The following is a 57,671-nucleotide window of genomic DNA, read 5'->3' as shown; positions in this document are numbered from 1 at the left end:
AAATACATAAACCAACAAAAACCAAGCGTCCTGACCACCGAAATTAATAGTAAGACTTTTACCCGCGCTGAGCTTGACGTTATATTTTTAATGTTGCAAAGACTTTCTGTTAAAGAGATCGCTAAGATATATAACATCAGCACTAAAACAATAGAAAACAGAATATATACTATTTATCAAAAATCTGATGTCCACACGTTGCAACAGTTTGAGGAGTTCTGCAAATTTGCACATTTGGATAATTATATTCCGGATCGACTGGTAGCAAAAGGAATCCAGTTTATCTGAACTACAAGGGTGCACTTTATCGTGATCAAAATTGAAGACTATCCATTAAGCCGCGTGCCACAGGATAAAAGGGTTTCATTTTTAAGCGTTGCCATCGTTCACATGGGTATGCTGACCGCGCTGGATCAATTTATGCTGGGGGCGGTGCTGGGTAACTCCATGACACTGACTGATGCATTCACCGCAATCCTTATTGGCAGCATAATATTTGGTGTGGTGACCTACGGTCTTGGGCTGGCCGGTATGCGTGAAGGGATCTCCGGTAGCCTGTTGGCTCGCTGGTGTGGCTTTGGTCGCTTAGGCTCAGTACTGATCGGGATTGTGGTGGCCGTGAGTTTATTGGGTTGGTTTGGTATACAAAACGCTATTTTTGCCAAATCGCTTGATTTCGCGCTGGGTAATAAACTGGGATTCGGATTCGCGGCAGCTTTATCGGGTAGCCTGCTGACTATCTTGGTGGCATTTGGTTTTAAGGCATTGCGCATCGCCGCACGTATTGCGGTTCCGATGTTTATTTTGCTGGTGGCTTATATCTCTATTAGTACGCTGTCCGGGCATAATTTGCATGAAATTATGCAGTTGATACCACCGGGTGATCCTCTGTCTATCAGCGCAGGTATCACTATCGTTGTCGGGGGCGCTATCGTGGCAAGCTTGATGACCCCTGACCTAACGCGTTATTCCAAAAATGGGAAGCATGTGTTGGGTGTGACGATTTTCACCATTGTGGCCGGGGAGTTCGTGGTCAATGGCCTGGCTATCTTGATTGCTAAAACGCTCGGAACGGCTGATGTGGTGACTATTATGTCTCAGGCCGCGGGTGGTGCAGGCTTGCTGGTGGTGGTGTTCTCAACATTAAGAGTTAATGACCTTAATCTGTACTCTTCGTCCCTCGGTATCGTCAATGCGGTCGAGGGGCTGACCGGGGAAAAACTGAAATACACCTTAACCACGTTAGTTATCGGCGTGCTGGGTACGACACTTTCCGTGTTAGGGATTTTGGATCGGTTTGTGGATTTCCTTACGGTGCTAGGCGTGGTATTCCCGCCGATTATCGGCATCATGCTGGTGGACTATTTTGTGTTGCGCTCTCATCGCAATATTCTGGATAAGAGTCGACTGGAAGGGAAACTCCCTGACGAAACCCAAACACCAGTTATCGGTTGGGTTGCCATTATTGCCAGTATTGTCGGCAGTGTTATCGGATTGGTGACTGAGTGGGGGATTCCAACCATTAACTCGCTGGTTGCCGCCAGCTTGATATATTGGCTATTCAAAGTGGCAGTCAGTCGTAATCAAAAAAGTATTGAATCAGAAAAAGCGATTTAACGGTATTCTGAATACTCCTCGCAGTGCGGGGAGTATTTGGAAATCCATTCATTACCTGCTCGCGCTCAAACTACTGATACAGCCTCGGTAAACTTTCAATCTACGCCTGCTATTCCATCTGATTCTTTTTGAGGATACTTTGCCGTTGCTAGCGTTGGCCCATGCTTCTTTCTACTATCGCCATAATCAACTCAAATAGCTCAGATTTTGCCTGTGAGGCGGTGATTTCGCCGCTAGCAGCAGAACACGATAACCCTTCTGCTGCACCTAGCAATGCCCATAGGCTGGCATCTGAAATCAGATTCCCTTTAGCATAGGGCGCGAGTATATTCCGGCATTTGTGGATGTACGCCTTAGAATATTCACGTTTCATCTCATCCAGCTCAGGCGTGCCTTTTAATGCTGCAATGACCCCAGAGATTTCCTGCCCCTGAAGCAGGACACAGTCAATATATGATGAGGCGGTCACAGTGGCGATAGCAGTGAGTGTTGGCTCGCATTGCGCAATGGCCGCATCCATCAATGTGGTTTGGCGGCTATCAAACTCTTTATAAAGTTCGGCAAAAAGTCCAGCTCGGGTGCCGAAATGGTCATAAACCACCGGTTTAGTGACGCCGGAGCGCTCAGCAAGGCGGCCTAGCGTCAGGGCTTCAGTGCCTTCTTCCCGCACCAGTTGCCATGCTGTATTCATTAATTGGTGGTAACGCTCTTCACGCGATAGGCGAAGTCGTGACGATACATTCTTTTTGCTAGTTGACATGCTTATATACCAAAGGTAACTTACCAACAGTAACTTACTAATGGTATATAGATTACGCCAACGGCATTTTAATGGCAATCAGGAGTCAGATTATGCATTCACTTATCGTTACCTCACATCCGCTTCATGAATCACTCACTAACAGTGTTGCACGACAGATTGCAGCGGGGTTGGTTGCATCGGATTCTACACACACTTATGAGATTGCCGATATTGCTACCGAAGGTTTTGACCCAAGGTTTACCGCAGTGGATATTGCTGCTTTTAATCGGCAAGCTTCGCTGGCGGATGATGTGCTGGCGGAGCAACAGAGGATTGAGCGAGCAGATGCGCTGGTATTAGTGTTCCCAATTTACTGGTGGTCGATGCCCGCATTGTTAAAAGGATGGATTGATCGCGTGTTTTCCAATGGCTGGGCCTATGATGACGCGGGGGAGTTGATCAAAAAGCTGACGCATCTGCCAGTACATATCATTGGAATCGGTGCGGCCGCGCATAAGACTTATATCAATCATGGCTTTGCCGAAGCGATGAAAATACAGATTGAGCACGGTATTTTCAATTTCTGCGGTGCACCGGTGATGAGTTCAACCGTGTTACTGCTGCCAGACTTAGGTGGCCCTGGTCCGGTACTTGAAGCCGCATATAATATGGGTACTAATATCTTTGCCTGCGAGACCGCAGCAGGATGATGGCCTGAAAGTTAGTGATTCCACTTCCGTTTATCCTCCATGGAGAAGTGGAATCAACTAGATTTAATTACGCAATTGGCAACGTTTTTCGCGTTTTTTTAGGCTTCAGATAACGTGAAGGCCAGATCTCCGCAGGATGTAATTCCAGCACCTGTGCAATCAAGTTTTCGCCCTTCGGCCAATGGCGCAACAGCGTATTCGCCAGCGTTGAAGAGGCCAGCCCTGACTCTCGGGAAAGTGCCGCCATCGTTGTACCGCGTTTTTTCAAACCCGCGATAATATCTGCCGGATGCCAGTCTTGTTTATCCATAATGTTTAATCCTCCATGTGATGTGTTCGAGTAATTATCCTATCCGCGTAAAAATATCCCAAAACAGGATATTTTTGGGGTATGGATTGTTGTGGTTAATTTAGATTTTGTATGGTTATCCGAGTTAGGGCTGAAGATATATTGGGGAGGATAGGGTACCCATACCCCACAACACCTGGCATAGTTAACGCATTCAATAAAATGACTCACTAATTTTGGGTGACGATGCATGGCGGCGGTAAATCACTGGACGCGGGATCAATTGTTAGTTGCTTTTACACTGTATAGCCAAATTCCCTTTGGCAAATTGCATTCCAGAAATCCCGATATTATTCATTACGCCGCGTTAATTGGCAGAACCCCTTCGGCACTCGCGATGAAGTTGGTCAATTTAGCCAGTCTGGACCCTTTTATTACTGACTCAGGCCGCAGTGGTTTAACGAGTGTCTCTAAGGCCGACCGAGCTTTATGGCTGGAATTGAATGAGAATGCTGAAGTTTTTGAATTGCAATGCCAACAGGCGATGAGTGAGTTAGAAAAGCCGATTACCCAACTATTTGATAGTAATATTAAAGTTGATAATAGTATTAACGCTGACAGTGGTATTAAAGACTTTAGTGGCGGCGAAAGAACTACGATTATTAAAGCTAGGGTCGGTCAGCAATTATTTCGTAAAAATGTACTGCACATCTATGACAATCGTTGCTGTATTACTGAACTAGAAGTACCTGCATTACTCGTTGCCAGCCATATTCGCCCATGGAGTCACGGCGCTGAACATCGGCTTAATCCCAGTAATGGTCTGTGCCTTTCAAGCTTGCACGACCGGGCCTTTGATCAGGGATTAATCACCTTTAATGAGCATCTGGAAATGGTGTTATCCCCTCTGATCAAAAAACTCAAAAGCAGTATCAGTGAAGATAATTTCGCTAAATATGAAGGGCGGAAGCTGCGTTTACCGGTTAAGTTTTCCCCCGATGAAGGGCAGATGGCGTATCACCGCCAGAATATCTTCATAAAATAGAGCATGCTGACAAAGTGAAATGAAGGGGATACTTACTGTTGGGGCAATAGTGGCGTAAGCCACCGTGCACTCTGAGTGCGGTAAACCCTTCATTCACTGCGCCAGGAATCGCGTTGTTATAAACCTCAGTGTGTCAGGTTTATTTCAACAAGAACGACTGACCCTGTTTCAGCACTAAATCACAGGCTTTGGTTTTGATTTTTTCAGTGATTTGCTCACTGCCCAGATCGTTCAAATTCAAACTCTTACCTTCACCGGTTTTCAGTAATCCGCCTAAACCTTCCTGATAGTCCTGGCTCTTGGCATTTTCGGTACTGGTGATACCCAGTTTACTCATCAATTGGTCTTTAATCGCCGAAGTGCCATTGGCCGACAGTACATTATTTTGTACGCAATATTGCAATATACCGGCAGCATTGGTCATGGTGCTGGCACTTAGCCCTTTATCGCCACCATTGAGTAAGCCGGTCAATGACGACAATGAAGATGAGCTATCACCCGATTTACTGTATTGGTCAGCAGCACTTTTTACTGAATCCAATAGGCTATTGGCGTGAACGGTAGCCGTCAGCAGCGTGGTAGAAAAAGCCAAAGCCAGCGCCAGGCGATAAGTGATGTTCATAGAAACTCCTGTTTTACAGCGGCCTCACTGCCATGAGGCCGTGATACCACCAGAAAGACTGCTAATTATTTTCTTCGGCGCTAAGAATAACGCAAAGGAGACATTTTGCTGATAGGTGTTATCTGATAACGCGGCAACTTGCTGAATTACCACGGGCTTCATATCGCGTTTAAATTCCCCCTCTTAATGCCCATACCTTAGGCGCAAAACCTCCGGGTAAGGGTCAAAATAGCGCTGCTGGGCAAGATAGCTGTCGGGATATTCAGCTAAATAATGTTTGAGCAGGGTAATGGGGGCAAGCAGTGGCTGACTGCCTTGACGATAACGCAAAATCAGTTGTGCCAGCTCGCTGCGTTGCCGGGGGCTGAGTTGGTTGCTGAAATAGCCTTGGACATGCTGCAAGACATTGGTGTGACCACGGCGCGAGGAGTGTTGGCTCATCAGGGCCATCAGCCGGTTACGGTATTCAAAAGCACATTCATTAATTGAAGGCCATTGGTCGATAGCCGCAACGAAACGCCCTAATTCACGGTAGGCAGGTTGCGAATGAGCTAGTAATAACAATTTATAGCGGCTATGGAAAGCGATCAGCCGAGCGCGGCTCATGCCTTGTTGCCATAGCTGATTAAACTCATGTAAGGCATAGATTCGTGCCACAAAATTCTCTTTCAGCTCAGGGTCACACAGGCGGCCATCTTCCTCAATGGGGAGCCACGGTAGTTGGCGCATTAATTCTTGAGTGAAAATACCAGTACCACTTTTGCGGTTATTTTTGCCATCGGTTTCATACACCCGCACTCGCTCCATGCCGCAGCTAGGGGATTTGGCGCAAACCACATAGCCGCTTAAATGCTGCAATCCCGCAATTCTTTTCGCGGAGAAGTCCTGCATGGCGCGGGTCAGGTCGGTTTCTGGTTGGTTACTAAAGCTGAGACGAATATCATCAGCGCCTGCTTTAACCAAGCGCAGCGCTGGGCGGGGTGAAGGCAGCCCGATTGCCATCTCAGGGCAGATCGGCTCAAAATGAACAAAAGGGGCCAACTCGTCCACGGCAAATGTTAGACGTTTATGCCCGCCATCGAAACGTACTTTCTCACCTAACAGGCAAGCGCTGATGCCGACGGCGATTTTGTCTGACATGGTTTTGCCTCATGATTTATCGTGATTACACTTATCTACTTTCATTATAGTTAAGGTCTAAGCATTTCCGGTACTGGTGATGATCAGTTTACTCATTAAGCATTTTGTTGATAGGTGTCATCTTATAACGCGGAATATTTGATTGTGACTAACCCAATAAATCGGGGCCAATAATCCTATAATTATCAGCCCCGGAGTAATACGAGTCAGTTTTTACCCTTCATTAGCGGCTGGCTTTGATTGGCGGAATTTACGTACTACTCGCAGGATTGGCGGCAGCACCAACACCACCACGGCCAGTATTAGCAAGCTTTTTGCAATAGGGCTCGACCACAAAATAGTGTAATTGCCATTGCTAATGGACAGTGCACGGCGCAGGTTTTGCTCCAGCATTTCGCCCAGAACAAAGCCTAAAATCAGCGGGGACATGGGGAAGTTCATTTTTCTCAGCAGATAGCCAAAGATACCCAATCCAACCATGAGCATCAGGTCGAAAGTGGTGCTGTGCACCGCATACACCCCCACCGCAGAGACTGCTGCAATGGCGGGGACCAGGAACCATAACGGAATGGTTAACATGCGGGTGAAGAAGCCAACCAGAGGTAGGTTCATCAGCAGTAATATAACGTTGGCTATCAACAGCGAGGCAATTAACCCCCAGACAATATCCGGTTGCTCGGTGAACATCGCAGGCCCCGGTGTGATGTTATACAGGGTCAATGCTCCCATCATTACCGCCGTAGTGCCTGAGCCTGGAACGCCCAGAGTGAGCATAGGAATAAAAGATCCACAGGCAGAAGCATTATTCGCCGCTTCAGGTGCGGCAACACCACGAATATCCCCTTTACCAAAACTATCGCTGTTACCACTGATGCGTTTTTCGGTCATGTAGGTCAGCGCACTGGCGATGGTTGCCCCTGCGCCCGGCAAAATCCCAACAAAGAAACCGATCACTGAAGATCGCAGTGTTGGCCCAACACATTCTGCCGCCTCTTTGCGGTTGAACATCAGGCGACCGGTTTTACGCACCAGTTTCTGGCCGGTACTGGTACTTTCCAGCATCAACAAGATTTCACTGACCGAGAACAAGCCGATCACTACCACGATAAATTGGATCCCATCAGAGAGATGGACACTATCAAATGTGAAGCGATAAACGCCGGTGTTTGCATCAACGCCTACTGTCGCCAACCCCAAGCCGATTAAGGCGGCGAGCAGTGATTTCAAGGGATTTTGGCTCATCATGCTGCCAAGGCAGGCGATAGCGAAGACCATTAACGCGAAATACTCCGAGGGTCCGAATGCCAGTGACCACTGTGCCAGTAGCGGTGCAAACAGAATGATCCCACCAATAGCCAAGAGTGAACCAACAAATGAGCTAACTGCTGAAATGGATAGCGCTACACCGGCACGGCCCTGCTGCGCCATTGGATAACCATCAAGGGCGGTCATGATAGCCGCGGCATCACCGGGGACATTAAGTAATATGGATGAGATGCGCCCACCATATTCACAACCGATATAAACCGTAGCCAGCAAGATCAGGGCAGACTCGGCGGGCAGTTTTAGGGCAAAAGCGAGTGGCAGCAAAATGGCCACGCCGTTGATCGGCCCCAGTCCTGGGAGTAAGCCAACAATGGTACCGATAAAGCAGCCTATCAGGGCAATCATCAGGTTTTGTGGTGTTAATGCCACCTCAAATCCTTGCGATAAATACATCCAAGTTTCCATCACAGCCTCGTTAGTTCAGCCAAACGCCAAGTGGTAGGGTGACATCAAGTAAATAGTCAAAGGCATAGAATAATGACGCGCCCAGGACCACGCCGGACAGCGCAGCGACCCATATTTTTGCCTCAAATAACAATGCGATGCTAAATGTTAGCAGGGCTGTCGCCAGCGGGAATCCAAGCGACTCAAACCCCCAGGCATAGAGCACCAGCGTAATCACCATCACCAACAGGCGATGCAATACTTTGGCGTGCGGCCATGCGATAACGTCTGGTTTACGCAGCAGCAATAGCACCGCGCACAGTGTCATTAACGCCAGAATTGCCATCGGGAAAGGGCGCGGGCCTAGCGGCTCGTAACTGTATTCGCTTTGAATTCCCCAGCCGATAAATAAGCCGCTGATACAGAGTAGGATCCAGATACTGGCAAAAATACGATCGCTCATGATCTTTCTCCTTAATTATTTGGCCAGCCCGAATGCTTTAGCTTGTTCACGATATTGTTCAATCTGTTTTTTGACATACACATCCAGCTCTTTGCCGGTCAGGTTGAACTCAAATAAGCCGCGTAATTCGCGCTGTTTTTTGAACTCGTCAGTTTGTACCAAGGTGTTAAAGGTCTCCGTCCACCATTGATATTCGGCATCACTGATCTTCGGCCCGAGATAGAAACCACGAATAATCGGCCACACTAAATTGAAGCCTTGTTCTTTAGCCGTAGGAATATTAGCCAGTTGGCCAGGCAGGCGTTGTTCTGCATAAACAGCCAATATCCGTAGTTTGTCGCCTGCCAGATAGGGCACCATTTCACTTAAGTCCCCGGACACCGCCTGAATATGGTTACCTAACAATGCGGTAACCGGTTCACCGCCACCCTCAAAGGCCACATAGCGCATTTTATGGGGATCGACGCCCACCTCACGGGCCAGTAACGCCGTTTTCATCCAGTCCTGGCTGCCAATCGAGGCACCGGCCCCGAATACCACGCTGTTAGGATCTTGTTTAAAGGCATCCATCAGATCTGTTAGCGTTTTATAGGGAGAGTCAGCCCGCACGGCGATCATGCCGTAATCAGTGCCAACGGCCGCCAACCACTTCACATCGTCAGGGCTATAACGGCCAAATTTATTTTGTGCCAGATTAAGTAAAGAGCCGCCGGAGAACGCGACCACGGTGCCAAACTCTGCTGGCCGTTGCGCCACGATGGCGTTATAGGCAACCGCTCCGACACCTCCTGGCATATAGCTGACCCGCATTGGGCGATCAATTGCTTTAGTCTCTTGCAGGGAAACCTGAATCAATTTACAGGTAAGATCAAAGCCGCCGCCGGGTTTGGCCGGCGCAATACATTCTGTTCTGCCAGGTGCCTCGATAGCCTGTGCCATTTGTGCTGTCAGTATCAGAATCGAGGCGGCTAAAGTGCGGGTAATTATCCTTTTCATCTTATTCCCTCATTATTTTCGTCTAAATTGTGAGCCTTCCCGCGATTGCGAGGTTGCTGAATTGTTAATAGATTAACCTTTCAGTTACCTTTCAATGGGAAGGAAAAAGTACAGGATGTGATATGCGTCTCTTGTTGGTAGAGGATCACCCCGAGTTATCTCACTGGTTACAGAAAGCATTGACTCATGCGGGCTTCGCTGTGGATGTGGCAAATGATGGTGTTGCCGCCGATCATTTGCTGCAAAACGAAAATTACGCGCTGGTGGTATTGGATGTGGCGTTGCCACGTTTGAACGGGTTAGATTTGCTGGCCCGGCTACGTAAGCGTGGGCAAACGCTGCCGGTGCTGTTGTTGACCGCCAGAACGGAAGTGGCAGACCGGGTGAAAGGGCTGAACTTGGGGGCGGATGACTATTTGACGAAACCGTTTGAACTGGATGAACTGGAGGCGCGGATACGTGCTCTATTACGGCGTAGTGTCGGTGGAACCGGGCAGGCGGTGCAATTTGGTGAGTTGACCTATCACGACGAAGGTTACTTTCTGTTAGCGGATAAGCCACTGGCGCTGACACCGCGGGAATCGGCAGTATTAACCTCACTGATGCATCGCCGGGGTAGGCCAGTTGCCAAACAACAACTGTTTGAGCAGGTATTTACCTTATCCGATGATGCCAATCCAGAAAGTATTGAACTGTATGTGCATCGGGTGCGTAAAAAGCTGCATGGCAGTAATGTCTCTATCCAGACTTTACGCGGTTTAGGTTACAGCCTGGAATGCACTAATGGCATGCTCTAACACTACTGTGCCACGATGGTTTAAAGCCCCACGTTCGCTGTTTCATCAATTGCTGCTGTTTTTTGGTGTCCCACTACTGATTTTGGGCGGGATCTCTATTTATACCCATTATATCAGTGCGATGAATGCGGCTACGTTAGCTTATGACCGCACGTTATTAGCCTCTGCCCGGACGGTCGCGGAGCGGTTGGTTGTTCGTCATGGGCAGCTAGAGGTTGATGTCCCTTATATTGTCCTCGATAGTTTTGAGCGCAATATGAATGATCAGCTTTACTATCAGGTGATTACGCCAGAGGGGAAAAGTATAGCTGGCTACAATGATTTACCGCCTTTCCCGCTGAATACGCCACGATCCCTTCTCTACCCTGCATTGGTACATTTTTATGATGCCGAGTACCGAGGCAAACCAATACGTGTGGCTGCGCTTTATCAACCGGTTAATGAGTCTGGTGTTATGGGGATGGCGATGGTGCTGGTGGCTGAAACGCTAGCATCCCGCCATGATCTGGCACAGCAGATCATGATATCGGCAGTCTTGACCCAAGGTACGCTGGTGCTCTTGACGCTGGTAATGGCGTATATCTTACTCAAAGGTATCCTCAAGCCATTACGTAAGCTATCAGGCTTGATGCTGCGGCGTGATCCCGGTGAACTGACCCCGCTCCCCAAAGTGTTGCCATGGTCAGAAATGGAACCGTTGTTATTGGCCTTTGATCGCTACATCGAGCGTTTACGGGAAATGGTGGCACGTCAGGGGCGCTTTAGTGCTGATGCCTCTCATCAATTGCGTACACCGTTAACGGTGTTGAAAACGCAGGTGGCGGTGGCGCTGGCCAGTGACTCCCCACAACAATGGCGTGAAAGCCTATTGGCGATGCGCGGGACACTGGATCACACCGTTTCCCTGACGGATCGGTTATTGCAGTTATCACGGATGAAAGTACACGAGCGCAGACTACAACCGGTTAATCTCGGCCCACTATTACGCGACGCGTGTTTTGCACACCTTGCTCAAGCCCGCAGCAAGCAGATTGATCTGGGCTATGAGGGGGTGTCTGAGTGCTGGATCGAGGGGGATGCCTTATTGCTGACTGAACTGTGCGACAACCTGCTGGACAACGCGTTGAAATACACACCAAAGCAGGGCGTGGTGACGGTACGGTTGGTTATAGGCGGTGACACAGGGCGCTGTTGGTTAGAAATAGAAGACAGTGGCCCTGGTATTGCACAAGATGAAGCTGCGCAAGCGCTGATGCCATTCCACCGGTTGGATAATGTGGGTGAGCAGCAAGGGGCGGGGCTGGGGTTAGCATTGGTAAAAGACATTACGACCTACCATAAAACCCGCCCAGAGTTATTGCACAGTGAGTTACTAGGCGGTTTATGGGTGCGGATAAGTTTTAGCGTGTGCGCGTGATGTGGCTCAGTCGCTAAATTTGCCATGCGGCTCCAACATGCGGGCAGCGTAGGAAATCGGCTGCCCGTGTCGGCTAAGGCATCAGGCCGATAAATACTGTTTTCTTGCGTGGGCCGGTCATCAATCCCTCCAGTTGTTCGACACACTTCAGGTAATGGGGGGTTTGCTTATGTGCCGCCACCGCAGCTTCATCGGTATAAGCCTCATAGATATAAAAACGGGTTGGGATCGTCTCGTCCCTTAGCACATCAAAACGCAAGTTCCCCGCCTCGCGGATAGAACCCTGATGATTGGCGCGAAAAACCTCAATAAACTGCTCAACTTTGTCATCTTTCACATTAATTTCGACGAGAGTCACGTGCATATTTGTCTCCTGATTACCAAAGGTCTCCTTATTACCGAAGACCTCCTTGTCACGGCTTACCAGTCACTGACTGGCAGCGATGCCCACTCAACCTTTTTCATCTAAGAACAGCTTATAGGCTGTTTGTGCATTTTCATTTTTATGTACCACTGCATGAACCGCTTTCAGCATGGCAATTGGGGCTTCTGACTGGAAGATATTGCGCCCCATATCTACACCTGACGCTCCCTGATCAATGGCTTGATAGCACATTTCCAATGCATCGCGTTCTGGTAGTTTTTTACCACCGGCAATGACGATAGGCACTGGACAACCGGCAGCGATACGTTCAAATCCACTGTCAACATAATAGGTTTTGATCACCTGTGCGCCCATCTCAGCGGCAATTCGGGTGGCCAGAGAGAAGTAGCGCTGGTCGCGAGCCATGTCTTTACCGACGCCAGTCACGGCCATGGTAGGCATGCCGTAGCGCATTCCCTGATCAACTAATTGAATGATATTTTTAATCGACTGATGCTCGTGTTCAGTGCCGATATAGACTTGTGCCGCCACGGCGCAGGAGTTGAGCCGCAATGCATCTTCCATTGCCACCGCCACCGCTTCGTTGGATAAATCAGTCAGAATCGAGTTGGCACCAGATGCGCGCAGTACCACCGGGCGATTGGCCGACGCGGGGACGATACTGCGCAAAATGCCACGGGTACACATTAGGACATCGGCATATTCAAACAGCGGGGCGATATTGATATCAATCCGCTCCAGGCCCGTGGTCGGCCCCTGAAAATAACCGTGATCAAATGCCAGCATTACCGTGCGATTGGTTTTCGGATTGAAAATTCGCGCCAGCCGGGATTGCATCCCCCAATCCAGTGAACCCGAGCCTTTCAGTGTAAAGGCAGGATTTATCTGCGGCACGCCAATACCGAAATCTTTACCGTCTTTAATATCGTCTAAATCAGCCATCTGTTATTACTCCTTTAGTCCTGTTCCGGCCCGCCGGTGGACGGGCCGCCGAGATTAAAAATCGTATTTGTCGATGTTTTCTTTAGTGAAAATGACCCGCTGTGGCAGTAACACAATGCCGCTGCCTTTAGCCTCATGGTCATAGCCCTGAATGCTATTCGGTGCCACTTCAACCACGCCAATGTTCGGGATATCAATTTTATCGCCGACATTCAGGTCGCCTTTTTTCAGCATTTCATTGGCGACATAAACTGAAATCTTGCCTTGATTAACCACATCCCACAGACCGAATTCCTTGACCGTGCCGCGCTGAACATAAGGGCGCATCACGTTTGGAGTACTGAAGCCGACGATCGCCACATTGTCGCGTTTCAGGTTTTCTGCTGCTTGTGCCGCAGCGGGCAGGGCGTTGGCATCTGGGGCAATAATGGCATCCAGATCGCTATAAGCTTTTAAGATGCCTTCTGCGGTTTGCAGTGATTTTGTGGCATCGTTATAGCCGAACTGGGTGGTGACCACTTCCCAACCGGGGTGATCTTGTTGGATTTTTTTCTTCGCTTCATTGACCCATTGGTTCTGATCGGTAACCGTCGGGCTGGAATAGAAGAAGGCAACCTTGGCTTTATCTTTTTTCACTTGATTCGCGGCCATATCGACCAGCATCGAACCCAATTGATTCGGGGTACCTTGGTTGATGTAAATCGAGCGACATTCTGGTTTGGTATCAGAGTCCCAGGTCAAGATTTTGACGCCCCGTTGCATCGCGCGTTTTAACGCAGGGCACAGTCCATCCGGTGAGACTGCCGAAACCACAATGGCGTTGTAACCCTGATTGACGAAGTTATTGATTAACTGAACCTGGCCGGAAACACTCGGTTCTGTCGGGCCATCGTAGGTCACATCCACACCCAGCTCTTTACCGGCATCAACGGCACCTTTACCGCCGCTGGTGAAGAAGCCGACCCCGACCAGTTTCGGGATAAATGCGATGCGTTCTGCCGCTTGAGCAGTAGTGATACAGGCAAATCCAAGGGCACAAACCAGTGCCAGCTTTTTTAATCTTTGTGTTTTCATTGCTATCTCCGAAGAAGCTAGGGGTAGAGGTGTTGGCAATTTCACTACAAAAGAAAACAGGTATTAACTTAGGGTGTGTCTGCTGCGACGACGTTGCAGCCATTCATGAATCAGATGTCGGTGCAGGCTGATAGAGCGCCCAACCACCACTAGAATCAGCAATGCACCGGACAACGCACTCGATATCTGGTTTGGTGTGCCAATCATTTGCAAACCTTGCTGTAAGTAACCCACCAGTAATATCGCCAGTGCCGTCCCGAGGATGGAGCCAGAGCCGCCGTAGATGTTAGCGCCCCCCAGTACCACTGCGGTGATGGCTGGCATCAGGAACGAAGCCCCCAAATCAGAGCGTGCCGAACCGAAATAAGAGACCAATAGGACCGCGGCAATCGCAGACGCCACACCCGTCAGGGCATACAGGATGCATAAGGTACGCGCGACGGGCAGGGCGCTGTAACGGGCCACCCGACTGTTTTGCCCGATAAGGAATACGTTGCGGCCGCTATGAGTGCGGTGCATCAGTAGCCAGAACAGCAGCACGCAGACCATAAAGATAACCAGTGGGACGGGCAGGCCGAACAACGTTTGGTTGGCAAAATCGGTAAAGGCTGTTGGGAAACCGCCAATGCCCTCATAGCCGGTCGCGCCGGAAATGCCGGACAACAGCAAGGCGCTGCCGCCGAACAGGTACATGGTGCCTAGAGTTATGACCAACGGGTTGACGCCGGTATACAGAATCAGCCCGGCATTAATCAAACCGCATAACGCGCCAACCACCAGTGTCAGCGGGATCGCGACACTCATGGGGACGCCAGCTTGAAACATCACGCCTAGGAATATGGAGCACAATCCGATAGTTGAACCGAATGAGATGTCAATTCCGCCACTGACAATCACCATGGTCAGCGGCAAAGCTACAATGCCGATGCAGATGAAATCACTGGTACTGAACAGCAATACGTTGATATCCAGCATGCGAGAATTCGATAAACCAAACAGCAGGATTTCCAGCACTAACAGTGCAGCCAAGGCCAGTTCCCATCCATAACGGCGATATATATTCATCGCGCCACCTCTTTTTATACCCTTCATCTTTCAAATTGCAGGTGTGTTACCTACTCTCGTTTAGCCGAATCACTTACCACTGTATGCTCATCGGGATTCTCTCGTTTGCCGCCTTCCTGCATCATGAAATCTATTGGGTATAACGTTTTTCTTCTTATCCGAAGTTGTCGACTTACCAGAAACTGCCGGGCGAGCATTAAAGCGAGCATATTTCTGCTGGCGGATATTGCGCTCAATGGCACAGCGCAGGCGGCCATCGAACACCAGCACACCCAGCAACACCAGTCCGGCAATAAAGTCATTCCACCAAGCAGGCAGGCGCAGTAGCACCAGCACGCTGTCGATTTGTGTTAATAGGTAAGCCCCCAGAATGGCCCCAAGAATGGTGCCGGTACCACCGAGCAGGCTGATCCCACCGAGAACACAGGCGGCGATGGCTTTCATCTCTAACCCACTGCCCGTCTGATTAGGGATAAAGCCAATTTGGGAGGCGAAGACAATCCCTGCCAGCGCGGCCATCACCCCATTCATTGAGAAGGCAAAAATACGAATACTGTCGGTGCGGATCCCCAGTTGGCGTGCACCCTGCAAGTTATCGCCGGTAGCATAGAAACTGCGGCCAAAGGCGGTTTTACCTAGCAACAAGGCCATAGCTACAATCAGCAGCATAATTAGCCAGCCGATAGGAGAGATAGAAAACAGAATGGGGGTGGATAAACTTTTCAAGTCTGCTGGCAGCCCTTCTATCCATTTCCCGCCGGTTATCAATAGCATCAGGCCGCGATACAACCCCAGCGTACCCAGGGTGGCGACAATCGCCGGGATGCGCAGCCAGGTAACCAAAATGCCATTAAAGAAGCCCGTCACCATGCCGACCAGCAGAGCAAACAGGCAGGAGATTGCCAGCCCGAAACCAGCATTGAGCGCCATACCCACAGTGACGGCACATAAGCCGGTAATGGAGCCGACGGACACATCGATATTGCGGGTTAGCATCACCATGGTGGCGCCGATGGCTAACAGGATCAGGATCTGTGCGCTGCTGAAAATCATGGTGAAGGTTTGCAAGGTGAAGTAATTACTGTCGATCACACCAAGCAAGGCAAATAAAGCCAAAATCGCCAGCAGTGCGGTACCTTCACGATTGTTTTGAATAAATTGATAGCTTTGAATAAATTTCAACATGATGCGCCCTCGCTTTCAGCAGATTGGCGCGCATCGGTATTATGTTCACCAAAGGCCAGATGCATAATGGTATCGACATTCATTTCCGCCCCACTGACTGCGCCACTGATTTCACCCTGATGCATGACCAACACCCGGGAAGCCATCTGCACTACTTCTTCCAGATCTGACGAGATAAAAATGATCGCCACATGCTGAGAGGCAATACTGCGGATCAATTGATAAATATCGCTGCGCGCTGATACATCTACGCCACGAGTAGGTTCATCAATAATCAGTAGCAACGGATTGGCTTCAAGGCATTTCGCAATCAACAGCTTTTGTTGATTGCCACCAGACAAGGTGCGCACGGGTTGCTCAAGGTGGCTGAACTTAATGTTTAGTGCCCGCCGATAGCGTTCCAGAATGGCGGCTTCCTGTGCCGGATGTGTCCATAACCCCTGATTACCCTGGGTGAGCGAGCAGACATTCCAACTGAGCGGAGCATCCAGATAGAGGCCGGAGGCTTGGCGGTCTTCCGGCAGATAAACCAACCCGGTTGCCAGACGATTGACGGTTTTCATCAATGTGATATCAATCCCTTCCAGCCTGACGTGGCCACCGCTGGCGGGTCGTAAACCATAGAGTGTTTCAGCGAGTTCTGTTCTGCCCGCACCAACCACCCCCGCTAATCCCAGGATTTCACCGGCATGCACCTCAAAAGAGATATGGGCAAAACCTTCACCACTCAGATCGGCAACTTCTATCACCGGTTGATTGGACTGAGCACGCGCTTGAGAGCGGCGGTTACCGGGCAGTTCCAGCCATAGCTTCTGGGTATCAGATAATTCGCTGTTTTTGGCCTGTGGCTTAATGGCCTGAATAATCGTATCGATGGAGAAATCAGTGGTGGCGCCACTTAGAGCGATGCCACCATCGCGCATGACACTGACCCAATCTGCCAGTTGACGAATTTCAGGTAATTTGTGGGAGATAAATACCACTCCGACACCTTGCTGCAATAACATTTTGATTTGGCTAAATAGACGATTGGTTTCCGCCGGTGTTAGTGACGCTGTTGGCTCATCAAGGATCAAAATACGTGAGTCACGCATCAAGCCGCGCATAATTTCTACTAGCTGTTGATCTGCTACATCCAGTGAACCGGCGCTGACTGACAGATCCAAATGGCAACCCAGGTTTTTGAGTAATTGCGCCATCTTCTTCTTATCTGCCTGATGTTTGGGCAAACGAAACAGAATATTTTCTTGTACCGACAGATTGGCAAATAACATCGGTTCTTGGGGGACCAAATAGATACCGAGTTGATGTGCTTTTGCTGGGGTGAGATTAAGGCAGGGTTGCCCATTGATCTCGATGGTACCGCTGTCTGGTGGCAGCACGCCGGCGATGATCTTCATCAACGTCGATTTCCCCGCGCCATTTCCTCCCAACAGGGCATGTACCTGTCCTGGTTGCAGAGTAAAGTCGATACTCTTCAATACCACTACGCCGGAAAACTGCTTGCTGATACCACGAACCTGGAGCAGCGGTGGCGGATTGGTGTGCGGCATCAGTGGCTCCTGTTTATGAACAAAAATATTTTAAATTTAAAAGTGTTCAAAAAAGATAGCTGCATAATCCCATTTATGGCGTAATCAAGATCACATTTACGTGAATAAAAAAATTTAAATTAAAATGTGTTCAAATGTATTGCCTAAGCTGTTAGCGTAGTTCTCAACTGAGATTTATACCCGTCATCTTTCAAGTTGTAGGTGTGTTGGCTGTGCTCAATCGCCCGAATTACTTACTTATGTAAGCTCATCGGGATTATGAACCTCATCAGAGGCTCACCCTACGGGCCAGCGCAAGCGCTGTTCAAAATGGTTTACAACCAATTTGTCTTTCGCTTGCCGCCTTCCTGCATCTTGAAATCTCTTGGGTATAGCATTTATCAGACCGTGGATTTTTGATCGATGATGAATCAATGAAGAATGAGAAAGCGGCAATAGGGATCACGGCTAATGATGAGAGAAAAATCAGTAACAAAAGAAAAACCCATGTCGTCTAACGATGAATACAAATATCCGGGTAATAGCATGAGTGAAGAGGAACTGCTCGCTCGCATTGCGTGGTTTTATTATCACGATGGCTTAACACAAGGGGATATTGGCGAACTGTTGGGGTTAACCCGACTGAAGGTCTCCAGATTGCTGGAAAAAGGCCGCCAGTCTGGGGTTATTCGGGTACAGATTAATTCGCGCTATGAGGGTTGTCTGGAACTGGAAAACACCTTGCAACAGCATTTCGGCCTCAAGCATATCCGCATTCTGCCTTCTCTGGCTGATCTCAGTATCAGTAGCCGGTTGGGGATTGGCGCTGCACATTTATTGATGGCATTGATACAACCACAACAACTACTGGCAGTCGGCTTTGGTGAAACCACCATGTGTGCCTTACAGCATTTAAGCGGTTTTATCGCTTCGCAGCAGGTCAGACTGGTGACGCTTTCCGGTGGGGTTGGCTCTTATATGACCGGTATTGGCCAGTTGGATGCCGCTTGTCAGGTCAGCATTATTCCTGCGCCGTTGCGTGCTTCCAGTGCCACAGTGGCGGAGACATTCCGTCAGGAAAACAGTGTGCGCGATGTGATGCTAGCCGCCCGAGCGGCTGATGTTGCCGTCGTGGGTATCGGTTCGGTCAATCAGCAAAAAGAGGCCACCATTTTACGCTCCGGCTATATCGGTGAAGGTGAACAACTGATGTTCAGTCGCAAGGGGGCGGTCGGCGATATCCTTGGCTACTTTATGCAAGCCGATGGCGCATTGGTGCCGGATATGCAGATTCACCAGGAGCTGATTGGCGTCTCACTGACAGATCTGACCAACATCCCGACAGTGATTGGTGTCGCCGGTGGCATTGAAAAATCAGAAGCGATTGTGGCTGCATTGCGCGGAAAATACGTGAATGCATTAGTGACGGATGAGCTAACAGCAAGATCAATCATCAAATTGATTTGATTGGCTATTTTACTTGCCAGCTTAGGCTTGCGCAGGGGTTCAAGAATTACGCCAATAGTTTTGATTATTCTTTTGAGAAAAAAGCAGTAGAGGACAGGTTTATTCATAAATTCATATAAAACAGAGGATAGCGTAATGAGTCAATTCTCTACGACCACATCGGCTGAATACCTGATGGCGCTGGATGCCGGCACCGGCAGTGTCCGGGCTGTCATATTTGATCTTAATGGTAATCAGATAGCGGCCGGACAGGCTGAGTGGCTACATTTGCCAGTACCTGATGTCCCAGGGTCGATGGAGTTTGATTTAGCGACTAACTGGAAGTTGGCCTGCCAGTGCATCCGCCAAGCATTGCATCAGGCTAAGCTACCGGCGAGTGCTATTCGCGCCGTGGCTGCCTGCTCAATGCGCGAAGGCATTGTGCTTTATGATCGCAGTGGCAAACCTATTTGGGCGTGTGCCAATGTGGATGCCCGTGCCAGCCGTGAAGTCAGTGAGCTTAAAGAGCTGCATAATGATGGGTTTGAATTCGAGGTTTATCAATGTTCAGGCCAAACTCTGGCACTAAGTGCTATGCCTCGGTTACTGTGGCTGGCGCATTACCGCCCGGATATCTATCGCCAGGCGGGTACATTAACCATGATAAGCGACTGGCTAGCCAATATGCTCAGTGGCGAACTGGCGGTTGATCCTTCGAATGCAGGAACCACCGGCATGCTGGATTTAGTCACCCGTAACTGGCAACCGAGCTTGCTGGAGATGGCTGGACTACGTGCCGATATTTTATCGCCGGTCAAAGAAACTGGAACACTGCTAGGCCATGTCACAGCACAAGCCGCAGAAGAGAGTGGTCTGCTGGCGGGAACGCCAGTGGTGATGGGCGGTGGTGATGTACAATTAGGTTGTTTGGGGTTGGGGGTCGTTCAACCGGGTCAGACCGCAGTATTGGGCGGCACCTTCTGGCAGCAGGTGGTTAATTTGCCTAAGCCGATTACCGATCCGGATATGAATACGCGTATTAACCCTCATGTTATTCCCGGTATGGTACAGGCTGAATCCATCAGTTTCTTTACCGGCTTGACCATGCGCTGGTTCCGTGATGCATTTTGCGCCGAAGAGAAATTACTGGCTCAGCGGCTGGGTATCGATACCTACAGTTTATTGGAGGATATGGCCGCCCGCGTACCGGCAGGGGCATACGGCATCATGCCGATTTTCTCCGATGTAATGCGCTTCAAATCCTGGTATCACGCCGCACCTTCCTTTATTAACCTTTCACTTGATCCAGAAAAATGCAACAAAGCTACCCTGTTCCGTGCTCTGGAAGAGAATGCCGCGATAGTCTCGGCCTGTAACTTAGCGCAAATTGCTGAGTTCTCCGGCGTCAAAGCAGCCTCAGTGGTATTTGCAGGCGGAGGTTCAAAAGGGAAACTGTGGAGCCAGATTTTGGCCGATGTGACCGGGGTTCCTGTACGAGTACCCGTTGTCAAAGAAGCCACGGCTCTCGGTTGTGCTATCGCCGCGGGTGTGGGGGTCGGGCTGTATGACGCGCTAGATAAAACCGGTGAGCGGCTAGTGCGCTGGGAGCGAGAATACACCCCGAACATCGAGCATCAGGCACTGTATCAAGCCGCAAAAGTAAACTGGCAAGCAGTGTATACCGATCAGTTGTCGCTGGTGGACAGTGGGTTGACGACTTCCCTATGGAAAGCCCCTGGCCTCTAAAATTGGCTATCTTACTTGCCAGCTTGAGCTTCGGGGCAGTGCTCGCCGCCGTCACGTACTGCGTGTACGCTCCGTTGGCTGCGCGGCTTTCCGCACTCAATCTGCCTGCGCCGATAACGCCAATTTCCTCTGATAATTATCTTACTTGCCAGCTTGAGTTTCGGGGCAGTGCTCGCCGCCGTCACGTACTGCGTGTACGCTCCGTTGGCTGTGCGGCTTTCCGCACTCAATCTGCCTGCGCCAATAACGCCAATTTCCTCTGATAATTATCTTACTTGCCAGCTTGAGTTTCGGGGCAGAATGATCATTACAATCATTCGTGGCTTTATAGAGTTAAGTAAGAAAGATATTGGTATGCTATACCCTAAATAATTCGAGTTGCAGGAAAGCGGCAACTGAGTAAATCCCCAGGAGCTTACTCAAGTAAGTGACTGGGGTGAGCGAGGGCAGCCAAAGCACATGAAGCTTGAAGTATGACGGATATAAAAGAATTGCCATGCAGCAAACACTTGGATAGCATTATTGCCCCCCTTCGTTGCCGATGATGGCGCATCCTATGATGAATACATCAAATAAGACAGAATCACCTGCCGGGCAACCTTCTGCTCCTGTTGCTACCGCCCAACAGCGAGCATTTAACCTGCCAGATACACTGCGGGACAAAAGTAACGTTCAGCGCATTTTAGTGATTAAATTACGCCATTTCGGCGATGTTTTACTCACAACGCCACTACTGAGTACCTTACAAGCCAACTACCCACAAGCAAAAATCGACGTGCTGCTGTATGGCGGAACGCAAGATATGCTGCGGGAGAACAAAACGGTCAATCATGCATTTATTGTTGACCGTGGCCTCAAGCATGCGGGTCTAAAGGCCCAAATCAGTGGCGAAAAAGCGCTGTTTAATGCATTGAAAGAACACCATTATGATCTGATTCTCAATTTATCCGATCAATGGCGAGCCGCAGCGTATTGCCGTTTATTAAAACCTGGCTTCAGTATTGGTTTTCATTATCCCAAACGCGATACCTGGCTATGGCGCTATTGTCATTCTACATTGGTTGATATCCCCAATGCGGCCAAAAGGCATACCGTACTCAATAATCTGGATATTCTCGCGCCACTGCAACTGGCTGATATTATTACTGATGTTACCATGTCTTATGGTGTGCACGATGTTGAACGGGTACAGAAATTGTGCCAACAACGCCATATCAATGACTATATATTGATCCAACCTTCTGCTCGCTGGAAGTTCAAAACATGGGCCAGTGAATCATTTAGCCAACTGGTAAATCATCTCACTGAGCAAGGTGAAACCATTCTACTTACCGGCGGCAAAGATCAGGCTGAATTGGATTATATTGCTGAGATCATTGCCGGATGCACACAACCCGAGAAGGTAGTTAATTTGTCTGGCCTGCTGGCGCTACCGGAACTGGCAGTATTTATCGATAACGCTAAGCTCTTTATTGGCGTAGATTCCGTGGCAATGCATATGGCTGCAGCCTTACAAACACCCGCAGTGGTTCTCTTTGGCCCCAGTAATCTTAACCAATGGCATCCGTGGCAGGCTCCACACACGCTGTTATGGGCCGGGCATTACCGCACGTTGCCACACCCTAATGAGATAGATACTGACACTACCGATCGGTATTTGAACGCCATTCCGGTGAGCGAAGTTATCAGTGCTGTTGATGCGTGGCGCGCCCAAAGCCATTAACGGGGGCGCATCAGTAACCTTATTTTCCGCTAACCAGCTTAAGCTGAGAGAATTATGACAATCCCATCGACTTCTTCACCGGCCGCTTTCACGGTCAACCGCCGTAGTGAAATGCTGGGGGGTATTGCAGCATTGCTGCTAGGTATCTCTTTACCGACATCCAACCCACTGATCAATATCTCGCTGGTTTTAATCCTGATCTGTTTGATAATTAATCGCAACACATTGCAATTCAAACCATTACTGACGAATCCGTTGGTTTACCTGCCTGCTGCGATGTTTGCATTGTTGGCATTGTCACTACTGTTTCATCACAACAGTTATGGCCCGGATATGGTGGGTAAAGATAAGAAATTTCTTTATGTATTACCGTTAGCCCTGTTTTTTATCAACCAACCACGGTTGATAAAATTGTTTGGAATCGGCTTCTTAGCGGCTAACGCGGTGGCATTAGCCGGAACACTGGCCGTTGGGGTGTTGCACATTCCCATTGGCAATGTAGATCCAACCAATCCGACTATCTTTAAACTGCAAATTACCCAAAACTTCTTTATGGCTTTGGCCGCCATGTTGTGGCTGGCACTGGCCTTTAAAAATCAGGGCTGGAAACGCTGGGGGTATGGCTTGCTGGTGGCAGCGGCGAGCTACAGTATTCTGTTCTTGGTATTGGGGCGAACCGGTTATGTGGCATTAGTTGTTGGGCTAGGGATATGGCTATTCTTCTCTCTGGGGCGCCGCCAACGCTGGCTATTGGTAGTGTTAGGGGCGATAGCCTTTGCTGCACTACTACTGATACCCAATAAAGCGACCGACCGTATCGTGCAGGGTGTCGATGAGATAAAAGTCTGTATGGCCGCGTCTGCGGATGATGTAAATGATGCTTGTCGTAGTTCGATGGGGCAACGTTCGGCCTTTGCCATTGAAGCGGTGCGGCTAATTAAAGAGTCACCTATTCTGGGGCACGGTGCTGGCGGCTTCTATTATGAGAACCCAGAGATCAATTACAAAATCAATAATCCACACAACCAATATCTGTTGGAAACGATCCAATCAGGCTTTGTTGGCTTAATTATCTTTTTGGCATGGATTGTTTGTTGTTATCGCGTTATTTGGCAACAAACACCGGTTTTACGCAATGTACTACTGGCTGTATTGACCAGTTATATGGCGTGTAATTTCTTTAATTCATTCCTGCTGGACTCATCTGAAGGCCATCTATTTATGATCTTCGTAGCAATTTTGGCGGGCTATTCAGTGACAGAGACGCAGCATGTATCGGATAAGCAATTGACATAACAGTTACACATTTCTGCTAATTTGACGTGCTATAAAACGGCTCCTAATGGGGGCCGTTTTTGTTGATTCCGTCATGATGATGCATGCTTTGAAGCTAAAAAGTGAATTTTAACGGAAAGGCTGACATCTCTATTTGAAATAGGAGGTCTTTAATAAAATGTACATATTACACACTAAATATACGTATTTTATTTACGCTTTCTTATACATTGTAGGAATAATAAGAGGAAAAATTGGCTTTTCCTACGTGATTTCATCATTATAACCCTATAAATGGTAAGATATTTCGACATTAAATATCAATGTTCCTAATGAAATTATGGGAAAGATGAATATATTCGCTATCTAAAGCACTTTTTTACTGGTGATTGATTCTGTGTTTTTTGATTTTTTAAAATTAAAGCACTGGTTTTATGTGATTTATTGGCGTTATCAAGTGACGATTTTCACTTGACTAGATGTAAAAATCGAATATTTAATGTTCACAATAAATCTAAATGAAATCTAAATGAAATCTAAATGAAATCTAAATGAAATCTAAATGAAATCTAAATGAAATCTAAATAATTATTGTAATAATACGATTTTTATTGATTTTATCTCTAATAGTAACTACGCAATAATGATTTAAAAAACTATTACATCCGTTTTATAAAAATTAAAACGGAGTATATAAATGTGGCTGTCATCTGATTGTCTGCGTCTGATTGATGGCGGATATAGGGGAGTAAATGTGAGCTAATAGAGAATTTTAATAAGACATTGCCTATTTTAACAATGGAATGGATTATTTTTAACTTATTGAAATTTAAGGATATTTAAATTATATTTTTAATGGTTAATCTATAAGCTTAGTTCATAGAACGAGAGTCCGCAAGATGGCAGGGACTCTCGTTCATATGTCTATTATTAAATTAATGCGGGTACTGGAATCATCTTAAATGATCCGTCTAATAAAAACAGATTTCTATGCTAATAGAATAGGTGGATTGCAGTGAATTAAACTGAAATGTCATTTTCTGAATATACAAAATGATGACTTTGAACACTGTTACAAAATTCTGATGTATGTGATAATTTTATCAAGAATTTACATATTGTAAGATTTGGTCTACTTTCCCGGCATTATGCAATAGTTTTAAAGGAAGCTATGATAACTATGTATTTATATTGATAAGTGGGTCTGGGTGAATCTGTTTGTAGGATAAGCAGAATTTACATTTAACTTAATTTATCCAATGTCATTGAGAGCATCATGGCCAATTCAACAACGAATAAATTATCTTTACCGGCCCTTACCTCTTTGGTGGTCGGTTCAATGATCGGGGCCGGTATATTTTCATTGCCGGCAACATTTGGACGAGCAACCGGTGGGTTTGGCGCACTTATCGCCTGGTGTATAGCGGGGGGTGGGATGCTAATGCTGGCTTTTGTTTTTCAAACATTAGCGCAGCGTAAACCTAATCTCGATTCTGGTGTATTCATTTACGCAAAAGAGGGCTTCGGGGATTATCTTGGTTTTGCTTCTGCATTAGGTTTCTGGGCCGGTACCTGTATTGGTAACGTCTCTTATTTTGTTCTTATCAAATCAACGTTAGGGGCATTCTTCCCTATATTTGGTGATGGTAATACTATTCCGGCGGTGTTAATTGCCTCCGTTATCTTGTGGGGATTCCATATCCTGATATTGCGCGGCGTTAAAGAAGCTGCAGCAATTAATACCATCGCCACCTTCGCAAAAATAATTCCAATCTTCATTTTCGTCATCGTACTGATTTTTGCCTTTAAAGGTGATGTTTTTGCGCTGAACTTCTGGGGTACGCCAGATGTGATTAAAGGTGCTGATTTATCCCATCTGAATGACTATGGCTATGTTGGTCATGCGGCGGCGGCAATCACCACGTCAGTTGAACCTGAGTCTCTATTCTCTCAGGTACGTAGCACCATGCTGGTCACAGTATTTGTATTCTTGGGTATCGAAGGTGCGAGTGTTTATTCACGTTATGCCAAAGAACGTAGCCATGTTGGTATCGCGACCGTTCTGGGCTTTATTGGTGTGCTGTGCCTGCTGGTATTGATCACCATGTTGTCTTACGGCGTGTTACTGCGCCCTGATTTGGCGGCATTACGCCAGCCATCAATGGCTGGGGTGTTAGAGGCGATAGTCGGCCGCTGGGGGGCAATATTTATCAGTGTGGGTCTGATTATCTCCGTGTTGGGTGCTTATTTATCATGGTCACTACTGGCAGCGGAAGTGCTGTTTTCGGCGGCTAAGAGTAACAGCATGCCAAAAATCTTCGCGACTGAAAACAGCAATGCTGTGCCTTCAGCAGCGGTTTGGCTGACCAACATCTTTATACAGATATTCTTAATTCTCACCTTGTTTACTGATTATGCTTTTCAACTGGCGCTGGAATTAACCAGTTCATTAACTCTGATCCCTTATCTGTTAGTAGGGGCTTATGGCCTGAAATTGGCATGGACCGGTGAGACTTACGAAACGAATAACCGTGGTCATAGAAAAGATTTGATTTTTGCCATCATTGCGACTTTCTACTCTGCTCTGATGATTTACGCCGGCGGCCTGAAATACGTGCTGTTGTCGGCCATTATTTACGGGCCGGGCACTATTTTGTATCTGATTGCCAAACGTGAACAGCATCAAAAAGCCTTTAATTCCTATGAAAGAATACTGTTTATTGTTCTGATTGTTGCTGCGGTGGCTGCGATTTATAGCATTGCTACCGGGATTATCACCATATAATTTATTGGAGTTCTTATGTCAGATAAAGCTAAGAAAACTCACGCTAAACCTAAGTTTGGTGTTCACTCTGAAGTCGGCAAGTTACATAAAGTAATGGTGTGCGCCCCAGGACGTGCCCATAACCGCCTGACGCCAAGTAATTGTGATGAATTATTATTTGATGATGTCCTGTGGGTAGAGAGAGCCAAGCGCGACCATTTTGATTTTATGACCAAAATGCGTGAACGCGGTGTTGATGTGGTTGAGATGCATAATCTGCTGGCTGAAACGGTCGCCATTCCAGCGGCGAAAAAGTGGATTTTGGATCAGCAAATTGTGCCGAATGAAGTGTCATTGGGCATTTTGCAAGAAACCCGCAGCTATCTGGAAAGCCTGGAGCCGCGCGTGCTGGCTGAAGTGCTGATTGGCGGCTTGTCCACCACCGAACTGCATAAAGACGGTAAATGTGACAAAGAAGAGTTGAAGCTGATCCGCGAAGCGGTTGGTATTACTGAATACTTGTTACCACCGTTGCCCAATACACTGTATACCCGCGATACCACTTGCTGGATCTATGGCGGTGTGACACTAAACCCACTGTATTGGCCGGCGCGTCATGAAGAAACCATCCTCACCACGGCTATCTATAAATTCCACCCGGACTTTGGTGACGCCAATGTGAAAGTGTGGTGGGGTGACCCGACGCAGCACCACGGCACTGCGACGCTGGAAGGCGGTGATGTGATGCCAATCGGTAATAAAACCGTGTTAATCGGCATGAGTGAGCGAACTTCGCATCAGGCAATCACGCAGTTGGCGCAATCGCTGTTTAAAAATAGCGAAGGGCAGGTGGAGCGCGTCATGATCGCGGCCATGCCTAAATTGCGTGCCGCTATGCATCTGGATACCGTGTTCACCTTCTGCGACCGTGATGTAGTGACGTTATATCCGGCGATTGTTAATCAGATCCAAACCTTCTCACTGCGCCCTGATAATGGCCCGACCGGCATTAAGTTAAGTCGTGATAAAGGCACCTTTGTTGAAGTAGTTGCTGGCGCGCTTAACCTGAAAAAACTGCGTGTGGTTGAGACCGAAGGTAATGATTACGATACAGAACGTCAACAATGGGACAGTGGTAATAACATGGTTGCTCTTTCACCAGGTGTGGTGCTGGCCTATGACCGTAATACCAAAACCAATACCCAGTTGCGTAAAGAAGGGGTCGAAGTGATTGAGATAGTCGGCAGTGAATTAGGCCGTGGGCGTGGGGGCGGTCACTGTATGACGTGTCCAATCATCCGGGATGCCGTCGACTACTAATCCCCTTCGGCCTTGAAGCCACAGGGGTGTTAGCTGCGCGCACTTACCCGAATCACTTACTTATGTAAGCTCATCGGGATTCGTTTGCTGGCTGCCTACCTGTGGCTCCAATGACTTTGGGGATGTCCTTCGGCCTTGAAGCCACAGGGGTATTAGCTGCGCGCACTTACCCGAATCACTTACTTATGTAAGCTCATCGGGATTCGCTCAATTGCCGCCTTCTTGCAACTCGAATTATATAGGGTATAGCGCAGTTGCTCTTAAAAAATAGCTGATAGTGAGTAGCAGAGTAGTGCTATTTCGCTATTGGCTATCTCTGTTTTAGCAGCCAGAGATTTGTATTTGGCAAGAAAGCACGACATTACGTTTTTAAAGCCGAGAAATGATGAACTAAGATGAAAAGGGTGATCAAGTGAAATACGTGTATTTAGTGTGCTTTTTGCTGATAGTGACCCTGATGACGCTTTTTGTATTTCAAAACAGCGGGCTAGTGAACTTATCTTTACTTTCCATGCAAATAACACTACCCATTTCGGTGCTAATTGTGCTGATCTATTTTCTAGGGATGTTTACCGGGGGATTATTAATCACACTAATAAGAGCGCTGGTGCGCCGTCTGTCACAAAAAAGTGAAGCCCAAAACAGATAAAGAAGTGTGAATAATTAATCTGCAATAATTATTAAAATCTGACTCAACGAGATCTTATAGTGAAGATAAAAACAGTAATCACTCTGCTATTAACGTTTCTTCTCGCTGCTTGCGACAGAACTCCCCCTGAAGTCGCAGAAAGTGTGCGCCCGGTAAAAATATTTACCGTTGAAGACAGTGGGCAAAATGGCACTCGCTATTTTCCAGCGCGATTACAAGCTGGCGATGAAACTCAGCTCTCCTTTAAGCGAAGTGGGCAATTGCAACAGTTGCTGGTGCGTGAAGGTGAGCAGGTGAAAAAAGGCCAAGTCATTGCCAGACTGAATGATACGGATTTGAACCTACGAGTCAGGGATCGTCAGTCTACCTTTAATCTGGCTCGCGATCAGTTTAACCGTTTCAATACCTTGCAAGGGCAAAGGGCGGTATCTCGTGCTGAGTTGGATGTACGTCGTGCTGAGATGGAATCGGCGCGTGCGTCCTTGGAAATTGCACAAAAAGAACTTAGTGATGCAACTATTACCGCACCTTTTGATGGCATTATTGCCAATGTGAATGTGCGTAACCATCAGGTCATGGCCCCAGGTCAGGCGGTTGCCACATTAAGTGCATTGGATACGTTAGATGTGGTGTTCAGTGTGCCGGAGCGCCTGTTTACTACGCTGGATATCAGCAATCGTAACTACAAACCAACGGTATTACTTAATCATATGCCGGGGCGCGAATTTATTGCTGAGTATAAAGAACACACCACCTCAACCACCTCTGCTTCACAGACTTTCCAGGTGACACTGACGATGAAGCGCCCGGCTGATATGCCATTGCTTTCAGGTATCAGTGGCCGGGTAAGAATCAACTCTGGCAATCTGTCTGGCACTGATCATCCGACGATTATCGTACCAGTGGAAGCCGTGTTTAACCCAGACACTGCCCAATTGAATGATGCAAGAGTCTGGGTTATCAAGAATGATGATGGTCAGATGCATGTTGAAGAGCGCAAAGTTCAGGTAGCTCAATTGACCGCCAACGGTATTCAAATCACCTCCGGTCTGGCTGATGGCGAGCAGATTGTCTCCGCAGGTACCGGTGAGCTTCGCCCAAATCAGGTTGTCCGGGCTTGGGTCCGTGAGCGGGGTCTCTGATGAAGCTGACTGACAATTTTATCAATAATAATACCCGTATCTGGCTAACGATTCTGTTGCTGGGTATTGGTGGCATTATTGCCTATCTCAATATAGGCAGGCTGGAAGACCCAGCCTTCACCATCAAAACGGCGGTAGTTGTCACCCGTTATGATGGTGCATCAGCACAGCAGGTAGAAGAGGAAGTCACACTCCCATTGGAGAATGCCATTCAGGAACTCTCTTATGTTGACGACGTCACTTCTATTTCCAGTGCCGGTTTATCACAAATAACTATCAATATTCGCGCACAATATGGCGCGAATGAGTTACCGCAAATCTGGGATGAACTGCGGCGTAAAATCAACGATAACAGTGTGCGTTTGCCACCGGGAGCCAGTGCGCCGATGGTCAATGACGACTTTGGCGATGTTTATGGCTTCTTCTTCTCACTCACGGGAGAGGGGTACAGTAACCAGGATTTACGTAATTTTGCCGAGCAACTGCGACGTGAACTGGTACTGGTACCCGGGGTAGGTAAAGTGGGTATTGTGGGTATTCTGCCTGAAGAAGTTCAGGTGGAGATTTCTCGTGCCCAGATGACCGCCGCAGGTATCACGCCACAGCAGTTATCCGATTTACTGAGCCGCCAGAATGTGGTGTCCGATGCGGGCCAGTTGCAGGTGGGCAGTGAGTCTATTCGTTTGCATCCAACCGGTGAATTCCAAAGTGTACAAGAACTGGGGAATTTACTGGTAAGTCAGCCCGGCAGCCCGAAAAGCGTGTATTTGCGTGATATCGCTACTGTCTCTCAAGGTTTTGGCCATTCACCGACCAATATTTATCGTGCCAACGGTAAACCTGCATTGGCACTGGGGATTTCGTTTGCCCCGAATGTCAACGTGGTAAACGTAGGTAATGCGATTAAAGCCCGGCTGGCGCAGCTTGACGGTGAACGCCCGTTAGGTATGCATATCAACGTGTTCTATGATCAGTCCCATGAAGTTGAAGGGGCGGTTAACGGTTTTATCCTTAACTTCCTGTTGGCACTATTGATTGTTGTGGTCACTTTGCTGATTTTCATGGGGGTGCGCAGCGGTATAGTGATTGCTATCTCGTTGGCACTTAACGTACTGGGTACGTTGCTCATTATGTGGCTATTTAATATCGAGCTACAGCGAGTGTCGTTAGGGGCGCTGATTATCGCGCTAAGTATGTTGGTGGATAACGCCATTGTGGTGGTGGAAGGTATCGTTGTTGGTCGCCAGCGAGGCGAAAGCATCTTTACCGCTATTAGCAATGTGGTGAAGCGCTCAATGATGCCGTTGTTAGGCGCGACTATCATTGCCATTCTGGCCTTTGCACCTATCGGCCTGTCCAATGATGCAACGGGTGAATACTGTAAATCGTTATTCCAGGTGTTGTTGATCTCGCTGATGTTAAGTTGGTTCACGGCACTGACGCTAACACCGGTCTTTGCTAAGTGGGCATTCCAAAACCAGAAACCGGCGAAAGTGGATGCCGATAAGCCGGCCAGACAACCTTATGATGGGTGGTTATTCCGCTATTATCGGGTGATATTGAATAAATTACTGCAACATCGCAGTATCACTTTGGTGCTGCTGGCGGCCATGTTAGTGGCATCGGTGGTGGGTTTTGGTCATGTTCGCCAGAGCTTCTTCCCGCCCTCTAATACGCCAATCTTCTTCGTTGATATCTGGCTGCCGAATGGTACTGATATCAATTACACCGAAGGGATAGCGAACAAGGTTGAGCAGTATATCAAGCAGCAAAAAGGGGTTGAGGACACCATGGTGACGATTGGTCAGGGCGCAATGCGCTTTATGCTGACCTACAATGCTCAACGTCGTTATCCTAACTATGCGCAGGTGATGGTTCGTACCGAGGACCTCAGCCAAATACCGGGTTTGATTGATGAAATCGAATCCTATATGCATGACGAATACCCGCAGGTTGATGCGCAGATAAAACGCATCATGTTTGGGCCATCCAACAACAGTTCCATTGAAGCACGCTTTGTTGGCCCGGATCCTGAAGTGTTACGAACCCTGGCAGCGCAAGCGGAAAAAGCGATCATTGCTGATCCGATGGCAGATGGTGCACGGCATGACTGGCAGGATCGTAGCAAAATGATCCGGCCACAATTCTCCGACTATCTGGGGCGCGAACTGGGGGTAGATAAACGCGAAGTTGATGGCACATTGCGCATGAGCTTTGGTGGCCTGCCGGTAGGATTATACCGTGATGGCACTCGCTTAATGCCGATTGTACTGCGCACACCGGATGCAGAACGGCTTAATGCAGAACGGCTGAATGATGTGATGGTATGGAGTCAGGCGCGCCTGGCCTTTATCCCGATCGATAACGTTGTCACCAGTTTTGAAACCGAGTGGGAAGATCCGCTCATTATGCGCCTGGATCGCAAGCGGACGCTGACGGTACAAACGGATCCGACCCAACAAGGCGGTGAGACCTCTGCTGAACTGTTGCGGCGTATCAAACCGGGTGTGGAAGCCATTCAGTTACCGCGCGGATACGAACTGGAGTGGGGCGGTGACTATGAAAGTACCAAGGAAGCACAACGGGGTATTTTCACCAGTTTGCCGATCGCGTTCCTGATTATGTTCATCGTAACGGTATTGATGTTCAGCTCGGTGCGCAATGCTATAGCGATCTGGCTGACGGTGCCACTGGCATTAATTGGTGTCACGGTAGGCTTCCTGTTGACGGGGATTCCATTCGGTTTTATGGCTTTGTTGGGGCTGTTAAGTCTGAGTGGTATGTTGATACGTAACGGCATTGTGTTGGTGGAAGAGATAGGCTTACAGCGACAGGAAAAACCACTGCGCGAAGCTATTATTGATGCCTCTACCGCCCGTTTACGGCCTATTATGTTGACGGCATTTACCACGGTTCTGGGGCTGGCTCCGCTGCTCAGTGATGCTTTCTTCCAGAGTATGGCGGTGGTCATCATGTTTGGTCTGGGCTTTGCAACGGTGCTGACATTGCTGGTGTTACCAGTGATTTACAGTTGTATGAATCCAGAACCTAAAGAGAAAGTGAGTGACGAACCCGTCAGTGAATAACGGTTAGTGTGGCGTTAGCACTACCGAGAATGACTAAAGCTGCCCCTTTTATTGGGGTGGCTTTTTTTATGGCTGGTGCCTATCGCGCGTAAACCTATTTCTATTTTACCTTCTTACACTGTTTGGCGGCTTCTGTGCGCCACTTCTCTTCCTGTCCCTGTGTTACGGCATTATCGTTCCAATATGAAACCATGCTGAGATAACGGAGTTTCATAATGGAACGTTTTAACTGTTGGTTCTCAGCCTGTTTTTTGCGCTTATAGTGGATGCAGTTTCATCAAATTGACCCTAAAAATTATTTATTCTTACATTATCTCTTACGCTACAGGAGCAAGATATGCTGAAAGTCATTCAATCTCCGTCCAAATATATTCAAGGTGCCAATGCATTACAGTCCATTGGTGAATTTGCTAAGTTATTGGCTAATAACTATTTTATCATTGCTGATGATTTCGTCATGAAGCTGACTGCTGATACCGTCGGCTCCAGCCTGCAAGCCAGTGAGCTGGAACATCATTTCAGCCGCTTTAATGGCGAATGTTCCCGTCACGAAATTGAGCGGTTGACGGTTGAGCTGAAAAAGCACGGCTGTAATGGAGTGGTTGGTATCGGTGGCGGGAAAACCCTCGATACGGCTAAAGCGATTGCTCACTATCAGCATATCCCTGTCGTTGTGGTGCCTACTATTGCCTCTACCGATGCCCCGACCAGCGCCTTATCCGTTATTTATACCGAACAGGGCAAGTTCGCTGAATATATGATTTACCCGAAAAACCCTGACATCGTACTGATGGATTCCACCATTATTGCCAAAGCACCAGTACGTTTGCTGGTCGCTGGTATGGGCGATGCGCTGTCTACTTATTTTGAAGCACAAGCCTGTTTTGATGCTAAAGCTATCAGTATGGCTGGTGGTGCATCGACATTAGCGGCAGTTACACTGGCTCGCTTGTGTTACGAAACCCTGCTGGCGGAGGGCTATAAAGCCAAACTGGCGGTAGAGGCGGGTGTTGTGACCGAAGCGGTTGAACGTATTATCGAAGCCAATACCTATCTGAGCGGTATTGGTTTTGAAAGTAGTGGTCTGGCGGCCGCTCACGCCATTCATAACGGTTTCACCGTATTAGATGAGTGCCACCACTTGTATCACGGTGAGAAAGTGGCCTTTGGTACCCTGACGCAGCTCGTATTACAGAACAGCAGCATGGAAGAGATCGAGACAGTGCTCTCATTCTGCCAGCAACTGGGTTTACCAATCACATTGGCTGAGATGGGCGTTTCTCAGGATATTGAACGCAAGATCCATGATGTCGCCAAGGCCAGCTGTGCTGAGGGAGAAACCATCCACAACATGCCGTTCAAGGTCACACCTGACAGTGTCTATGCTGCAATTATGGTAGCTGACCGCTTGGGTCAGGCTTTCCTCAACTAATCTGTGCGGCAAATACGTTCTGAGTTGAAAATCGACCGAGTCTGCCGGTGTTTCTCATCATCGGCAGCTCTGTTCTCCAGCCATTCCCGTTCGCGGAGCATAAAATGAAAAAATTAATTAACAGCGTTGAGAGTGTGTTACAGGAGCAAATTCAGGGGCTGGTTGCGGCGCATCCTGAGCTAACATTACATCAAGAGCCCCTTTTCATCACCCGTGCAGATGCGCCAGTGAGTGGCAAAGTTGCATTGATGTCCGGTGGTGGCAGTGGTCACGAACCGATGCATTGTGGCTTTATTGGCGAAGGCATGTTGGATGGCGCCTGCCCGGGTGAGATTTTTACCTCGCCGACCCCCGATCAAATGTATGAATGCGGCCAAGCCATTGATGGTGGGCCAGGTGTGCTGATGCTAATTAAGAATTACACTGGCGACATTCTAAACTTTGAAACTGCCGCCGAGCTGTTGCATGCCGGTGGCACCGCTGTTGCTACCTTAGTGATAGACGATGATGTGGCGGTCAAAGATAGCCTGTATACCGCCGGGCGGCGTGGGGTGGCGAACACGGTCATTATAGAAAAATTACTCGGTGCTGCTGCGGCACGTGGTGATTCATTAGATGAATGCGCACTACTGGGGCAGAAAATTAATAATCAGGGGCATTCTATTGGTATCGCGCTTGGTGCTTGTACTGTACCCGCTGCCGGTAAGCCGTCATTTATTTTGGCTGAAAATGAGATGGAATTTGGTGTGGGTATCCATGGCGAACCGGGTATTGAGCGTCGGCCATTTACTTCACTGAATAACACGGTAGACGCCATGTTCCAGACCTTGATTGATCACGGCAGCTATCAGCGCACATTACGCCACTGGGATCGACAAGCCGGTGACTGGAACGAGACGCGCCAGAGTAAGCAACCCTTAGCCAAAGGCGATCGGGTCATTGTTCTGGTCAATAACCTTGGCGCGACCCCCTTATCGGAACTTTATGGTGTCTGGCACCGTCTGGCGGAGTGCTGTACACAATTCGGTTTGACCATCGAGCGTAAATTGATTGGTTCTTATTGTACGTCATTGGATATGCAGGGTATGTCCATCACCGTGCTGAAAGTTGATGATGAACTCCTGTCATTGTGGGATGCCCCAGTAAGTACCCCCGCGCTGCGCTGGGGTTGCTGATATCTCCTTGGTACTTGAAGCCGCAGGGATGCGCGACTTTCACCAACCCGAATCACTGAGTTTAATTCAGCACAAGTGCTGAAAATAATCTTACAAAACAATGCGCCAGGAGAAGAACATGGGACTCACCAAACAACAAATTGTCAGTTGGTTACAGTTATGTGCTGAAGTTTTCAGCGAGCAGCGAGATTTTTTGACGCAGTTGGATACTGAAATCGGCGACGGCGACCACGGCCTGAACATGAATCGCGGCTTTAATAAAGTGGTCGAAAAGTTACCGACCTTTGCCGATAAAGACATTGGTTTTATCCTGAAAAATACCGGTATGACACTGCTTTCAAGTGTTGGCGGCGCCAGCGGCCCGCTGTTTGGCACGTTTTTTATTCGCGCAGCACAAAGCACGAATGCTAAGCAGAGCCTCGATCTGACGGCGGTTTGTCAGATGTTTAAAGATGGAGTGGAAGGGGTAGTGATGCGCGGTAAAGCGGAACCGGGCGATAAAACGATGTGTGATGTTTGGTGGGCGGTAGTGGCGCAACTCGAACAGGCAAATCAGCAGGGAGTCACGGTGGTAGATGCATTGCAGCAGGCCGTTGAACGTGCCCAGCAAGCATTGGCCGGCACTATTACTATGCAGGCCCGCAAAGGCCGTGCCAGCTATCTGGGCGAACGGAGTATTGGTCATCAGGACCCAGGGGCAACATCAGCCATGCTGATGATGCAGGCGTTATGGCAGGTTGCCAGTCATTAATCAGGCTGGACTGACACGTTTATCAGGAGGAAAGATGGTCAATCTCGTTGTAGTTTCTCATAGCGCGCTGCTGGCTCAGGGTGTGGCCGAACTGGCACAGCAAATGACACAAGGGAGCTGCCAGTTAGCGGTTGCTGCCGGTGTAGACGACCTGGATCATCCTATTGGCACGGATGCCATTAAAGTGATGGAAGCCATTGAGTCGGTTTACACCCCATCTGGGGTACTGGTTTTGATGGATTTAGGCAGTGCCTTACTCAGCGCAGAAACGGCACTGGAGCTATTAGACCCCGATATGGCGCAACATGTGCAACTCTGTGCCGCACCACTGGTGGAAGGGACTCTCGCTGCTGTCGTCGCTGCATCATCTGGCGCTTCACTTGCCGACGTCCGTGCTGAAGCAATGGGGGCGTTGATAGCGAAAGCCACTCAGCTAGGGGAAGAAGCCGTGGTACCTGCCAGTAATGCGGTGGCTAAGGCGGCAGCGGATGCTCAGAGTGTCAGTTGGGTGGTGCGCAATCCTAACGGGTTACATGTGCGACCGGCGGCTAAATTGGTCGAAGCATTGGCTCCGTTCGCGGCAGATTTACTGCTGGAAAAAAATGGTCAGTGTGTGAATCCACGCAGCCTGAACCAGCTCGCAATATTGCAAGTTCGTAAAGGTGATACCATTCGTTTGCTGGCCAGTGGTGAGCAAGCAGGCGAGGCGCTAGATGCTTTTATGCAATTGGCGCGGCAACATTTTGGCGAATTCGTCACCACCACCAGTGAGGGGGAATTTACTGGTGTCATGGTGCCTCGTGGCGCGATTAGTGCACCATTGTTGCAATGGTTACCCGCCATTCCGGTTTTTTTACCTCAAACAATCAATGCTGAACAGGTAGCTAAAGAGCAGCGGCGTTTACAACAGGCGTTGGCGCAAACTGTGGCTGATTTGCAGCAGTTGGCACAACAGGCAGAACAGCAGATTAGCCCTGAAGCAGCGGCTATTTTTAACGCTCATGTGATGCTGATTGATGATGGGGAACTGCATCAGGCGCTGGATGCGCGCGTAGAGCGTCAGTTAGTTTGTGCAGAATCGGCATTGCAGGATGAATTGATGACAATGGTGGAAGATTATCTGGCTCTGGATGATGAGTATCTACGCGTTCGGGAATTAGATATCCGCGATATACTTAACCGCACATTGGGCCATTTGACCGGGCTACCACCAGTTTCTCTTTCAGTTAGTGGTGAAATTATATTATTAGCCGAGGAATTATTGCCTTCACAAATGGTTGGGCTGAACCACCGGCAGGTAAAAGGCATCTGTTTAAGCAAGGGGCATATCATGTCTCATAGCGCTATTCTGGCTAAAGAGTTGGATATTCCAATGTTAGTCGGTGCCATGGGTTGCCTGGAAGCCAGCCGTAATGGGCAAAATGCAATATTAGATACCGCAATCGGGGCACTGAAACTGCAATAAAAAATCACCGCCAAAATGCTTAACTGAACATTGTAGCTCTGCATCAGTCCAGAGCTGCAATTTGCGGAATCAGATATCTCAGTGGAGACAAAATCTGGTTTCGCCAGTTATAGCGCTCTTCTATTAATGTAGCTCCGGCTTGTCTGATTTTATCTATTTCGCCGTCGGTTAATTGGCAAATCTGGCGTATTATTTCCGCTAAACTTGCTGCGTTCCCGGGGATGTGAAGGAACCCATCGATCCCATGTTCAACTTGCTCACTCAAACCGCCGGAGTCGGCAACAATTAACAATGCTCCCTGCTGTCTGGCCAGCCAACGTGATTCCATCGGAATCAATCCATTAGGTTCATTCTCAGCAGAAAGAACGCAAACCCGCGTATTACGCCATTGAATAAGACATGCCATTAGTTCGCGATCAAAAGAATTGATCAGAGAGGCAGAGATATCGAGTCGGCTCGCTAAGGCAGATAACTCCGGCAAAATCGGGTCACTCATAATAACGGGATGAATATCATTACCCAGATAACAGGCTGCTCTGAGCAACAGATCATGGCGTTTGTAATGAACCCCTCTGCCTAAAGTGATAGCTAATGAGTGATCCAGCGATATTCCGTGTGATGAGAGTGTGTCACTGATTTCCTGATCACTGCGTATTCGAAACCAGGGGTCATTGATATTTATTCCTGCAGGTGTCGGTATAAATGATTGTGGGTCAGCACCGTATTGTGCCACTAAGTGCATTGCCAGGAAGTTGCTGATATTACCGAGCTTGATATTAGAATCAATCTTGGCCCAGTGAACAGCCAATGATTCAGCCATAATACGTTCAGGATTCGGTAATGGCATTTCATGATTAAATGCCGTGCCATGGGAAATATAGATAATTTTTAGATTACGTTTCTCAATAGCCGCATGCAAACGAGCAATTAGCGGCGTGAACGAAAACGGCAATTCATGACAAAAGGCCAGAGTGATATCGTAATGGCTACTGAGATCAATAATTTTTGCCGCCCCTGCAGCAGAGGAGATTTGCCAGTTCTGTAAGTTACCAAGAAAAGCATCACCGTAGGGCCATGAACAATCAACGCCTTTCCCCAATGTCATGTCTGGTACAGTTGAAAAGGTCCCCCCCATATTATGAATTTGGTTAATAAAATAACCATAATTACTGGTGTCAAAAAAATAATTATATTTACTGGAGGCAATTTCAATAAAATGAGGTTCTAAGCTGATATTATTATCAGCCAGTAATTTAATTACCTCCGGTAATGCCATAATTTGCCCTCTGATATAAGAACCTACTCCGCCGACAAAAAGTTGTACGCCTTCGGTTATTAAATGGATAATGCCAATTTTTAGGCTGTTATTATCACCAATAGATGATTTATCTTCATGCATAGAAACCTCATATTTTTAACATACAGATATGATTTACAGTTGTATTAATACAAAGAGATTAATGACGTGTTTTTCTTGTATATCATGTAATTGTTGATGAACAGGAAATCTAGCCCACAGTTTAAGAATAAATTGACGGCATCCTTAGGGGTTTCCACTATTGGCATTCCTTTGGTGTTCAAAGAGGTATTTAGTAATATAGGCACGCCAGTCTCGGCAAAAAAATAATTTATTAAGGTATGGAATTTTTTATTCATCTCCTTTTTGACAGTTTGCACGCGGGCACTACCGTCTACATGGACAATCGAAGGTAGTGCTGCTCGATATTTTTCTTTGACATAGGCAATAAATAGCATGTGATCACTATCATGGTTCAAGTCGAAATAGTCATTCGCTTTTTCATGTAAAACGGCAGGAGCAAAAGGGCGAAAATCCTCGCGATATTTAACGTTAGTATTAATATGATCTTTCATTCGAGGGTTACGGGGGTCCGCTAAGATACTTCTGTTTCCTAAAGCGCGAGGGCCAAATTCAGACTCCCCTTGGAACCAGGCAATAACATTACCTGCCACGATGGATTTTGCGGCAATAGCTTCAATATCATCATAGTAAGTATATTCAATTTTATCGGCATGCTTTTCAAGCTCTGCCATAACACTAATATCATCATATTTTTTGCCAAAGTATGTTGAGCCAGAGTGTTTTACTCGCTCTTTCTTCAGCACTTCCAACCAGCCATAATAGCAACAACCAATTGATAGCCCGTTATCTCCCGCCGCAGGTTGGATATAGAGACGCTCAAACTCACTATTAGTAATGAGCTTTTCATTTGCGGTGGCATTTAATGCAACCCCTCCGGCATAAGCAAAGTTTTTCATAGGATAAAGTTGGTAGTAATGGCTGAACAGATAAAACAGTGCTTCCTCGAGTTTGGTTTGCGCCCAATAGGCTAAATCGGCGTAATATTGGAAGTTGTCACGAAAATGAGTAGGACCAGAGTTTAACAGAGGGTCTATTTTTGCCCACCAGTCACTACGCAACACCACTTTGCTGGAATCGAAGTAGAACGGTATCCAATCGATTACATTCGGCCTTCCGTAAGGGGCTAATCCCATCAACTTACCTGCGCAATCCAGCTCGCCAAAAATATACAGCGCTATCCCTTCATAAAACTCACCAATAGAATTTTCTATTTCCCAGCTCGAAACAGGATAGTCTTTGCGATTCTTTCGATTAACCCACCTGGAGAAGTCTTTGAAGATAGGCTTGATTTTACTATCTTGATAAACGTAGTAGCTGCATGTTTCCCAGTAACGGTAACGATTGTTAACGTGGATACTATTCGCACCTTTGATATCCTCAACAATGTCATTACAACTGTCTAAGCTACCTCCATGGCCATCAATAACCACAATACCCATATCATCAAAAGGTGATGTTCCTATGGCACTGTAGGCATGTGCCAAGTGATGAGAAAGTGTGATGATCGGCACCATGGGGGGTAAAACCCTATTTTTCCGCTGTTCTAATGATTGGCTAAATAATGGATTATAAGAGTTTTGTTCTACTATCAATGAGAGGTCCTTATATTCAATACCCGCAGCATCTAAACAATATTGAATAGTTGAATTATCATTAAATCCATCATGTTTTACTCGGGATATTCTTTCCTTCTCAATCGAGAATATAATTTTGCCATCTTTCATTAGACATGTTGAGCCATCATGCGATAGAGCAGTACCGAGAATATAAATTGGATTACACATAAAAGTAATATCCTTATTAATTTAGCCTTCTGTTAATTAAGAATGTAAGCAAGTCGACGTGATAGTGCGAGTGTTGTTAACGATGGATTAGCCGCACCTGGTCGTGGGAATGTACTTGGGCCAACAGCATATAGATTTTTGATATGATCAAATTCATGATTTTCATTCAATATTTCTCCCAGTGGCAGAGTACTACTTTCATGGTTTTCCGTTCCAAGTGGGCTTATCCATGTGACGGGTTTGTTGGCATGGACTACCCTCGATGGGGAATGAAATTCATGATAGACATCCCCCATGGTTCTGGCATGGACAGTAAAACCGCCTTCAAAAACTAATGGGGAAAAGGGGATTGATATATTTTCACAAATTCCATGCCAGAATATATTTAGTTCATCCCGCTGTTTTTGTATCAATACATTATCATCATTATTTAAACCACTATAAATTGATAAAGGCATGTTCTCATCATTTCTATTTATGAAAATATATCCGTGATCGGAGGGGATCTGTTCGCCCATTGTCCATACTTCTAATTCAATGCCAAAATATGATTGGGTGATAGTGAAAAATAAATTAAATCTTTCTCCTGCGGAACTATGGCAAAAGAATATAGTGTCAGATTTATATTCAATTAACTCTCTCAGCATATCGGATAGTTTATAATACTCAAATGTCACATTAAACCCCTGAACAATGTGATCGACGAGTCCAGTTATTTTTTCCTCAATTAAATGTCCCGAATCATAAAGTACTTGCGCTGCCAAACGTGTATTCTCAATGGTACCTAAGGCGAGAACACATTTATCAGCGAAGATGGTATGTACCTCATTAGAGCCAATATGTCTCAACTTAGCGCCAATACAGTGACCATTTTTAACGATGAGTGACATAACTTCATACCCAGGAATTATTTTCGGGTTAGATCTTAATTGGTTATCTTCTTTCCAATAGGAAAGTGGTGAATAAGATTCCCAGCCACCTGATGAATTAATATTACGAATAACCTGAGGTGTTATTTTAAACTCAAAACCAGAAAGCTGAAGAGAGTAATCTATATCGTGATTCTTATCTGCCCATGCGAGCATTTCAGACTGCACCTGTGTGTAAAGTGATGGTCCACCTAACCAACTTTCAGTAAGATCATGGGCAATATTTGAAGGCCAGAATTTAAGTGTCTCAGCCTCTATTGGTAAAATAACACCATGCCAATAAAGGGATCTACCGCCGACTCTACGACGTAGACAAGTTCCTTTAGCAAAATGAGGTTCATTTAAAGAATGCCATGAACGGTAGGAGTATTTATCAGATCCTTCATTTTTCCAATATTCATTGGCTCGTTCATATTCACCTCCTGCATTTATATGGTTGTAATCATCTGCTGGACCAGCTTCTATAACGACGATGTCTTTTATTCCTCTACAATTTAAATGCTTAGCTAACTCTAAACCCGACATTCCAGCGCCGAGTATTAAAATTTTTATTTTGGGTGGTATTTCATTTTTATTTTTGCGTATGTTTATATCTATAATATTCATTATATATTCCTTTGAAGTGAGTTTTTTTTGAAAGTAATAATCTCTATTTATAATAATTTATGCATGAATTTACTCCACGGTTCTCTAGGGAATTTTGATTGAACAAATTTTTTATTATTAGCTAATAGCGTTTTAATCTCGTCAGCCCCGGCAGCATGTAACTGCATCCATTCAAATAACTGTTGTGCAGCATCCCTGGGGTGTTCTGGGATTACTTTAATGTGATGGTACTCAGTGCCATAAAACTCAGTGAAGGCCGTATACTGTGTTACTGCGCAGGGAATACCTGCAATAGCAGCAAGTGCTGGACCTAAACCGACACTTTCCACGTTCTCTACATTAGGTGTAAATAAAACTGCGCCGGATAACGTATGGCAAATGATAAGTAAGTCAATTTCATCTAAATGCCATTTGTTGTCTTTATCTTTATATGTTTTTATCGGTACTTCATCTAAAAATATAATACTATTGTCTAGGTTGTATTTTTTTACCTGCTCTTTTAAATCATGAGCATACTCAGGATCTTCATTCATGTTCCCGAATATCAACAGTTTCGGCGTGGGTAGTTTTTTTTCTTTATAAATATCAAGTAGCTTATTAAAAACACTTATTGATATTTCGATACCCTTGACTCTAAATACTCTAACGGGAACTATAACAATAGATGAACCTATAGCTATATTATATTGGTTTAAAAAATCAATGTGAATATTGCTAAAAGCAGACACATCGATTGACGGTAATATATTAGGAATGACATCAGGTACCAATTCTGTTGGATAGTCTCTACTTTCCTTCGCCAAGGCTTCAGACGCAACTATCCATTTAGTATAGGTATTATCTTGTGGTATGGGTGTCAATATATTGGGTTTTTCAGGATATAGTCTTTCTTCATGTTCATAAATGGCATAACTACCAAATAGGTCATGATCCCAAAAAATAATACCGCCGTTATCTTTTTTAGCCCAATACCTTCTCGCTGCGTTGTGCAGTGCCAGGCTAACAGGAACGGCATCCGAAAGGGTAATATTTAAGCAAAACACCCAATCGACCTTATTATCTTCAAACCAACTTAGGAAATAATCCTCATAAATTTTAGCAATAGAATTAATATCTTGATTGATCTGTTTAATTTCTTCTCCTGTTAATGATTTATATCTTGCTACCCTCTTTCTGATATGAGTAAAACAGTGCCCATGATCGCTATCATAAGAGTATTTTTGATGGATAGAACTTATTCTCATCCATGTTGAATATTGTGATTCTGTACTACCATGAGGGAAAAATTTTTTTTTGTCCGGCCGCCAAGAAAATCCTAAATCGGCGGGTATTTCATTTATAATATCATTGTTTTTTATAGCTATTTCTGCAACATTTCTAAAAATAGTGAGTAGACCACTCGTTGGGAGTCCATCCCCTGATATGATAGCCCACTTTGTTTTTTTCATTATCTATCTCCTGAGGTTAACTGTTTAATTAGTGTATTTGATAGTGTATTAATTAATAAGAATGCCAGTACGCAACTAACCAATATCATAATCAATGCAGTTCTTAATGATGTCATGTCGGCTAACATCCCTATTAACGGTGGGAATATAAGTAGGCCAACTCTTGATATCCAAGTTGCGAATGCGATTCCACTCGTCGAGTTTATATTGGGTATTTGGCCAATAAATGAAATTGTTAATGGGAATACCACCGACATCCCTAATCCGATTAGTGAAAAACCTAATATTGAAACAATTGGTGAATGAATGGTTATCACAATTAAGATTCCCAATGCTGCCATTAGAATTCCGTATCTTAATACTGGGATATTACCCAATTTATTGGTCAGGTAATCACCAAATCCTCGCCCTATAACCATTGATACCTGACATGCTAAATAAGGTAAACCTGAAATTACAGATGGAGCTTGATAGTAATCATTCATATAGATAGCACCCCAAACACTTGCTGTTTCCTCTATGCCGCAAGTGAATGTTAGCAAGATTAACGCAATGATATACAGTTGAGTACCTGTGGCGCCCATACTTTTTTTAATATTTTCACGAAGGGAAAGTTCATCAAATGAATCCCCCTTTCGGAAAAATATCATATAATTAATTAATATTATTAGATTCATAAGCAATACGGAAAAACTAAATTGTCCCATAGAAAGTCCGAATCCAATTGCTGATATGGCGATGCCCCCCCCCATTATTGTGCCGATACTTTCTGCACCATGAAATCTATTAATCAAGCTTCGGCCATATAATCTTTGTATGTTAAGTGCCTGCACATTCATACAGGTATCTGCCCAAGCATCGAAAACCCCAAACAGGAAGAGCAGCAGTGTTATTTCATACCATGATGATGCAAATGGTATTATTGATATGATAATTATAAAAAATAAAAATGTTATAATTGTCGCCCAATATAATCCAATGGTGTTAATAAAATTCTTGGACAATAACCCCATAATAATTGCTCCTGCTGGGATTGCAGATATCATTATTCCAACCATATAATGACTTAGATGAAACTTTTCTTTTATGTCTGGAATCCAGGGTACGATACTCGCGTAGGCTATTCCGTGGATGAAAAACAGTAATGATAGTGTAATATTTTGTTTTGTTTTTATTTGATTAATTTTCATTAAATTAATTTCACATGAGTTTATTGTTGCTGCATATAGTTTAAATCGAATCCTAATATATTTCTGTAACCTGTTTTTATTAATGGGTCTTTTAATTTTATAGGGGTCACTTTGTGCCAAATGGTTGAATTTCTATCGATATGAAACAAACCTTCACCACAGTTCAATGTTTGTGATTTAATAAACTCTTCTCTCTCTGTACAGTAGAGTTTACTCGTTCCTCCGTCAATGTTGTATTTATCAATAATTAATGCTGATACAATATAGTCACATCCATCCTGATGTAAGCCCTCTGGTGAATTGCAGACCGAATTCATTGTATTATCAATAATTAAAGACATCTGATGACAGGTAACTTCAACTGTTTCTATTTTTTGCCCATGCTCACATTCGCACAGCATTTCGACGAAACTCCTTATGAGCTTTCTTAATATAAGTGAATGACTTATTGCCGGGTCCATTGGCGGGAATTGACGTTTTAATTGCCTTAAATCTGAGGGATAGTCAGCATGTTGAGTAAAGTTAGTTAATTCTGGGCAGGCAATATTACTGACTTCCCATTGATTATTAATGTGTTTAACAATAAATCGGCTAATGCTTCTTTTTCTAAAGGGTTTATAGGAGTAAAAAAAATGTCTATCTATATCAGATAAACGCAATATGAGTTTTTGAATGTTTGGTGGTGGACATCTTTCATCCAGATAACGTTGAGCCTCCTGAAAGATGATGATTTTATCGTTATAAAATTTTCTGGCCAAGAATTTTAATTGAGATAGTTTTATATCATTAGTATCCCACGCTAATGATTTAAATGACAAGGTATTTTTAACGTGATTTATATCCATCCCAAGCTCATTGATATTAAACTGAATGATTTTATATTTAATCCCCATAATGAAAATATCCTAGTAAGTTAATTTGTTATTGATAAATTACATTGATGAAAATAAGCCATATAAACGCACATGTATTAGTGGGCCTGTTTTTATTGATGACTTGCTATTTTTTATTGTTTCTTTCTTTTTTATATATCAAAGATCCCTTTTCGGCAAGTTTTTATCAATATCTATCATTGTATCTATATTTAGCTAATAATATGTTTTTGATTAAATATTGTTTTTATTGGTGGTTGCTTTATATAAATTAGTAACGCGAGTGAATAAAATGCAGTTGTTACTGATAGGCTTGCCAGATGAGTTGAAAATTATCCATACTTTCAATATAGGGTGGTTTTTTATGATTTAACTATAAATGTCAAAAATGTGATCTACGTAAATAGAACATCGTTCCATTTTTAGTATTATGCCGTTTTACCATAGTGTAACTGGCTTTTCTTAATCGATAATAACCTAAAACCATTTTAATCTGGCGAGCATTAATAACTAAGGATCATGTAATGCCAATTAATTTTCTGGGTAAAACGCTATTGTTAGGATTGATGTCAATTGCTGTATTGGGGCAAGTCAGTGCTGCCCAGTATAATGCTGTGGTTTCTACTGCGCCTCAGGATAATGAGTTTCCCTCGATTAATACTGCGTTAAAATCAGCACCAGCGGATAATTCGCTGTTTGTGATTTTCCTGAAAAATGGCATTTATAACGAAAGGCTAGAGGTCAATCGTAATAACGTTACTTTGAAAGGGGAAGACCGTGATGGTACGGTGATCAGTGCCAATACGGCAGCGGGTATGCTTAACCCGCAAGGAGAGAAATGGGGAACATCTGGTAGTAGTACGGTACTGGTTAATGCGGCAAATTTTACGGCTGAAGAACTTACTATTCGTAATGATTTTGATTTCCCAGCCAATAAAAAGAAAGCTGACAGCGATCCGACGAAGTTAAAAGACACTCAAGCTGTGGCATTATTATTAGCTGAAAACAGTGATAAGGCGCGCTTTAAGCAAGTAAAACTCGAAGGTTATCAGGATACGCTGTACAGCAAAACGGGCAGTCGTAGCTATTTTACTGATTGCGAAATCAGTGGTCATGTCGATTTTATTTTTGGCTCAGGTATTACGGTATTTGACCGATGTAATATTATTGCCCGCGATCGTCGTGATATTGAGCCACCCTATGGCTATATTACTGCCCCCAGTACATTAAACACATCACCTTATGGTTTGATTTTTCTCAATAGTCGTTTGACCAAAGAACCCGGTGTTCCAGCCAAAAGTTTCGCTTTAGGGCGTCCGTGGCATCCGACCACTGCCTTTGATGATGGCCGTTATGCTGATCCTGCGGCCATTGGCCAGACGGTATTTATAAATACGACGATGGATGACCACATTTACGGTTGGGATAAAATGTCTGGTAAAGATAAGCAAGGCGAGAAAATCTGGTTCTATCCACAAGATTCACGTTTCTTTGAAGCAAACAGTCAAGGGCCGGGCGCAGAGATTAATGCACAGCGGCGTCAACTCTCTGCTGAGCAGCTAAAAGCATTTACTTTGCCGATGATTTTCCCTGACTGGGCGGTGCATTGAGATTATGACTCGCCACCCTTAAATTGGCTGATATCCAGCCGATGAAGTTTTACTTTTCGCCATAAGGTTGTGCGGCCTATCCCTAATAAGGTCGCCATTTCATTTAGCTGACCTTGGCACACCAGTGCCGCACGAATAATGGCCTGTCTTTCTAATTCTTGTAGTGATAAGACAGGCTGAGGTTGCGGCATCTCCGGTTCTAATAACAGCCTTTCCCCCAGTAGATGCTCTGGCAAATCATTGAGGTTAATGCGGTTATTGCGGCAAGCCATGGCGGCCCGCTCCACCACACTTTTCAGTTCCTGATCATTCCCGGGCCATGGGTATTGGCATAACTGACGGATAACACTCTCATCTGGCTGGTATTGGCAGTGGAAATGTTGCCCAATGCTTGCCAATGTATGCTGTACCAGTGGGGGGATATCCTGTTGACGCTGACGCAGTGGTGGAATATGTAATTCGAAAGATTGTAGGGTATAAAATAGCTGGCGGCGAAAACGCCCTTGTTTAACCAATAAGGGCAAATCTGCCCCGGTGGCGGTAATAATCCGGACATCGACTGGGATCACCCGATTAGAGTTGACCCGCATTACCATGCCAGTTTTGACGATTTGCAGCAGAGCTGACTGCATTTCCGGCGACAGATATTCAACTTGTTCCAGATATAAGGTGCCACCGTTAGCCAGTTCAAATTTGCTGGGTTGGCCGGATTCCCCTTCACTGGCATCACTACCAAGAAATTCTCGCGCCATGAAATTTTGTGGCAATGCCTGACAATTTAAGACGATATAAGGGCCATCGGCGCGATTGCTGGCATTATGGATTGCTTGCCCCAACTGCTGTTTACCGACCCCTTCTTCCCCGTGCAGTAAAATCGGATGCCGACCTTTGGCAGCCTGCTTGCCATAACGCACCAGGCGGCGCATTTCTAGTGAAGCAACCGGCATATCATCAAAAGTACAATTAGCCCCCCCTAATTGGTTGTGCACCATTTGCCGCAGTAATTCTTGTGGATGGAGTAATGCAATAAAGCCGCAGCGGTTACCATCTGGGATGGGTTTGAGGGTTAAGAGAGCCGGAATAAATTGCTGCTGATTCTCAAAGGTCACCTCGACGTGGCTGAGGGGATTACGGTGTAAAATGGCGTGGGTCAGTAAGGAGGGTAAGGTCAGCAAATCTGTGACCGGCTTGCCGAGGCTACTGGTTTCATCTAGTTGTAAAATAGCCGCAGCACGACGATTGAGATACAGCAGGCAACCGCGTTGGTCCCATGCCATGACACCATCGTCCACACCATCGAGTAGGGCATTGAGTTCATTCAGATGACGGTTAGTTTCTGCTAATAAGCTATCTGCGTGGAGATAATTGCCAATTTCGCGGGCGATAGCCAATGTCAGAGGCAAATCACTTGCCGCATGTTCGGTGAGCAGGCTACCTAAAACAATGACCGCCCGTTGGCGGCCACTGTTGTCATACACCGGAGTAGCGCAAAAGCGCCACGGATGCAGCGCCTGTTTAAAATGCTGCTGGCCACTGACTTGTATCGGGTTGCCTTCAGCAATTGCCAGCGCCGGGGCATTGGTACCCATTAGCCCTTCTGCCCAATAACTGCCGCAATCAATCCCTAATGCCTGTAGCTGACTTATCGTTTGTGGATGCCCGCATTTCCATAGAGTACAGCCACTTTCATCCAGAATCAGCAGCGCACAAGGGCGTGATTCCATATATTCGTAAGCATCTTCCAATGCCGCCTGACCTAATACCAGCAAGTCATTTTTGCGCTGACAAATTGACTGGAACGTCGCACCCACGGCCCGGTGAGGTACTCGCCATTGGTGGGCTTGCATCAATTTTTGGCAGCGCCGCCAGGAGTCGGCTAATGCAGGGGTGGTCACCGGTTCAGTGTTGCTCATTAAGCGCCTTAGAACCCGGATGGCGCCAATGGATCTGCCCTGGCAGAATCAGTTGATTTTGCGCCAGTGCCGATTCAGCAATCAAGCTGGTGATCATCTCAAAGCTGTGGCGTGCCAGCCCTTGGCAATCTTGTGCGATGGTATCTATTTTCAACGGCAGGCAATCAAACAGATAGTGATCGTCAAAACTGCATAAATGAATCTCACTGTCCATTAATTGATGCTGATTGAGATAGCGCAGTACACCTTCCAACAGCCCGCAGGCGGCAGTAAACACCGCTTTAGGTGGGCGGCCTAATTGTGCACAGAGTTGGGCAATCATTTCATAACCGGAACTGGGCAGGTAATGGCCATTTAGGACCCACTCGGGGCGGCAGGTAACCCCTGCCTGTTGTAGCCCCTGCTGAAAGCCAGCCAGCCGATCGCGAGTAGGGGAGATGCGTGGCTGACCACCAAGAAAATAAAACTCATCAGGATGTTGGCGGGCAACGTTTTCAACCAGTATGGCGGTGGAGGCTACCGAGTCAGTGATAACCAGCGGCAACTCTGATTCACCAATTAATCGATCCATCTGCACCACTGGCAGGCGGGCATTGATCTTTTGATATTCGCTGTCATTGAGCTGGCTGGAGGCGACAATCAGGCCATCGACCTGACGTTGTACCAGGCTATTGACCGCCATCATTTCCTGACCGGGGTTTTCATCGGTACAAGCAATAAGTAGCTGTAATCCGGCTTCGCGACACAGCATCTCCAGCTCACGTGAAATCAGGGCAAAACCGTGGTTGGTCATCTCCGGGACCACCAATCCTATGGTGTGGCTGCGGGTTGAGCGTAGCGAGCGGGCATGGAAGCTCGGTTGATAGTTATGTTCGTTGGCCAAGGCAATAATACGATCCCGCGTTTCATCGGAAACACGATACTCCTTGCTACGCCCATTGAGCACCAAACTGGTGGTCGATTTCGACACACCAGCCAGTTTGGCAATATCGTTAATGGTAATTCGTTTATGATTTTTCACAGGTTATTGTTTTTCACTGAGTGAATCTGTCGCCTTGAAAGATAGTTCATTCTAACATGGGCGAAGACAACAACCAGTGTTGCAGACACAGTTCAGCATTTCCGTTAAAGATTGCTATCGGGTCTTCAGTCGGGAAGTAGCATGTAGTCATTACCGCCTCTCCCTGATTGATAAATATCTCTATGCTGCAACTATCGCAGAGCAGTTGTAACTGCTGCAATTGACCGCGCCAATAACGGAACTCTTGCAGCCCGGTACGCAGATTGCGGCGGCTTAGTGTGATACGTTCACCATCCCATATCAGCATCATTTCATCGCCTAATTCGAGGATAAATGGCGCACTAACCTCGACTATCATTTCAGCACTGCGGATGGAGAGTGCCGGTGCCTGTTGAGCACGACCTTGCCACTGACGATGTTCACGGCGCAATGCCTGCAATTCACGCGCGGGTCGTTGAATGACTTTGCCGTCAACCAGACTCAGCTCTCGTGGGCAGGTCATGGTATGGATCCAACCATGGGCTACGGTGGGTTGATACAACTCATCTTCATCCGGGATGCCCATCCAGGCGAATAACAGGCGGCGGCCATCTGCGGCCAGCGTGGTTTGTGGCGCGTAGAATTCGAAGCCGAGATCCAGTTCGTGGAACGCCTGATGGTTGAATGCTGCCTTGGTATAATCCAATTGGCCCAGTAAATAGCCAGCCTGGAAGGTATTACGATAACGCTCTGCTTCAGCAGCGATGCCCTGCGGGCAGAAAATCAGCACCTCCTGATCCGCTAACCTGAATATGTCAGGGCATTCCCACATATAGCCAAACGGGCCTAATCCGCCCAGACCAGAACCGGCAATTTCACCCAGATTATGCCATTTACGTAAATCATCGGAGCGTAATAGCAGCACTTTCCCTTGCAGTTGCTTATCTTGCGCGCCTAAAACCATGTACCACTGACCGTCGTGCTGCCAGACTTTCGGGTCGCGAACATGGCCGGTATAGCCCGCAGGTAATGGGAGCACTGGTCCTAATTTGTCGTATTCCCCTCGCTCATTCTCCTGTGCCAGACATTGGAATGCGGTGCGCGAGCCATCAGGATATTTCACATTACCGGTGTAAATCAGCGTGATTCGGTCATCAGCAATAACGGCAGAACCTGAGTAGCAGCCGTGGCTTTCATATTCTTCACTGGGCACCAATGCGACAGGCTGATGTTCCCAATGAATCAGATCGGCACTACGCCAATGGCCCCAGTATTTACTGCCGTGGCGGCAATCTAACGGGTTCCATTGATAGAACAAATGATAATAGCCAGCATGATAAATAAACCCGTTGGGATCATTCAGCAGCCCGACACTGGGGGCCAGGTGCCAGCCTGGCCGATGAGGGTCACGCGATGCGCGGATTTGGCCACGCATCACTGCCAGCGTAAGTTGTTTTAGCAAACTGACTTCTTGCATTATTCGCTGTCCGTTTTGTACTTAAGCAGTAGAGAGATAATAAATGCAGCGCCAAATGCAATAACCAATCCAATCAGATAATTAACAATTGAATTGCCTTGTACGATAGCGATGCCCGGGATACCGGTTAAGCCCACCGCAGTCATATTGACATGATTCGCGACGACCCAAGCGCCTCCTAATGCACCACCTGCCAGTGCAGCAAGGAAGGGTTTGATAAAGCGCAGATTAATCCCGAAAATTGCCGCTTCGGTAATACCCAGCATGGCAGAAAATGCCGATGGGATGGCGATGGCTTTAATTTTAGCATCGCGGGTTTTAAAGTAGACTGCCAGGCAGGCTCCGCCTTGCGCCACGTTTGCCATTGACCAGATAGGTAACAAGAAATTGACCCCGATATTCGGATTACCCAATAGCCCGGCCTCGATGGCGTGGAAGCTATGATGGATGCCGGTTATCACTATCACGGAATAAAGCCCGCCGAACAGTAACCCGGCCAGCCAGCCAGCATGGGTTATCAGTGTGCTAAGTACCAGCGAGATCCCATCACCCAATACTCGCCCGGCAGGGCCGATAAATAACAGCGCGACAAAACCGGTAATGATTACGGTCAAAAACGGTGTGAGGATCAGGTCCAGCGCATCAGGTATCACTTTGCGCAGGCGTTTTTCCAACATACTCATAAACCACACTGCCAGTAGCACCGGGAATACTGTGCCCTGATAGCCAATCATCGCCACCTCCATACCGAAGAAATTCATAGTATGGAAACCGCCCGCCACCCCCCAGGCATTGGTTAGCGCTGGGTGCGTCAAAATGCCGCCCAGTGTTGCCCCCAGATACGGGTTACCGCCAAATTCTTTGGCCGCGGTGAAACCAATCAAGATAGGTAGAATGATAAAGGCAGCGGAGCTGAACATATCCAGCATGATAAACAGCGCGCTGTCAGCATCGGCCCAGCCATAGGTTTTTACCATGCCGAGCAAGCCCATTAACAGGCCGGACGCCACGATTGCCGGAATGATCGGGACAAAAATATTGGATAGCAGGCGGGCAATGCGCTGGAACGGATTGAGTTTACGCGCCGCCACAGCGGCAGCTTCAGATTTACTGGCTTCGTTTACACCCGCTACCTTGATAAATTCGGCATAAACTTTATTGACCAACCCGGTACCGAAAATCACCTGTAACTGCCCGGCATTGCTGAAGCAGCCCTTAACGCCATCGAGTTTTTCTACCGCTGATTTTTGCACTAAAGAATCATCTGCCAGAACCAAGCGCAGGCGAGTGGCGCAGTGTGCAGCACTGACGATATTCTCTTTACCACCAAGCAATGGGAGCAGAGCCGTTACGGTCTCATTGATATTCATGATATCCCTCGCAAATTTATTTTGATTCCTGCATGCCGAGGATCGTCACGGCAGCAGGCGGTATTCGTCGTGATTACCGCGGTGCGTAATAGTTAGAACCAGGTTTCCATTTGGATACCAAAGTTCCATTGCCCACCGGCGGCAAAACCATCTTTACCGAAGGAATCATCCTTGGCGTAGTTATCCAGATCTTGGCTCCAATCCATATAGGTGGCGAACACCCGTATTTCTGGTCGGCTGAAGAAATTACTGATATCACCAGCTTTAAAGGTTGGGGCGAAGGTCAATTTATAGAAACCACCACTGACTTTGTGATAATCCTTATAGCCCTGCGGATCCAGATTCATGTACTGATAACTACCTTCATAAGCTAATGCAAAGTTCTCGGTGATTTCCTGAATCAGGCGGGTGTTGAATGTTATCCACTTATAGCTATCGCCCGAGACATAACGATCCTTACTTTGTTGCGCCAATATTGCTGGGGCTAGACTCCAGTTTTTACTTAATGCGGTGGTGCCGTAAGTCGCCAAACGCCAGGTATCTGCGCTGCTGGTTAAGTTGCCATCGGACCCGATAGATTTTACTTCAGCCCCTAAACCATGGCCGTACAGCAGCGCGGTTTTTGACGTACCATCACGTAGCCCATAGAAGCTGTCACCGTGATAGGCCAACATGCTGTGAATACCTTTATCTGTGGCATTAGTATTAACGGCTTCACCGCTATTTTGGCGCGCCTCATTATCTTTGGCGCGCAACCCGCTCACCATCCACTGGAAGGGGCCGCTATAGTTATTGGCAGTGAAAATATAGCTTTGGATATCGCTATTAACATTCTCGATCTCACCATAATTACGGCCATATAACGAGAAGTTACTCTTCAGGTTATCGGTCCATTTGATGTCATAAATACCGCCACCGGTACCGGCAAGGAATACCACGTCGGAATCCAGCCAGTGAATATCGAAGTTATCGCGATCGAAACGTTTACCGGCCCACAATGTACTGTCTTTAAAAATACCGTTAAAGGTTGGCAAGGTGCCAAGTTCGACAAATGCCTGGCGCACATTGAGGTCACTGCTGTCGGCTGTCCAGTCGTTATAGCTGCGCTGACCATCAGCCAGCATCACTTTATAGCGGGTGGTGGCACCGTTATCCAGCTTCTGCTTTTTCTCCAAATTGACTTCAACATAAGTTTCTGTCTCATTACCCAAGCGGCCAACTGCCCCTCCGGTACTGCCGGCTGGCGTAACATACGGGCCACCTTGGGTGCCGGTGCCAGAGTCGTTCATTAGCAGGCCGGAACGGGCATAACCATGAAACTCAAAACCGTTGCCATCCTGTGTTTTGCTTTCCAGTTTATCTGTGCGCTTAGCCACCTGAACGGTCTTTTCTTCTGCCTGACGCGTTCGAGTTTCCAGCTTTTGTGCCTGTTTTTCGGCAATTTCGGCGCGTGTTTCTGCATTTTTTGCCCGCTGTTCCGCTTGTTGTAATCGTTGCTCCAACGCATTGAGGCGGGCTTCAATATCCATGTTTGAGGAAGACGAGGGTGAGGCTGCAGAGGTGGTTGTCGCTGCACAAGAAAGGATAAGTCCTATTGATACAGCAAGATAGCTTGGTTTTATCATCATTTTATATCACTCGGTATGTGATTGATTGTATTTATGCTAAACAGCTAAACCGGTTTTTCATGGCTAACATAAGGGGGATCCTTTGGGATTAGCAAAACATTTTGCTAACCCGATTCAGCTATTGTGATCCAGACTGCAAAGTGCATGACTTTTTGAGACGAATAAGGCGATGAGCAGGAAGAGGGCGCGCGCGATAATGCATGTAGCAGGCGCTAACATGCTGGGTGTTTAGCAAAAAGAGTGACAGGTAGGAGGAGGGACGGATACCTGCCTGCCTGTCAAAGGCGACATCCTAAATGGTTTATGCGGAAGAGGATTTATGCAGTTAGTGGTCGGGTTGGAGAAAATGCCGCAACTGTTGAGCATTAGGTAACGCAGTCATTGCTCCTTTAGCGCTGGTGGCTAAAGCACCACAGGCTTGCGCCTGATCGATGGCGGCGGTGAGATCTGCACCTAAATGCCAATTTGGTAGCCGTGCCAATGCTGTCAGCAACCCAGCGACAAAGGCATCACCCGCGCCAGTCGTGTCTATTGGGGTGATTTTCCTACTCGGGTATTTTTGCAGACGATGGCGGTTATGCACCCAAACGCCATTGGCACCCAGTGTTACCAGTAGCAATTTGCAGCAATAGTCGGCCATCAACTGTTCCATTGCGCCAGCAATATCCTGATCTGGGCAGATAAAGTTCAGTTCTTCCAACGACAGTTTCACTACATCGGCCAATAACAGCGCCTGTTGCAGACAGGGGAGCAACGCTTGTGGTTCGCGCCAGATATCGGCACGGATATTGGGATCAAAGCTGACCCAACCACCGTCGGCTTTCATACGGCGCATCGCCTCAAAGGCGGCACTACGGCTCGGCTCTTGGCTTAAGGCAATAGAGCACAAATGCAGCCACTGATTGTTTTTAAATTCAGGTAAATCATCTGGTTGTAAGAATAGATCGGCACTCGGTGTCACCATAAATGTAAAAGTGCGTTCGCCATGCTCATCTAAATCCACCACAACTGTAGAGGTATGGTGCAGCGGATCCTGTGTCATCGCGTGGGTATCGACGTTTTCCTGTTGTAATATCTGCTGCATAAAACGACCAAAACTGTCTTGCCCAACCCGGCCAATAAAGGCACTTTTACCGCCCAATCGGGCGATGCCGACCGCCACATTGGCAGGTGCACCACCTGGACACTTAAGGTAATTATTTGAATTTTCAGGAACTAAATCAATTACAGCATCACCTAAAACCCAAATGGTATTTTCCATGATAAACCCCTGTTTTCTTCAATCCTATTTGCTGCTAAAAGTAGAAGAATCGGTTTAGCAAAGCAACAAAATAATCCGTTATAGTAAAAAACAGTGATAAGCTCCAGACCCTGATTCGCAATACTCTTCCTGCATGGTTTTTCTTTCTATAAATGATAATCATTATTGTACATGTATTGTGATATACGAATATGGGCCAGATTACCCTGAGACATTGAGCAACATTGCCTGGATGATGGATGGGTATTTGAACTGGGGGTAATAGCGCAATTTACAGTTTTAAACGCTAATTATGTTCAACTGTGCGGAAGGATGATTCGCTTAAATAGATGTTATCTGCCAGCAGATGAGCTAGTGATTTATTTTTTTTAGATGCAATGACAAGGTTTAATAACATAATGAAAGTGAAATATAATATCGCAGTATTAAACTCAACCATTATCGATGAAAATAATAATTGAGTTTGTACCGCGTCATTTAATCAAGGTGACGATTCAACGTTTGATAATTTCTCTCCGGCAAAGGCAACTTTATTCCGGCCATCTTTTTTGGCCCGGTAAAGTGCTTCATCCGCGGCTTTAAGCGAGGAGGCCAGATCATAGGCTTGCAGAGGAGAAATACCTGCGCTCAATGTCACGGTTGTAGAAACTTTATGGTTAAAAACATGTGGAATATCAAGTCCTAAAACCCGTTGGCGCACGCGCTCAGCAAGCTGGCTTGCATACTCTTCACTCACATGAGTCAGTAACACTAAAAACTCTTCGCCGCCGTAGCGCACCACGATATCCCGTGAACGAACAGCATCACGGATAGCCGCCGCAACACGTACCAGTGCTTGATCCCCCATCGTGTGACCATAGTTATCGTTATAAGCTTTAAAATGGTCGATATCGAGCAACAATACGTAATGATTGCCGGGAGACTGAGCCAGTAGTGTTTCAAGTTTATTCTCCAGACCCCGGCGATTATACAAACTGGTTAAGGGGTCTATCATGCTTAAATCACTGAATTTTTCCCTTTCATTATAAAGGCGTGCGACAAGTTTTCGGGTAAAGTCATCGCTACGACGTAGCATCAAATGATGTAAGGAGAAACCAATCAGTGGCAGCATGATGGTGAATACAATACGGAAAATATTTTGAAAATCGTCGAGTAAAATAACGGTTAATGCTGCTGGTGCACTGTGTAGACAAAAAGCAAGGAAATTATCAGACAGGGCTATGGTGCTGATAAAGAAAATCGTAAACAGGCTGAGTAGTAAGTAGTTATTTTCATTATTACCCAAATATTCGTATTTAAGAATGATTTGCCAGGCCCAAAGCACGCCCATGATTATTGAAAATAAATTCAGTTTATTGGCATAATTCTTCGAAATAAAAATCAGATAAGTTGCTGCGCTCAGGCTGATAACCGTGATCAGTACTATCGGTAATGTCACTGCTGGCGTTTCAGGTGACGGTAATATCATACTAAAAATAGAAGACGACGCATTAAGAA

The 57,671-nt window shown here is 46.6% G+C and carries 47 protein-coding genes and 1 pseudogene (2 of these 48 running past the window's edge); 22 read left to right on the top strand and 26 right to left on the bottom strand.

Annotation, left to right across the window (positions count from 1 at the left end; translation table 11 throughout):
• A protein-coding gene (locus A6J66_013820) for a helix-turn-helix transcriptional regulator (GenBank protein PNM25165.1) crosses the window boundary here: on the top strand, positions 1-288 show its 3' end. 402 nt of this gene lie to the left of the window's left edge; 288 of the gene's 690 nt are visible here — the last part of the coding sequence; its start codon lies beyond the left edge, outside the window; its stop codon occupies positions 286-288.
• 21 nt (positions 289-309) lie between these two features.
• On the top strand, positions 310-1,617 hold the full coding sequence (locus A6J66_013815; GenBank protein PNM27014.1) for a cytosine permease: 1,308 nt from the start codon (positions 310-312) through the stop codon (positions 1,615-1,617).
• A 148-nt stretch (positions 1,618-1,765) separates the two neighbouring features.
• Here the strand turns inward: A6J66_013815 and A6J66_013810 are convergent, their stop codons facing one another.
• Positions 1,766-2,377, bottom strand: a complete 612-nt coding sequence (locus A6J66_013810) for a TetR/AcrR family transcriptional regulator (protein ID PNM25164.1) — start codon at positions 2,375-2,377, stop codon at positions 1,766-1,768.
• Between the two features lie 92 nt (positions 2,378-2,469).
• Here A6J66_013810 and A6J66_013805 point away from each other — a divergent pair, with 92 nt between their 5' ends.
• Positions 2,470-3,069, top strand: coding sequence for a flavodoxin family protein (locus A6J66_013805; GenBank protein PNM25163.1), 600 nt, complete (start codon positions 2,470-2,472; stop codon positions 3,067-3,069).
• A gap of 67 nt (positions 3,070-3,136) precedes the next feature.
• Here the strand turns inward: A6J66_013805 and A6J66_013800 are convergent, their stop codons facing one another.
• Complete coding sequence (locus A6J66_013800; GenBank protein PNM25162.1) at positions 3,137-3,379, bottom strand: transcriptional regulator; 243 nt, start codon at positions 3,377-3,379, stop codon at positions 3,137-3,139.
• Positions 3,380-3,608: 229 nt separating this feature from the next.
• On the opposite strand from A6J66_013800, the gene A6J66_013795 reads away from it, so the two are divergent.
• Positions 3,609-4,403 (top strand): HNH endonuclease, encoded by a 795-nt coding sequence (locus tag A6J66_013795; GenBank protein PNM25161.1) that lies wholly within the window; start codon positions 3,609-3,611, stop codon positions 4,401-4,403.
• Between the two features lie 139 nt (positions 4,404-4,542).
• On the opposite strand, the gene A6J66_013790 is transcribed toward A6J66_013795, so the two are convergent.
• The 5 genes from A6J66_013790 to A6J66_013770 all read right to left on the bottom strand — a co-directional run bounded on the left by A6J66_013790 (position 4,543) and on the right by A6J66_013770 (position 9,334).
• Positions 4,543-5,025 (bottom strand): DUF2501 domain-containing protein, encoded by a 483-nt coding sequence (locus A6J66_013790; protein ID PNM25160.1) that lies wholly within the window; start codon positions 5,023-5,025, stop codon positions 4,543-4,545.
• A gap of 183 nt (positions 5,026-5,208) precedes the next feature.
• The gene (locus tag A6J66_013785) at positions 5,209-6,165 is read right to left on the bottom strand and encodes a DUF1722 domain-containing protein (protein PNM25159.1); all 957 of its coding nucleotides are present in this window, start codon (positions 6,163-6,165) and stop codon (positions 5,209-5,211) included.
• Positions 6,166-6,378: 213 nt separating this feature from the next.
• Positions 6,379-7,896: a tripartite tricarboxylate transporter permease gene (locus A6J66_013780; GenBank protein ID PNM25158.1), complete on the bottom strand. Its 1,518-nt coding sequence runs from the start codon at positions 7,894-7,896 to the stop codon at positions 6,379-6,381.
• A 10-nt stretch (positions 7,897-7,906) separates the two neighbouring features.
• Positions 7,907-8,338, bottom strand: coding sequence for a tripartite tricarboxylate transporter TctB family protein (locus A6J66_013775; GenBank protein ID PNM25157.1), 432 nt, complete (start codon positions 8,336-8,338; stop codon positions 7,907-7,909).
• Positions 8,339-8,353: 15 nt separating this feature from the next.
• Positions 8,354-9,334 carry a tripartite tricarboxylate transporter substrate binding protein gene (locus A6J66_013770; GenBank protein ID PNM25156.1) on the bottom strand — a complete coding sequence of 327 codons (981 nt, stop codon included), beginning with the start codon at positions 9,332-9,334 and terminating at the stop codon, positions 8,354-8,356.
• A 122-nt stretch (positions 9,335-9,456) separates the two neighbouring features.
• On the opposite strand from A6J66_013770, the gene A6J66_013765 reads away from it, so the two are divergent.
• Positions 9,457-10,131: a transcriptional regulator TctD gene (locus A6J66_013765; GenBank protein PNM25155.1), complete on the top strand. Its 675-nt coding sequence runs from the start codon at positions 9,457-9,459 to the stop codon at positions 10,129-10,131.
• Positions 10,118-11,548 (top strand): sensor histidine kinase, encoded by a 1,431-nt coding sequence (locus A6J66_013760; GenBank protein PNM25154.1) that lies wholly within the window; start codon positions 10,118-10,120, stop codon positions 11,546-11,548. The genes A6J66_013765 and A6J66_013760 overlap by 14 nt, the downstream gene beginning before the upstream one ends.
• 73 nt (positions 11,549-11,621) lie before the next feature.
• Here the strand turns inward: A6J66_013760 and A6J66_013755 are convergent, their stop codons facing one another.
• From A6J66_013755 to A6J66_013740, 4 genes are all read right to left on the bottom strand, one after another.
• Positions 11,622-11,912 carry a (4S)-4-hydroxy-5-phosphonooxypentane-2,3-dione isomerase gene (locus A6J66_013755; protein PNM25153.1) on the bottom strand — a complete coding sequence of 97 codons (291 nt, stop codon included), beginning with the start codon at positions 11,910-11,912 and terminating at the stop codon, positions 11,622-11,624.
• A gap of 87 nt (positions 11,913-11,999) precedes the next feature.
• Positions 12,000-12,875, bottom strand: a complete 876-nt coding sequence (locus tag A6J66_013750; protein ID PNM25152.1) for a 3-hydroxy-5-phosphonooxypentane-2,4-dione thiolase — start codon at positions 12,873-12,875, stop codon at positions 12,000-12,002.
• Positions 12,876-12,929: 54 nt separating this feature from the next.
• Positions 12,930-13,949 carry an autoinducer 2 ABC transporter substrate-binding protein LsrB gene (locus tag A6J66_013745; protein ID PNM25151.1) on the bottom strand — a complete coding sequence of 340 codons (1,020 nt, stop codon included), beginning with the start codon at positions 13,947-13,949 and terminating at the stop codon, positions 12,930-12,932.
• Positions 13,950-14,012: 63 nt separating this feature from the next.
• The gene (locus A6J66_013740) at positions 14,013-15,014 is read right to left on the bottom strand and encodes an autoinducer 2 ABC transporter permease LsrD (GenBank protein PNM25150.1); all 1,002 of its coding nucleotides are present in this window, start codon (positions 15,012-15,014) and stop codon (positions 14,013-14,015) included.
• Here A6J66_013740 and A6J66_013735 point away from each other — a divergent pair.
• A complete protein-coding gene (locus A6J66_013735) occupies positions 14,969-15,157 on the top strand; it encodes a hypothetical protein (protein ID PNM25149.1) in 189 nt (62 codons plus the stop codon). The two genes, A6J66_013740 and A6J66_013735, sit on opposite strands and share 46 nt — an antisense overlap.
• On the opposite strand, the gene A6J66_013730 is transcribed toward A6J66_013735, so the two are convergent.
• Both A6J66_013730 and A6J66_013725 read right to left on the bottom strand, forming a co-directional pair.
• Positions 15,102-16,199 (bottom strand): autoinducer 2 ABC transporter permease LsrC, encoded by a 1,098-nt coding sequence (locus tag A6J66_013730; GenBank protein PNM25148.1) that lies wholly within the window; start codon positions 16,197-16,199, stop codon positions 15,102-15,104. The two genes, A6J66_013735 and A6J66_013730, sit on opposite strands and share 56 nt — an antisense overlap.
• Positions 16,193-17,752 carry an autoinducer 2 ABC transporter ATP-binding protein LsrA gene (locus A6J66_013725; protein ID PNM25147.1) on the bottom strand — a complete coding sequence of 520 codons (1,560 nt, stop codon included), beginning with the start codon at positions 17,750-17,752 and terminating at the stop codon, positions 16,193-16,195. Before A6J66_013725 ends, A6J66_013730 begins: the two co-directional genes overlap by 7 nt.
• 165 nt (positions 17,753-17,917) lie before the next feature.
• Between A6J66_013725 and A6J66_013720 the strand changes: the two are divergent.
• The 14 genes and pseudogenes from A6J66_013720 (at position 17,918) to A6J66_013655 (ending at position 37,705) form a co-directional block, all read left to right on the top strand.
• Positions 17,918-18,151, top strand: a pseudogene (locus A6J66_013720) (hypothetical protein).
• 54 nt (positions 18,152-18,205) lie between these two features.
• The gene (locus A6J66_013715; GenBank protein PNM27013.1) at positions 18,206-19,198 is read left to right on the top strand and encodes a transcriptional regulator LsrR; all 993 of its coding nucleotides are present in this window, start codon (positions 18,206-18,208) and stop codon (positions 19,196-19,198) included.
• 174 nt (positions 19,199-19,372) lie between these two features.
• Positions 19,373-20,923 (top strand): autoinducer-2 kinase, encoded by a 1,551-nt coding sequence (locus tag A6J66_013710; GenBank protein PNM27012.1) that lies wholly within the window; start codon positions 19,373-19,375, stop codon positions 20,921-20,923.
• Between the two features lie 556 nt (positions 20,924-21,479).
• On the top strand, positions 21,480-22,646 hold the full coding sequence (gene rfaQ / locus A6J66_013705) for a putative lipopolysaccharide heptosyltransferase III (protein PNM25146.1): 1,167 nt from the start codon (positions 21,480-21,482) through the stop codon (positions 22,644-22,646).
• A 54-nt stretch (positions 22,647-22,700) separates the two neighbouring features.
• Positions 22,701-23,942 carry an O-antigen ligase family protein gene (locus tag A6J66_013700; protein PNM25145.1) on the top strand — a complete coding sequence of 414 codons (1,242 nt, stop codon included), beginning with the start codon at positions 22,701-22,703 and terminating at the stop codon, positions 23,940-23,942.
• Positions 23,943-25,197: 1,255 nt separating this feature from the next.
• A complete protein-coding gene (locus A6J66_013695; protein PNM25144.1) occupies positions 25,198-26,706 on the top strand; it encodes an amino acid permease in 1,509 nt (502 codons plus the stop codon).
• A gap of 15 nt (positions 26,707-26,721) precedes the next feature.
• Positions 26,722-28,005, top strand: a complete 1,284-nt coding sequence (arcA, locus tag A6J66_013690) for an arginine deiminase (protein PNM25143.1) — start codon at positions 26,722-26,724, stop codon at positions 28,003-28,005.
• 412 nt (positions 28,006-28,417) lie between these two features.
• The gene (locus A6J66_013685; GenBank protein PNM25142.1) at positions 28,418-28,654 is read left to right on the top strand and encodes a DUF1049 domain-containing protein; all 237 of its coding nucleotides are present in this window, start codon (positions 28,418-28,420) and stop codon (positions 28,652-28,654) included.
• A gap of 59 nt (positions 28,655-28,713) precedes the next feature.
• Positions 28,714-29,796: an efflux RND transporter periplasmic adaptor subunit gene (locus tag A6J66_013680; protein PNM25141.1), complete on the top strand. Its 1,083-nt coding sequence runs from the start codon at positions 28,714-28,716 to the stop codon at positions 29,794-29,796.
• Positions 29,796-32,882, top strand: a complete 3,087-nt coding sequence (locus tag A6J66_013675; protein ID PNM25140.1) for an AcrB/AcrD/AcrF family protein — start codon at positions 29,796-29,798, stop codon at positions 32,880-32,882. The genes A6J66_013680 and A6J66_013675 overlap by 1 nt, the downstream gene beginning before the upstream one ends.
• Positions 32,883-33,219: 337 nt before the next feature.
• Positions 33,220-34,314, top strand: a complete 1,095-nt coding sequence (gene gldA, locus A6J66_013670; protein PNM25139.1) for a glycerol dehydrogenase — start codon at positions 33,220-33,222, stop codon at positions 34,312-34,314.
• Between the two features lie 47 nt (positions 34,315-34,361).
• Positions 34,362-35,489 (top strand): dihydroxyacetone kinase subunit DhaK, encoded by a 1,128-nt coding sequence (locus A6J66_013665; protein PNM25138.1) that lies wholly within the window; start codon positions 34,362-34,364, stop codon positions 35,487-35,489.
• Between the two features lie 118 nt (positions 35,490-35,607).
• Positions 35,608-36,240, top strand: coding sequence for a dihydroxyacetone kinase subunit L (dhaL, locus tag A6J66_013660; protein PNM25137.1), 633 nt, complete (start codon positions 35,608-35,610; stop codon positions 36,238-36,240).
• 34 nt (positions 36,241-36,274) lie between these two features.
• Positions 36,275-37,705, top strand: coding sequence for a dihydroxyacetone kinase subunit DhaM (locus A6J66_013655; protein PNM25136.1), 1,431 nt, complete (start codon positions 36,275-36,277; stop codon positions 37,703-37,705).
• Positions 37,706-37,748: 43 nt separating this feature from the next.
• Here A6J66_013655 and A6J66_013650 read toward each other — a convergent pair whose 3' ends face one another.
• The 6 genes from A6J66_013650 to A6J66_013625 form a co-directional block, all read right to left on the bottom strand.
• A complete protein-coding gene (locus A6J66_013650; GenBank protein PNM27011.1) occupies positions 37,749-38,954 on the bottom strand; it encodes a glycosyl transferase in 1,206 nt (401 codons plus the stop codon).
• A gap of 194 nt (positions 38,955-39,148) precedes the next feature.
• A complete protein-coding gene (locus A6J66_013645) occupies positions 39,149-40,870 on the bottom strand; it encodes a transferase (protein ID PNM25135.1) in 1,722 nt (573 codons plus the stop codon).
• 32 nt (positions 40,871-40,902) lie between these two features.
• On the bottom strand, positions 40,903-42,405 hold the full coding sequence (locus tag A6J66_013640) for an oxidoreductase (protein PNM25134.1): 1,503 nt from the start codon (positions 42,403-42,405) through the stop codon (positions 40,903-40,905).
• Between the two features lie 47 nt (positions 42,406-42,452).
• Entirely contained in the window at positions 42,453-43,853 is a 1,401-nt protein-coding gene (locus A6J66_013635; protein PNM25133.1) for a hypothetical protein, read from the bottom strand.
• Positions 43,853-45,043, bottom strand: a complete 1,191-nt coding sequence (locus A6J66_013630; GenBank protein ID PNM25132.1) for an MFS transporter — start codon at positions 45,041-45,043, stop codon at positions 43,853-43,855. The genes A6J66_013635 and A6J66_013630 overlap by 1 nt, the downstream gene beginning before the upstream one ends.
• Before the next feature lie 20 nt (positions 45,044-45,063).
• Positions 45,064-45,936, bottom strand: a complete 873-nt coding sequence (locus tag A6J66_013625) for a hypothetical protein (GenBank protein ID PNM25131.1) — start codon at positions 45,934-45,936, stop codon at positions 45,064-45,066.
• Positions 45,937-46,439: 503 nt separating this feature from the next.
• Here A6J66_013625 and A6J66_013620 point away from each other — a divergent pair.
• Complete coding sequence (locus tag A6J66_013620) at positions 46,440-47,525, top strand: pectin esterase (protein PNM25130.1); 1,086 nt, start codon at positions 46,440-46,442, stop codon at positions 47,523-47,525.
• Between the two features lie 2 nt (positions 47,526-47,527).
• On the opposite strand, the gene A6J66_013615 is transcribed toward A6J66_013620, so the two are convergent.
• The 7 genes from A6J66_013615 to A6J66_013585 all read right to left on the bottom strand — a co-directional run.
• Positions 47,528-49,438 carry a PTS-dependent dihydroxyacetone kinase operon transcriptional regulator DhaR gene (locus tag A6J66_013615; protein ID PNM25129.1) on the bottom strand — a complete coding sequence of 637 codons (1,911 nt, stop codon included), beginning with the start codon at positions 49,436-49,438 and terminating at the stop codon, positions 47,528-47,530.
• Positions 49,425-50,459: a LacI family DNA-binding transcriptional regulator gene (locus A6J66_013610; GenBank protein PNM25128.1), complete on the bottom strand. Its 1,035-nt coding sequence runs from the start codon at positions 50,457-50,459 to the stop codon at positions 49,425-49,427. The genes A6J66_013615 and A6J66_013610 overlap by 14 nt, the downstream gene beginning before the upstream one ends.
• A gap of 46 nt (positions 50,460-50,505) precedes the next feature.
• Entirely contained in the window at positions 50,506-51,915 is a 1,410-nt protein-coding gene (locus tag A6J66_013605; protein ID PNM25127.1) for a glycosyl hydrolase family 32, read from the bottom strand.
• The gene (locus A6J66_013600) at positions 51,915-53,285 is read right to left on the bottom strand and encodes a PTS sucrose transporter subunit IIBC (protein PNM25126.1); all 1,371 of its coding nucleotides are present in this window, start codon (positions 53,283-53,285) and stop codon (positions 51,915-51,917) included. Before A6J66_013600 ends, A6J66_013605 begins: the two co-directional genes overlap by 1 nt.
• A 92-nt stretch (positions 53,286-53,377) precedes the next feature.
• A complete protein-coding gene (locus tag A6J66_013595; GenBank protein PNM25125.1) occupies positions 53,378-54,913 on the bottom strand; it encodes a porin in 1,536 nt (511 codons plus the stop codon).
• A 325-nt stretch (positions 54,914-55,238) separates the two neighbouring features.
• The gene (locus tag A6J66_013590; protein PNM25124.1) at positions 55,239-56,174 is read right to left on the bottom strand and encodes an aminoimidazole riboside kinase; all 936 of its coding nucleotides are present in this window, start codon (positions 56,172-56,174) and stop codon (positions 55,239-55,241) included.
• Between the two features lie 481 nt (positions 56,175-56,655).
• A protein-coding gene (locus A6J66_013585) for a GGDEF domain-containing protein (GenBank protein ID PNM25123.1) crosses the window boundary here: on the bottom strand, positions 56,656-57,671 show its 3' portion. Its footprint extends 85 nt past the window's final position; only the last 1,016 of its 1,101 coding nucleotides appear in the window; its start codon lies off the right edge, out of view; the stop codon is at positions 56,656-56,658.

This window comes from Yersinia enterocolitica (assembly GCA_002082245.2).
GTDB classification, from domain to species: Bacteria; Pseudomonadota; Gammaproteobacteria; order Enterobacterales; family Enterobacteriaceae; genus Yersinia; species Yersinia enterocolitica_E.
The sequence above is the reverse complement of the archived record's forward strand: the minus strand, read 5'-3'. Positions and strand labels throughout refer to the sequence as shown.

Bases quoted from the DNA above. Each gene is read 5' to 3' on its own strand.
- A6J66_013805 (PNM25163.1), top strand. From the start codon at position 2,470: ATGCATTCACTTATCGTTACCTCACATCCGCTTCATGAATCACTCACT.
- A6J66_013655 (PNM25136.1), top strand. From the start codon at position 36,275: ATGGTCAATCTCGTTGTAGTTTCTCATAGCGCGCTGCTGGCTCAGGGT.
- rfaQ (PNM25146.1), top strand. From the start codon at position 21,480: ATGATGAATACATCAAATAAGACAGAATCACCTGCCGGGCAACCTTCT.
- A6J66_013795 (PNM25161.1), top strand. From the start codon at position 3,609: ATGGCGGCGGTAAATCACTGGACGCGGGATCAATTGTTAGTTGCTTTT.
- A6J66_013800 (PNM25162.1), bottom strand. From the start codon at position 3,379: ATGGATAAACAAGACTGGCATCCGGCAGATATTATCGCGGGTTTGAAA.
- A6J66_013595 (PNM25125.1), bottom strand. From the start codon at position 54,913: ATGATGATAAAACCAAGCTATCTTGCTGTATCAATAGGACTTATCCTT.
- A6J66_013700 (PNM25145.1), top strand. From the start codon at position 22,701: ATGACAATCCCATCGACTTCTTCACCGGCCGCTTTCACGGTCAACCGC.
- A6J66_013765 (PNM25155.1), top strand. From the start codon at position 9,457: ATGCGTCTCTTGTTGGTAGAGGATCACCCCGAGTTATCTCACTGGTTA.
- A6J66_013760 (PNM25154.1), top strand. From the start codon at position 10,118: ATGGCATGCTCTAACACTACTGTGCCACGATGGTTTAAAGCCCCACGT.
- A6J66_013770 (PNM25156.1), bottom strand. From the start codon at position 9,334: ATGAAAAGGATAATTACCCGCACTTTAGCCGCCTCGATTCTGATACTG.
- arcA (PNM25143.1), top strand. From the start codon at position 26,722: ATGTCAGATAAAGCTAAGAAAACTCACGCTAAACCTAAGTTTGGTGTT.
- A6J66_013675 (PNM25140.1), top strand. From the start codon at position 29,796: ATGAAGCTGACTGACAATTTTATCAATAATAATACCCGTATCTGGCTA.
- A6J66_013640 (PNM25134.1), bottom strand. From the start codon at position 42,405: ATGAATATTATAGATATAAACATACGCAAAAATAAAAATGAAATACCA.
- A6J66_013775 (PNM25157.1), bottom strand. From the start codon at position 8,338: ATGAGCGATCGTATTTTTGCCAGTATCTGGATCCTACTCTGTATCAGC.
- A6J66_013615 (PNM25129.1), bottom strand. From the start codon at position 49,438: ATGAGCAACACTGAACCGGTGACCACCCCTGCATTAGCCGACTCCTGG.
- A6J66_013750 (PNM25152.1), bottom strand. From the start codon at position 12,875: ATGGCTGATTTAGACGATATTAAAGACGGTAAAGATTTCGGTATTGGC.
- A6J66_013635 (PNM25133.1), bottom strand. From the start codon at position 43,853: ATGAAAAAAACAAAGTGGGCTATCATATCAGGGGATGGACTCCCAACG.
- A6J66_013755 (PNM25153.1), bottom strand. From the start codon at position 11,912: ATGCACGTGACTCTCGTCGAAATTAATGTGAAAGATGACAAAGTTGAG.
- A6J66_013630 (PNM25132.1), bottom strand. From the start codon at position 45,043: ATGAAAATTAATCAAATAAAAACAAAACAAAATATTACACTATCATTA.
- A6J66_013710 (PNM27012.1), top strand. From the start codon at position 19,373: ATGGCGCTGGATGCCGGCACCGGCAGTGTCCGGGCTGTCATATTTGAT.
- A6J66_013740 (PNM25150.1), bottom strand. From the start codon at position 15,014: ATGAATATATATCGCCGTTATGGATGGGAACTGGCCTTGGCTGCACTG.
- A6J66_013695 (PNM25144.1), top strand. From the start codon at position 25,198: ATGGCCAATTCAACAACGAATAAATTATCTTTACCGGCCCTTACCTCT.
- A6J66_013645 (PNM25135.1), bottom strand. From the start codon at position 40,870: ATGTGTAATCCAATTTATATTCTCGGTACTGCTCTATCGCATGATGGC.
- A6J66_013590 (PNM25124.1), bottom strand. From the start codon at position 56,174: ATGGAAAATACCATTTGGGTTTTAGGTGATGCTGTAATTGATTTAGTT.
- A6J66_013600 (PNM25126.1), bottom strand. From the start codon at position 53,285: ATGAATATCAATGAGACCGTAACGGCTCTGCTCCCATTGCTTGGTGGT.
- A6J66_013625 (PNM25131.1), bottom strand. From the start codon at position 45,936: ATGGGGATTAAATATAAAATCATTCAGTTTAATATCAATGAGCTTGGG.
- dhaL (PNM25137.1), top strand. From the start codon at position 35,608: ATGGGACTCACCAAACAACAAATTGTCAGTTGGTTACAGTTATGTGCT.
- A6J66_013810 (PNM25164.1), bottom strand. From the start codon at position 2,377: ATGTCAACTAGCAAAAAGAATGTATCGTCACGACTTCGCCTATCGCGT.
- A6J66_013785 (PNM25159.1), bottom strand. From the start codon at position 6,165: ATGTCAGACAAAATCGCCGTCGGCATCAGCGCTTGCCTGTTAGGTGAG.
- A6J66_013745 (PNM25151.1), bottom strand. From the start codon at position 13,949: ATGAAAACACAAAGATTAAAAAAGCTGGCACTGGTTTGTGCCCTTGGA.
- A6J66_013715 (PNM27013.1), top strand. From the start codon at position 18,206: ATGAGAGAAAAATCAGTAACAAAAGAAAAACCCATGTCGTCTAACGAT.
- A6J66_013790 (PNM25160.1), bottom strand. From the start codon at position 5,025: ATGAACATCACTTATCGCCTGGCGCTGGCTTTGGCTTTTTCTACCACG.
- A6J66_013725 (PNM25147.1), bottom strand. From the start codon at position 17,752: ATGCCGCACACCAATCCGCCACCGCTGCTCCAGGTTCGTGGTATCAGC.
- A6J66_013730 (PNM25148.1), bottom strand. From the start codon at position 16,199: ATGTTGAAATTTATTCAAAGCTATCAATTTATTCAAAACAATCGTGAA.
- A6J66_013620 (PNM25130.1), top strand. From the start codon at position 46,440: ATGCCAATTAATTTTCTGGGTAAAACGCTATTGTTAGGATTGATGTCA.
- A6J66_013605 (PNM25127.1), bottom strand. From the start codon at position 51,915: ATGCAAGAAGTCAGTTTGCTAAAACAACTTACGCTGGCAGTGATGCGT.
- A6J66_013780 (PNM25158.1), bottom strand. From the start codon at position 7,896: ATGGAAACTTGGATGTATTTATCGCAAGGATTTGAGGTGGCATTAACA.
- gldA (PNM25139.1), top strand. From the start codon at position 33,220: ATGCTGAAAGTCATTCAATCTCCGTCCAAATATATTCAAGGTGCCAAT.